Origin of the sequence: Actinoplanes sp. NPDC049599, from assembly GCF_044465625.1 — a bacterium.
In the GTDB taxonomy this organism is placed as follows: domain Bacteria; phylum Actinomycetota; class Actinomycetes; order Mycobacteriales; family Micromonosporaceae; genus Actinoplanes.
Window position 1 is genome coordinate 169,845 of record NZ_JBITLX010000014.1, and the last position, 47,658, is coordinate 217,502.

40 protein-coding genes and 1 pseudogene (1 of these 41 cut by a window edge) are annotated in these 47,658 nt (G+C 72.5%); 15 read left to right on the forward strand and 26 right to left on the reverse strand.

The annotated features are described in order from the left end of the window. Together ACIBQZ_RS24435 and rfbA are read right to left on the reverse strand one after the other, a co-directional pair. On the reverse strand, nt 1-93 hold the beginning of the coding sequence (locus ACIBQZ_RS24435; RefSeq protein ID WP_396091080.1) for a dTDP-4-dehydrorhamnose 3,5-epimerase family protein. The gene continues 507 nt to the left of window position 1, outside the view; 93 of the gene's 600 nt are visible here — the first part of the coding sequence; the start codon lies at nt 91-93; the stop codon falls past the left edge of the window. Beyond that, on the reverse strand, nt 90-974 hold the full coding sequence (gene rfbA / locus ACIBQZ_RS24440) for a glucose-1-phosphate thymidylyltransferase RfbA (RefSeq protein WP_396091081.1): 885 nt from the start codon (nt 972-974) through the stop codon (nt 90-92). The genes ACIBQZ_RS24435 and rfbA overlap by 4 nt, the downstream gene beginning before the upstream one ends. A 46-nt stretch (nt 975-1,020) precedes the next feature. Between rfbA and rfbB the strand changes: the two genes are divergently transcribed. Further along, nucleotides 1,021-1,998, forward strand: coding sequence for a dTDP-glucose 4,6-dehydratase (gene rfbB, locus ACIBQZ_RS24445; protein ID WP_396091082.1), 978 nt, complete (start codon nt 1,021-1,023; stop codon nt 1,996-1,998). Then, on the forward strand, nt 1,998-2,843 hold the full coding sequence (gene rfbD, locus ACIBQZ_RS24450; protein WP_396091122.1) for a dTDP-4-dehydrorhamnose reductase: 846 nt from the start codon (nt 1,998-2,000) through the stop codon (nt 2,841-2,843). The genes rfbB and rfbD overlap by 1 nt, the downstream gene beginning before the upstream one ends. Before the next feature lie 8 nt (nt 2,844-2,851). Here rfbD and dhaK (ACIBQZ_RS24455) read toward each other — a convergent pair whose 3' ends face one another. The 9 genes from dhaK (ACIBQZ_RS24455) to ACIBQZ_RS24495 all read right to left on the reverse strand — a co-directional run bounded on the left by dhaK (ACIBQZ_RS24455) (nt 2,852) and on the right by ACIBQZ_RS24495 (nt 12,739). Continuing rightward, nucleotides 2,852-3,847, reverse strand: coding sequence for a dihydroxyacetone kinase subunit DhaK (gene dhaK / locus ACIBQZ_RS24455; protein ID WP_396091083.1), 996 nt, complete (start codon nt 3,845-3,847; stop codon nt 2,852-2,854). After that, entirely contained in the window at nt 3,844-4,494 is a 651-nt protein-coding gene (dhaL, locus tag ACIBQZ_RS24460; protein WP_396091084.1) for a dihydroxyacetone kinase subunit DhaL, read from the reverse strand. The genes dhaK (ACIBQZ_RS24455) and dhaL (ACIBQZ_RS24460) overlap by 4 nt, the downstream gene beginning before the upstream one ends. Continuing rightward, the gene (locus ACIBQZ_RS24465) at nt 4,491-5,258 is read right to left on the reverse strand and encodes an HAD-IA family hydrolase (protein ID WP_396091085.1); all 768 of its coding nucleotides are present in this window, start codon (nt 5,256-5,258) and stop codon (nt 4,491-4,493) included. Before ACIBQZ_RS24465 ends, dhaL (ACIBQZ_RS24460) begins: the two co-directional genes overlap by 4 nt. Then, on the reverse strand, nt 5,255-6,115 hold the full coding sequence (locus ACIBQZ_RS24470) for a class II fructose-bisphosphate aldolase (RefSeq protein ID WP_396091086.1): 861 nt from the start codon (nt 6,113-6,115) through the stop codon (nt 5,255-5,257). Before ACIBQZ_RS24470 ends, ACIBQZ_RS24465 begins: the two co-directional genes overlap by 4 nt. Before the next feature lie 8 nt (nt 6,116-6,123). Beyond that, complete coding sequence (locus ACIBQZ_RS24475) at nt 6,124-7,251, reverse strand: LuxR C-terminal-related transcriptional regulator (RefSeq protein WP_396091087.1); 1,128 nt, start codon at nt 7,249-7,251, stop codon at nt 6,124-6,126. A 3-nt stretch (nt 7,252-7,254) separates the two neighbouring features. Further along, the gene (ptsP, locus tag ACIBQZ_RS24480) at nt 7,255-9,696 is read right to left on the reverse strand and encodes a phosphoenolpyruvate--protein phosphotransferase (RefSeq protein WP_396091088.1); all 2,442 of its coding nucleotides are present in this window, start codon (nt 9,694-9,696) and stop codon (nt 7,255-7,257) included. A gap of 4 nt (nt 9,697-9,700) precedes the next feature. Next, nucleotides 9,701-10,342, reverse strand: coding sequence for a dihydroxyacetone kinase subunit DhaL (gene dhaL / locus ACIBQZ_RS24485; protein ID WP_396091089.1), 642 nt, complete (start codon nt 10,340-10,342; stop codon nt 9,701-9,703). A gap of 5 nt (nt 10,343-10,347) precedes the next feature. Beyond that, nucleotides 10,348-11,349, reverse strand: a complete 1,002-nt coding sequence (gene dhaK, locus ACIBQZ_RS24490) for a dihydroxyacetone kinase subunit DhaK (RefSeq protein WP_396091090.1) — start codon at nt 11,347-11,349, stop codon at nt 10,348-10,350. Nucleotides 11,350-11,560: 211 nt separating this feature from the next. Continuing rightward, nucleotides 11,561-12,739, reverse strand: a complete 1,179-nt coding sequence (locus tag ACIBQZ_RS24495; protein ID WP_396091091.1) for a hypothetical protein — start codon at nt 12,737-12,739, stop codon at nt 11,561-11,563. A gap of 409 nt (nt 12,740-13,148) precedes the next feature. Between ACIBQZ_RS24495 and ACIBQZ_RS24500 the strand changes: the two genes are divergently transcribed. Further along, nucleotides 13,149-16,145, forward strand: coding sequence for an AfsR/SARP family transcriptional regulator (locus ACIBQZ_RS24500; protein ID WP_396091092.1), 2,997 nt, complete (start codon nt 13,149-13,151; stop codon nt 16,143-16,145). Between the two features lie 60 nt (nt 16,146-16,205). On the opposite strand, the gene ACIBQZ_RS24505 is transcribed toward ACIBQZ_RS24500, so the two are convergent. Beyond that, the gene (locus ACIBQZ_RS24505) at nt 16,206-16,679 is read right to left on the reverse strand and encodes a hypothetical protein (protein ID WP_396091093.1); all 474 of its coding nucleotides are present in this window, start codon (nt 16,677-16,679) and stop codon (nt 16,206-16,208) included. Between the two features lie 129 nt (nt 16,680-16,808). Here ACIBQZ_RS24505 and ACIBQZ_RS24510 point away from each other — a divergent pair, with 129 nt between their 5' ends. From ACIBQZ_RS24510 to ACIBQZ_RS24530, 5 genes are all read left to right on the forward strand, one after another. Beyond that, complete coding sequence (locus ACIBQZ_RS24510; protein WP_396091094.1) at nt 16,809-20,096, forward strand: TIR domain-containing protein; 3,288 nt, start codon at nt 16,809-16,811, stop codon at nt 20,094-20,096. Nucleotides 20,097-20,180: 84 nt separating this feature from the next. Next, the gene (locus ACIBQZ_RS24515) at nt 20,181-20,669 is read left to right on the forward strand and encodes an aromatic ring-opening dioxygenase LigA (RefSeq protein WP_396091095.1); all 489 of its coding nucleotides are present in this window, start codon (nt 20,181-20,183) and stop codon (nt 20,667-20,669) included. A gap of 387 nt (nt 20,670-21,056) precedes the next feature. Beyond that, complete coding sequence (locus tag ACIBQZ_RS24520) at nt 21,057-21,350, forward strand: hypothetical protein (protein ID WP_396091096.1); 294 nt, start codon at nt 21,057-21,059, stop codon at nt 21,348-21,350. 285 nt (nt 21,351-21,635) lie between these two features. Further along, the gene (locus ACIBQZ_RS24525) at nt 21,636-21,863 is read left to right on the forward strand and encodes a hypothetical protein (RefSeq protein WP_396091097.1); all 228 of its coding nucleotides are present in this window, start codon (nt 21,636-21,638) and stop codon (nt 21,861-21,863) included. A gap of 591 nt (nt 21,864-22,454) precedes the next feature. Then, the gene (locus ACIBQZ_RS24530; RefSeq protein ID WP_396091098.1) at nt 22,455-24,164 is read left to right on the forward strand and encodes an alpha/beta hydrolase; all 1,710 of its coding nucleotides are present in this window, start codon (nt 22,455-22,457) and stop codon (nt 24,162-24,164) included. A 53-nt stretch (nt 24,165-24,217) separates the two neighbouring features. On the opposite strand, the gene ACIBQZ_RS24535 is transcribed toward ACIBQZ_RS24530, so the two are convergent. Then, nucleotides 24,218-25,195 (reverse strand): RICIN domain-containing protein, encoded by a 978-nt coding sequence (locus tag ACIBQZ_RS24535; protein WP_396091099.1) that lies wholly within the window; start codon nt 25,193-25,195, stop codon nt 24,218-24,220. A 111-nt stretch (nt 25,196-25,306) separates the two neighbouring features. Beyond that, complete coding sequence (locus tag ACIBQZ_RS24540; RefSeq protein ID WP_396091100.1) at nt 25,307-27,562, reverse strand: ATP-binding protein; 2,256 nt, start codon at nt 27,560-27,562, stop codon at nt 25,307-25,309. Between the two features lie 170 nt (nt 27,563-27,732). Here ACIBQZ_RS24540 and ACIBQZ_RS24545 point away from each other — a divergent pair, with 170 nt between their 5' ends. Then, nucleotides 27,733-28,422 carry a DUF5317 family protein gene (locus tag ACIBQZ_RS24545; protein WP_396091101.1) on the forward strand — a complete coding sequence of 230 codons (690 nt, stop codon included), beginning with the start codon at nt 27,733-27,735 and terminating at the stop codon, nt 28,420-28,422. A 194-nt stretch (nt 28,423-28,616) separates the two neighbouring features. Here ACIBQZ_RS24545 and ACIBQZ_RS24550 read toward each other — a convergent pair whose 3' ends face one another. Further along, a complete protein-coding gene (locus tag ACIBQZ_RS24550; RefSeq protein WP_396091102.1) occupies nt 28,617-28,904 on the reverse strand; it encodes a hypothetical protein in 288 nt (95 codons plus the stop codon). Between the two features lie 109 nt (nt 28,905-29,013). Here ACIBQZ_RS24550 and ACIBQZ_RS24555 point away from each other — a divergent pair, with 109 nt between their 5' ends. Next, the gene (locus tag ACIBQZ_RS24555; protein ID WP_396091103.1) at nt 29,014-29,454 is read left to right on the forward strand and encodes a hypothetical protein; all 441 of its coding nucleotides are present in this window, start codon (nt 29,014-29,016) and stop codon (nt 29,452-29,454) included. 9 nt (nt 29,455-29,463) lie between these two features. On the opposite strand, the gene ACIBQZ_RS24560 is transcribed toward ACIBQZ_RS24555, so the two are convergent. From ACIBQZ_RS24560 to ACIBQZ_RS24595, 8 genes and pseudogenes are all read right to left on the reverse strand, one after another. After that, on the reverse strand, nt 29,464-29,853 hold the full coding sequence (locus tag ACIBQZ_RS24560) for a VOC family protein (RefSeq protein ID WP_396091104.1): 390 nt from the start codon (nt 29,851-29,853) through the stop codon (nt 29,464-29,466). 39 nt (nt 29,854-29,892) lie between these two features. Then, nucleotides 29,893-30,010 (reverse strand): annotated as a pseudogene (locus tag ACIBQZ_RS24565) (VOC family protein); the annotation flags it as partial. Between the two features lie 19 nt (nt 30,011-30,029). Beyond that, nucleotides 30,030-30,863: a class I SAM-dependent methyltransferase gene (locus ACIBQZ_RS24570; protein ID WP_396091105.1), complete on the reverse strand. Its 834-nt coding sequence runs from the start codon at nt 30,861-30,863 to the stop codon at nt 30,030-30,032. Between the two features lie 10 nt (nt 30,864-30,873). After that, nucleotides 30,874-31,137: a hypothetical protein gene (locus tag ACIBQZ_RS24575; protein WP_396091106.1), complete on the reverse strand. Its 264-nt coding sequence runs from the start codon at nt 31,135-31,137 to the stop codon at nt 30,874-30,876. A gap of 80 nt (nt 31,138-31,217) precedes the next feature. After that, entirely contained in the window at nt 31,218-33,014 is a 1,797-nt protein-coding gene (locus tag ACIBQZ_RS24580) for a tetratricopeptide repeat protein (protein WP_396091107.1), read from the reverse strand. Beyond that, complete coding sequence (locus tag ACIBQZ_RS24585) at nt 33,011-33,436, reverse strand: hypothetical protein (RefSeq protein ID WP_396091108.1); 426 nt, start codon at nt 33,434-33,436, stop codon at nt 33,011-33,013. Before ACIBQZ_RS24585 ends, ACIBQZ_RS24580 begins: the two co-directional genes overlap by 4 nt. 96 nt (nt 33,437-33,532) lie before the next feature. Beyond that, nucleotides 33,533-34,120, reverse strand: a complete 588-nt coding sequence (locus tag ACIBQZ_RS24590; protein ID WP_396091109.1) for an Ig-like domain-containing protein — start codon at nt 34,118-34,120, stop codon at nt 33,533-33,535. Nucleotides 34,121-34,235: 115 nt separating this feature from the next. Continuing rightward, complete coding sequence (locus tag ACIBQZ_RS24595) at nt 34,236-34,922, reverse strand: SDR family NAD(P)-dependent oxidoreductase (RefSeq protein ID WP_396091110.1); 687 nt, start codon at nt 34,920-34,922, stop codon at nt 34,236-34,238. 111 nt (nt 34,923-35,033) lie between these two features. On the opposite strand from ACIBQZ_RS24595, the gene ACIBQZ_RS24600 reads away from it, so the two are divergent. Next, nucleotides 35,034-35,642, forward strand: a complete 609-nt coding sequence (locus tag ACIBQZ_RS24600) for a TetR/AcrR family transcriptional regulator (RefSeq protein ID WP_396091111.1) — start codon at nt 35,034-35,036, stop codon at nt 35,640-35,642. Between the two features lie 159 nt (nt 35,643-35,801). Here ACIBQZ_RS24600 and ACIBQZ_RS24605 read toward each other — a convergent pair whose 3' ends face one another. After that, the gene (locus ACIBQZ_RS24605; protein ID WP_396091112.1) at nt 35,802-37,121 is read right to left on the reverse strand and encodes a hypothetical protein; all 1,320 of its coding nucleotides are present in this window, start codon (nt 37,119-37,121) and stop codon (nt 35,802-35,804) included. Nucleotides 37,122-37,239: 118 nt separating this feature from the next. Then, on the reverse strand, nt 37,240-40,698 hold the full coding sequence (locus ACIBQZ_RS24610; protein WP_396091113.1) for a PQQ-dependent sugar dehydrogenase: 3,459 nt from the start codon (nt 40,696-40,698) through the stop codon (nt 37,240-37,242). Between the two features lie 200 nt (nt 40,699-40,898). Between ACIBQZ_RS24610 and ACIBQZ_RS24615 the strand changes: the two genes are divergently transcribed. The 3 genes from ACIBQZ_RS24615 to ACIBQZ_RS24625 all read left to right on the forward strand — a co-directional run bounded on the left by ACIBQZ_RS24615 (nt 40,899) and on the right by ACIBQZ_RS24625 (nt 44,850). After that, nucleotides 40,899-43,097 (forward strand): MMPL family transporter, encoded by a 2,199-nt coding sequence (locus tag ACIBQZ_RS24615; RefSeq protein WP_396091123.1) that lies wholly within the window; start codon nt 40,899-40,901, stop codon nt 43,095-43,097. Between the two features lie 145 nt (nt 43,098-43,242). Further along, nucleotides 43,243-43,857: a hypothetical protein gene (locus ACIBQZ_RS24620; protein ID WP_396091114.1), complete on the forward strand. Its 615-nt coding sequence runs from the start codon at nt 43,243-43,245 to the stop codon at nt 43,855-43,857. A gap of 639 nt (nt 43,858-44,496) precedes the next feature. Next, the gene (locus ACIBQZ_RS24625; RefSeq protein WP_396091115.1) at nt 44,497-44,850 is read left to right on the forward strand and encodes a PASTA domain-containing protein; all 354 of its coding nucleotides are present in this window, start codon (nt 44,497-44,499) and stop codon (nt 44,848-44,850) included. 219 nt (nt 44,851-45,069) lie between these two features. Here ACIBQZ_RS24625 and ACIBQZ_RS24630 read toward each other — a convergent pair whose 3' ends face one another. Then, complete coding sequence (locus ACIBQZ_RS24630) at nt 45,070-46,302, reverse strand: IS110 family transposase (protein ID WP_396091116.1); 1,233 nt, start codon at nt 46,300-46,302, stop codon at nt 45,070-45,072. Between the two features lie 166 nt (nt 46,303-46,468). Between ACIBQZ_RS24630 and ACIBQZ_RS24635 the strand changes: the two genes are divergently transcribed. Continuing rightward, on the forward strand, nt 46,469-47,182 hold the full coding sequence (locus ACIBQZ_RS24635; protein WP_396091117.1) for a hypothetical protein: 714 nt from the start codon (nt 46,469-46,471) through the stop codon (nt 47,180-47,182). Nucleotides 47,183-47,658 lie beyond the last annotated feature (476 nt).

Genomic DNA, 47,658 nt, shown 5'->3' on the forward strand with positions numbered 1-47,658 from the left:
GCGGTACCACTCCAGGAACGCGCCGCGGGAGTCGTGGTGCTGGACCGGGGTGACCTCGTACGCGCCCTCGATGGTCAGCGGACGGATCTTCATCGGGCACCCCCGTAGCGGCCGGTGTCCAGCAGGCGCACCAGGTACTCGCCGTACCCGCTCTTCATCAGCGGACCGGCCAGCTCGCGCAGCTCGGTGTCGGAGATGAAGCCGAGCCGCCAGGCGGCCTCCTCGACGCAGCCGATCTTGAATCCCTGCCGTTCCTCGATCACCCGCACGTATTCCGACGCCTGCACCATCGACTGGAAGGTGCCGGTGTCCAGCCACGCGGTGCCGCGGTCCAGGACGGTCACCTCCAGCCGGCCCTGGCGCAGGTACTCCTGGTTCACCGCGGTGATCTCCAGCTCGCCCCGGGCGCTGGGCTCCAGCTTGTCGGCGATCCGGACCACGTCGGCGTCGTAGAAGTACAGCCCCGGCACGACATAGGTGGACTTGGGCCGCTCCGGCTTCTCCTCGATCGACAACGCCTTGCCGTGGTCGTCGAACTCGACGACGCCGTACCGCTCGGGGTCGGCCACCGGGTACGCGAACACGCGCCCACCGGCCGGCTCCCGGAACCGGGACAGCTGCCGGCCCAGGCCGCCGCCGTGGAAGATGTTGTCACCGAGGATCAGCGCGACCGGCTGGTCGCCGATGAAGTCCGCGCCGATCCGGAACGCCTGGGCGATCCCGTCCGGTTTCGGCTGTTCCGCGTACGACAGGGAGAGCCCGAAGCGGCTCCCGTCGCCCAGCAGGCGCCGGAAATGGGGCTGGTCCTCCGGTGTCGTGACAACCAGGATCTCCCGGATTCCGGCGGACACCAGGGTCGTCAGGGGGTAATACACCATCGGTTTGTCGTAGATGGGCATGAGCTGTTTCGACATGGCCATCGTGATCGGCCAGAGTCGCGAGCCGGTGCCACCGGCGAGCAGGATTCCGCGCACCGGAAGAGCTAAGCAGAGGCCCGCCGGACGCGTACACTCACCGGCTGTGCAGATTTTCGTGACCGGCGGTGCCGGTTTCATCGGTTCGGCCTATGTGCGGGCCCTCCTCCAGGACGAGTACGCAGGCGCTACCGGCGCCTCCGTGACGGTTCTGGACCTGCTGTCCTATTCGGGCAATCGGGCCAACCTCCCGCTGACGGATTCCCGACTTCGCTTCGTTCAGGGCGACATATCGGATTCGACCCTGCTGCGGGAGCTGTTGCCCGGTCACGACGCGGTCGTCCACTTCGCGGCGGAATCCCATGTGGACCGCTCGATCTCCGGCGCTGTGCCCTTCGTCACCACCAACGTGCTCGGCACCCAGGTGCTGCTCGACGCGGCCCGGGCCGCCGGGGTCGGCCGGTTCGTGCACGTCTCCACCGACGAGGTGTACGGCTCGATCGAGCACGGCTCGTGGACCGAGACCTGGCCGCTCGCGCCGAACTCGCCGTACGCGGCGTCCAAGGCCTCGTCCGACCTGCTGGCGCTGGCCGCCCACCGCACCCACGGCATGGACGTGGTGGTCACCCGCTGCTCCAACAACTACGGCCCGCACCAGTTCCCGGAGAAGGTCATCCCGCTGTTCGTGACCAACCTGCTGGACGGCAAGCAGGTGCCGCTCTACGGCGACGGCGGCAACATTCGTGACTGGCTGCACGTCTCCGATCACTGTCGCGGCATCCAGCTGGCGCTGGAGAAGGGCCGGTCCGGCGAGGTCTACAACATCGGCGGCGGCACCGAGCTGTCGAACCGGGAGCTGACCGGCCGGCTGCTCGAGGCCTGCGGCGCCGGCTGGGACATGGTGCACCCGGTGGCCGACCGCAAGGGCCACGACCGCCGCTACTCGCTGGACATCACCAAGATCGGCGAGGAGCTGGGCTACGCGCCGCAGGTCGGCCTCGCGGACGGGCTGGCCGCCACGGTCGCCTGGTACCGCGACAACCGGCAGTGGTGGGAGCCGCTCAAGGCGCGGGCGGCCGGCTGATGCGCTGGCTGGTCACCGGGGCCGGCGGGATGCTGGGCCGGGATCTGTGCGCGGTGCTGGCCGCGGCCGGTGAGCCGGACGTGGTCACGGCGACCCGGGCCGAGCTGGACATCACCGACCCGGCCGCGGTGCGCGACGCGGTCGGCGGCGCTGACCTCGTGCTCAACGCGGCGGCCTGGACTGACGTGGACGGCGCCGAGACCGCGGAGGAGGCGGCCACCGCGGTCAACGGGCACGCCGTACGGGTGCTCGCCGAGGCGGCCGGCAAGCGGCTGATCCATCTCTCCACCGACTACGTCTTCGCCGGCACGGCCACCACGCCGTATGCCGAGGACGCCGAGCCGGCGCCGGCGAACGCGTACGGGCGCGGCAAGGCGATCGGCGAGCGGGCGGTGCTGGCGGCCGGCGGGTGCGTCGTGCGGACCGCCTGGCTCTACGGGGCGCACGGGTCCAACTTCGTCCGCACCATGCTGCGGCTGGCCGCCGAACGCGAGACCGTCACCGTCGTCGACGACCAGCAGGGCCCGCCCACCTGGTCGTACGCGCTCGCCCGGCAGGTGGTCGCGCTGGCCGGCGCGGTCACGGCCGGCCGCGCCGGCCCCGGCGTGTACCACGGCACCGCCGCCGGCTCGACCACCTGGTACGGCCTGGCCCGCGCGGTTTTCGCCGAGGCGGGCCTCGACCCCGAGCGGGTCCGGCCCACCACCAGCGACCGCTTCCCGCGCCCGGCCGCCCGCCCGGCCTACAGCGTGCTCAGCCACGAGCGCTGGGCCGGCACCGGCGTCGCCCCGCTGCCGGACTGGCGCCCGATGCTCACCGAGGCGATGCCGGTCCTGCTCGGCTGACCGGCGGGTCAGAAGACCCGCACCGCCGCCTCGGCCGGCGCCGCCAGCAGGGCGCTGATCTCGTCGTCCAGCCGCACCAGCGTCAGCGAGGCGCCGGCCATGTCGAGCGACGTGCAGTATTCGTTGACGTAGCTGCGCCCGACCGTGATGCCGCGCTCGGCCAGCCGCCGGTGCGCGTGCCGGTAGAGGATGTACAGCTCGCTGATCGGGGTGCCGCCCAGCCCGTTGATCATCAGCGCCACCCGGTCGCCGGAGGCGTACGGCAGGTCGCCGGCCACCGCCTCCAGCATGTCGTCGACGATCGCGTCCGCGTCCTTGATCCGGCGGCGCTCGCGGCCGGGCTCGCCGTGGATCCCGACCCCGAACTCGATCTCGTCGGCGCCCAGCTCGAACAGCGGCGACCCCTTCGCCGGCGGCGTGCAGGCGGTCAGCGCGACCCCGATGGTGCGGGTGACGTCGTTGACGTGGCGCCCGATCCGCAGCACCTCGTCCAGGTCGGCGCCCTGCTCGGCGGCGGCGCCGACGGCCTTGATGACGAAGAAGTTGCCGGCCACCCCGCGGCGCCCGACCGTGTAGGTGGAGTCCTGCACCGCCACGTCGTCGTTGATGGTCAGGATCTCCGCGCGGACGCCGTCGGCCTCGGCCATCTCCTTTCCCATGTCGAACGCCATCCGGTCGCCGGTGTAGTTGTTCACCAGCAGCAGCACGCCCTTCGGCGAGGCGAGCAGCTTCGCGGTCTCGTACACGTAGTCCATCGGCGGGGCGGCGAACACGTCGCCGGGGCAGGCCGCGTCGAGCATGCCGCGGCCGACCGCCATCACGTGCGCCGGCTCGTGGCCGGAGCCCGAACCCTGCACGATGGACACCTTGTCCTCCCGCGGCGCGTCGGTCCGCATGATCAGGTTGTACTGCGGGACGTACCGCAGGGTGTCCGGGTTGGCCAGGGCGACGCCTTCGAGCATCTCGGCCACGTAGTTCTTGGGGTCGTTGACGAACTTCTTCATGACCTCGCTCCTCGCTTCTGCCAGCTCTCGCTGATCCGTTCGACGATGACCGCCACCGCGGTGGCGCCCGCGTCGACCGACCCTCTGCTGCGCTCGCCGGTGTACGACGCGCGCCCACGCTTCGCGACCATCTCCTTGGTCGCCTCGGCCGCCTCCCGGCTCACGGTGGCGGCGGCCCGCAGGGCCTGCTCGGCGCCGGCCCCGGCGGCGAACTCCCGCGCCAGGCAGTCCGCCATCGGCACGAGCACGTCGAGCAGCGTCTTGTCGCCGACGTCCGACTGCCCGCGCGCCTTGATGCCCTCGATCGCCGCGCGCAGCATCGCGACCACCTGCGCGCCGGTCAGGTCCTCGGCGGCGCCCGCGGCTGTCCCCGCGCGCAGGAAGGCGGTGCCCCAGAGCGGGCCGGACGTGCCGCCGATCCGGGACGCGAGGAGCATCCCGCTGCGCTTGAGGAACGTGCCGGCGTCGCTGCGGTCGATGCCGTCCCAGCCCTCCAGCAGCTTCTCGAAGCCGCGGGCCAGCGAGTAGCCGAGGTCGCCGTCGCCGACCACGGCGTCCAGGTCGCCGAAGTACTTCTCGTTCTCGACCGCGGTCTCGGCGATCGTGCGGACCACCAGCTCGGCGCCCGGCACCGCGTTGCCGCTCATCGGATCCCCTCCAGGCAGGCGCGCAGGTCGTCGAGGGTGAGGTAGCTACCCGGGCGCGCCTTGCTCCGGTTCGCCAGCACGTCGACCGGGGGCCGGTCCGGGTCGCCCAGTTCCGAGACCACCAGCACCGCCTCGGTGAAGTCCTCGTCGCGGGTGTAGCCGTTGACCGTCACCAGGCAGCTCAGGCCGGCGGCGGTCGCGGCGAGCAGCCCGTTGCGCGAGTCCTCGATCACCAGCGTGCCGGCGGGGTCGAGGCCGAGCCGGTCGGCGGTCAGCCGGTAGATCGCCGGGTCGGGCTTCTTCGCCGGCACGACGTCGCCGGCGAACACCGGGATCCGCCCGGCCGTCGCCCGCCCCACGGCGTTCGCCAGCACCGCCCGTACGGAATCCTCGGCCGAGGTCGACGCCACCGCGACCGTCCAACCGGCCCCGAGCGCGTCGTGGATGATCCGGTTGATCCCCGGCCGGGTCGGGATCCGGCCCTCGGCCACCAGCCGGGTGAAGGCCGCGGTCTTCGCCCGGTGCCAGGTGCGCAGCAGCTCGGCGCGGTCGGCGTCGCCCACCGCGGCGGCGAACGCGGGCTCGGCGAACAGCGACGCCATCCGCTCCTTGCCGCCGCCGATGCGCAGCTTGCCGGCGTACTCGTCCTCGCTCCACCGCACCGGCAGCCCGAACTGCTCGAACGTGGCGTTGAACGCGGGCAGGTGGCCGTAGCGCTCGGTGTCGGCCAGCACACCGTCGCAGTCGAGCACGAGGGCGGTCACCACGCGCGTCCCGACCCGCCGAACAGCCGGATGTGCCGCCGCGCCATCTCCACGACCGCGGCCCGCTGGTGCCGGAACAGCGCCGGCGGGTCCCACTTGTCGCGCTCGGCGGCCGCCCGCAGGAAGTCCAGGCTGGACTTCAGGTACGTCTCCTTGAGCGCGGTGGAGATGTTCACCTTCGCGCAGCCGCGGGCGATCAGGTCGGTGAACTGCTCGTCGGCCAGCCCGGTGCCGCCGTGCAGGGCCATCGGGACGCCGGTGGCGGCGACCAGGTCGCTGACCCGCTGGGCGTTCAGCACCGGCGCCTGCTTGTACTGCCCGTGCGCGTTGCCGATGGCCGGGGCGAAGCAGTCCACCCCGGTGCGCCGGATGAAGTCGACCGCGACCTCCAGGCTCTGCACCACCGCGGCGGCGTCGGAGCCGAGGTCGTCCTCGACCCCCTGGATGCCCTCGATCTCGCCCTCGACGTGCGCGCCGGCCCGGCGGGCCTCGGCCACCACCTCGGTGGTCTGCTTCAGGTTCTCCGCCACGTCGAGCTCGTGCGCGTCGAACAGCACCGAGTTCCAGCCGCCCGCCAGGCAGTCGGAGATCACCGCCCGGTCCGGGCAGTGGTCCAGGTGCAGGGTCACCGGTACGGGCACCTCGCGGGCCAGCGTCTCGACGATGTCGTGCAGCTGGCGGCGGCCGTACATGCGGACCGTCTTCACCGAGGTCTGCAGGATGACCGGGGAGTGTTCCTCGACGGCGGCGGCCAGCACGGCCTCGGCGGTCAGGTCGTTGACGATGTTGAAGGCGGCCACCCCGTACCGGTCGGCGAGCGCGCGGTCGAGGATGTCCTTCAGGGCGACGATGGGCACGCCGCCAGTCAAGACCCCCGCGGGCGGGTGGCGGTATGGGGGAGATTCCCCATCCAGTTGTTGTCCAGGGCGGTGACCACCGCCGCCGTACGGTTGGACGTCCCGGTCTTGCGCATGATCGCGCCCACGTGCTTCTCCACGGTCTTGGTCGACAGCCCCAGCCGGCCCGCCATCTCCCGGTACGTCAGCCCCTGCCGGAGCAGCTCGAGCACCTCGGCCTCCCGCGGTGTGAACGGCGCCGGCCCGGACCGGACCCGCGGCGCGCCCACCGAGTACGGCACGTCGGCGCGCACCAGCACCCCCCAGCCGGTCACCTGCTCGACGGAGACCCCGCCGCCGGCCAGGCGCAGCAGCTCGTCCCAGGTGCCGGCGCCCAGGCCCAGCGGGTCCACCCCGGACGCCGGCACCGTGCCGGTCGTCTCGTCCTGCACCAGCACCCGCAGCCCCTGCGGCCGGTAGACGAGCGCGACGTGCAGCCGCGGGTCCGGCCGGCGCCGCGCCGCCGCCCGCCCGGCGTCGGCCACCAGGTCCGCGGCCACCCGGGCGACCTCGGGGGAGACCGGCCGGACCACGCCGACCTCCGTGACGACCGCATGGGCCTCCGCCGCGCCCGGCCCGCCGGCGCAGCGCCGCCTGATCAGCGCCGCCGGCGACGGATCGCGCCTGCCGGATTCGACGATCGCCGCGGCCGCGGACTGGGTCAGCGCCTCCAGCTCGTCGACGCCGCGGGCCGACAGGGTGCGCGCGGCCGGGGCGAAGGCGACGCTGACCGCGATCACGTCGCCGCGCCACCAGATCGGCACCGCCGCCGCCGGGCCGTGCCGCGCCGGATGCGTCGCGGCCAGGTGACCGGCGCGCAGCCGGCCGTACTCCGGGATCACCACCGGGCGGCGGCTGCCGAACGCGCGGCCGGTCGCGCCCTCGTCCAGCGGGAACGAACGGCCGAGCTGGCAGGGGGCGCCGTACTCGGCGACCTTGACGTAGCAGCCGCGGTCCGCGTCGATCAGCGACACGCTGCCCGCCACCGAGCCGGTCAGCCGGCCGGTGTGCCGCAGCAGCCGGCGCAGCACGGGCGCCAGCCGGAGGTCGCCGTAGACGTCGGCGACCGCCTCGTCGAGCCGGAACGGCCGGTCCACCGCTCAGCCCACCCGCTCGGCGGCCAGCAGCGCGCGGACGGCCGCGGCGTCCGGGAGATCCCGGGCGGCCCGGGCCAACGCGGCGGCGCCGGTCGTCGTGGTGGCGCGGACGGCCTCCTTGACCGCCGGGATGCCCGGCGGCGCGACGCTCAGCTCGCGCACGCCCAGCCCGGTCAGCAGCGGCACTGCGAGCTCGTCGCCGGCCAGCTCGCCGCAGACCGCGACGCTCCGGTCCCCGGCGCCCCGGCAGACCGCGTCGATCAGCCGCAGCACGCCCGGGTCCAGACCGTCGGCCAGCGACGCCAGCGCGGCGTTGCCCCGTTCGGCGGCGAGCGCGTACTGGGTCAGGTCGTTCGTGCCGATGCTGAAGAAGTCGACGCAGGGCGCGAACGCGGCGGTCTTGAGCGCGGCGGCCGGCACCTCCACCATGATTCCCACCTGGAGGCCGGCGGGCGTGGCGCCGCCCGCCCGCGCGACGGCGGCGTCCAGCATCCGGCGCGCCACCCGCACCTCCTCCACTGTGCTCACCATCGGGAACATCAGGCTGACCGGCACGTCGCGGGCCACCCGGACGACGGCCAGCAGCTGGTCGGCGAGCAGCCCCGGATGGCGCAGCGCGTAGCGGATGCCGCGTACCCCCAGGAAGGGGTTCTCCTCGGCGGGCGCCGGCAGGTAGCGGACCGGCTTGTCGCCGCCGACGTCGAGCGTGCGCACGGTGATCCGGCGGCCGTCGAGCGCGGCCGCGATCTCCCGCAGCGCGGCCTCCTGCTCGTCCACCTCCGGCGCCGCGTCGCGGTCCAGGAACAGGAACTCGGTGCGGATCAGCCCGACCAGGTCGGCGCCGTGCGCCGCGGCGGCCCGCGCGTCACCGGGCGAGCCCACGTTGGCGGCCACGGCGACGGTCACCCCGTCCGAGGTGACGGCCGGCGCCGCGGACCGGCCGGCCGCCCTGGCCCGGCGGGTCGCCTGCTCGGCGGCCCGGTCACGCAGCGCCGCCAGCACCGGCTCGGACGGCGCCACCAGCACCTCGCCGGTGCTGCCGTCCAGGCCGATCGGCGTGCCGGTGGGCACGTCGAGCACGGCCGGCCCGGCGCCGGCGACCGCGGGAATGCCGCGGGTGCGCAGCAGGATCGCGCTGTGCGCGGCCGGGCTGCCGAAGGCCAGCAGCACCCCGGCGACCCGCTCGGGGTCGAGGCCGGCCGCCTCCGCCGGGGTGAGGTCGGCGGCGATCAGCACGCCGCACCCGGCCGCCACCGCGCCGGGCGCGTCGAGCAGCACCCGTAGCGTCTGATCGGCGACCGCACGGACGTCGGCCGCCCGGGCCTTGAGGTACGGGTCGGCCAGCGCCTCGAACTCGGCGGCGATCCGGGCCGTGGCGGCCGACCAGGCCCGCGGCGCGGTCTCGCCGGCGTCGATCCGGGTCCGGACCTCGGCGAGCAGGTCGGCGTCGTCGAGCAGCAGCAGGTGCGCCTCGAAGATCGCCGCGGCGGCGGGCCCGGCGGCGCGGGCGGTGGCCGCCCGCAACCGGTCCAGGTCGCGCCGGACGGCGGCGAGGGCGTCGTCGATCCGTGACCACTCCGGCGCCGGCCCGAGGGCGGGGACGTCGGGAACGCGCGGCGGCTCGGTGGACGGATGCCAGGCCGGCCCGATGGCGATCCCCGGAGAGGCCGGCAGCCCGCCGTCCGCGGCCTTCTCCGGCGCGGGCTGAGCGTCCTCGGTCTCGTCGAACGCGCGCCCGGCCAGCGCCGCGAGCTGCTCGACGGCCTGCCTCGCCTGCGGGCCCGCGGCGCGGATCTCCAGTCGCTGCCCGGGCAGCACGCCCAGGGTGGCGACCCGTGACAGGCTCGCCGCCGGCACCCAGGGCGAACCGGTGCCTGCGTTACGGACCTCCACCCGCGCGTCGAAGCTGCGCGCCAGCGTGACGAGCCGGGCGGCGGGCCGGGCGTGCAGACCGTGCCGGTTGGTCACCGTGACCGTGGCGGACGGCCGGTCCCCGTTGCCGTCCGCCGCACCGGCCGCCGGGGCGGCAGGCGTGGGCGCCGGGCCCAGCTGGGACTGCTTGCCGGCCAGCCCGGCGATGGCCTCGGCGGCGACCTCGTCGCGCCCCGCGCCGCCCGCGGCCGCCACCACGGCGGCGACCAGGCCCTCGACCAGCGGTGCCGGGCAGAGCACCACCCGCTCGCGCAGGTCGTCCGCGAGCAGCTCGAGCGCCAGCTCGGCGGAGAGCACGGCGCTGCCCAGGTCCATCAGCACGACCACGCCGTCGCCCCGGTCGGCGGCGGCCACCGCCTCGGTGATGGCGGTCGCGTCGGTGCCGAACGTCGTCTCGTCCAGCCCGGCGGCCACGCCGATCGGCACCGGCCGGTCCCGCACCATCTCCATGGCGAGGTCCACGGCGGCGCGGGCCAGGGCCCGGCTGTGGCTCACCACCACCAGGCCGACCATCGGGTCAGTCCCCGTTCAAGGTGGTCGCGGCCGCGGCGATCAGCAGCGTCACCGAGGTCGCGCCCGGGTCGAGGTGGCCGGCGCTGCGCTCGCCCAGGTAGCTGGCCCGGCCCTTGCGGGCCACCATCGGGATGGTCGCGTCCCGGCCCTGCTCGGCGGCCCGGACGGTGGCCCGCAACGCCTCCCCGAACGGCCGGCCTGCGGTGAGCGCCTCGTCCAGGGCGTCCACCGCGGGGGCCAGCGCGTCGTACATCGTCTTGTCGCCGGCCACGGGCTTGCCGCGGGCCACCACCCCGTCCAGGCCGGCCCGGAGCACCTTGGCGAACCCCGCCGGGTCGAGTGCGTCGGCGCCGCCGGCCGCCGCCGCCATCCGCAGGAACGCCGTGCCGTACAGCGGTCCGCTGGCCCCGCCGACCTTGCCGACCAGCGTCATCCCGGTCCGTTTGAGCATGTCGGCCGGGGTCTGCGGGGCATCGCCGGCGAGCATCGCGAGCACCGCGGTCATCCCGCGGTCCAGGTTGACGCCGTGGTCGGCGTCGCCGATGGCGGAGTCGAGCTCGGTGAGCCGGTCCTTCTCGGCCGCGATCAGCCGGCCGAACTCCCGCACCCACGCCGTCAGGGCGGCGGTGTCCACGGTGCCGGGCATCGCGGTCAGACTCCCCACCGCAGCGCCGGGGTACGCACCGGAGCGTCCCACAACCGCAGCAACTCGTCGTCGGCCCGGAGCAGCGTGACCGAGCACCCGGCCATGTCCAGGCTGGTGATGTACGGCCCCACCAGCGACCGCGCGATCGGGATGCCCGCCTTGCCGAGGATCGCCGCCACCTCGTGGTACACCACGTACAGCTCGATCAGCGGCGTCGCGCCCATGCCGTTGACAAACGCGATCACGCCGCCGCCCCCGGTGTAGTCGAGGTCGCCGAGGATCGGGCTGACCAGCATCTCGGCGATCTCGGCGGCCGGCGCCAGCGGCACCCGCCGGCGCCCGGGCTCGCCGTGGATCCCGATGCCGACCTCCATCTGGCCGTCCGGCAGGTCGAACGTGGGCTTACCGGCGGTCGGGACGGTGCACGAGGAGAGCGCCACCCCCATGCTGCGGCCGTTCGCGTTGACCTTGCGGGCGACCTCGGCGACCTCGGGCAGCGACCGGCCCTCGTCGGCGGCGGCCCCGGCGATCTTCTCCAGCAGCACGGTCACGCCGACCCCGCGCCGCCCGGCGGTGTAGAGGCTGTCCTGCACCGCCACGTCGTCGTCGGTCACCACGGCGGTGACCTCGACGCCCGTCTCCGCGGCGGCGATCTCGGCCGCCATCTCGAAGTTCATCACGTCACCGGTGTAGTTCTTGACGATGTGCAGCACCCCGGCGCCGCCGTCGACGGCCTTGGTCGCCGCCATGATCTGTTCCGGCACCGGCGAGGTGAAGATCTCGCCGGCACATGCCGCGTCCAGCATCCCGGGCCCGACGAAGCCGGCGTGCAGCGGCTCGTGCCCCGAGCCGCCCCCGGAGACCAGGCCGACCTTGCCCCGGACCGGGGCGTCGGCGCGGACGACAACGCGGTTCTCGTGATCGACACGAAGATCGGGATGGGCGTCGGCGATGCCGCGGAGCGCGTCGGTCACCACGTTCGCCGGGTCGTTGATCAGCTGGTTCATCGATGGCTCCTCGCCGGGTGCTGGAGGGACGACCTGCTACCCCACAAATTACGCCCGGATCTCCGGAAAGGAACCGCCCTGTTACGCACCGTCCGCGACGCCCAGCCGGGCCGCCTCGGGGACCTGCGCCGGTGCGGTGACATCGGATGCGGTGCCGATGCCGGGCCCGTGGCCGGCCCAGCTGAGCCGGGAACCGTCCGGATAGCCCCGCTCAGAAATCGCGGGTGGCCTCGTACCAGGCCAGCGCCTGTTCGTCGGTGACCGGGACCGCCGCCAGGGCGGCCAGCAGGAGCACCGCGGTGGCCGCGTCCTCCCGTTCGGTCGTCTCGATGCCGGGCAGGTCGTTGACCGCGCCGACAAAACCGGTGACCGCCCGCTCCACCCCGCCGCGGTCGCCGGCGCCGGCTGCGGCGGCGGCGGCCGTCTTGAAGGCCCTGGTGGCGGCCTTGGCGGTGGGCGCCGGCCAGGCCGCGAACGGCAGGCCGTACTCCTCGACGAACCAGCGGCGCGAGCGCAGTTTGGCGACGGTGGAGTAGTCGCTGAGCTGCTCCGGTGGCAGCGCCCGCAGCTGCCCGCGCAGCCGCTTGCCGCCGGCCTGGTCGATGTTCCAGCCGATGAAACGGGTCAGCGCCGGCCAGCCGGCCAGCGCGGGCAAGCCCTCGAGGTCCGGCACGAAGCGCAGCTCGAGCGCTTGCAGGGGGAACGCGGCCAGGGCCTGCGGGTACGCGATCGCGCCCCGCAGCTCCAGGCTGCGCAGCGCCGCGAACTGCCCGAGGCTGCGGCAGTCCACCGGCAGGTCGGCCGGCCCGCTGTACACCGCCAGCGCCGTCACGCCGGCCAGCGCGGGCAGCGGGGGCAGGGCGCGCGAGCCGCCGGCGCCGGAGGCCGGCGCGGGCATCCGATCCGCGGTCGGCCGGGACGGCAGGACCAGGGTGACCGACCGCGGCAGCCCGTCGGGGTGGGCGACGACCTCGAACCGCGCCGGGTCGCCGTGCAGGGCCAGATGCCGCAGCACCGACGGCGCGGGCAGCCGGACCCGCACCCGGGGACCGTTGCTGATCACGCTCAGTTCGTGCAGCTGCGAGCCGGAGGCGTCCCAGTCGGCGTCCCGCAGGGGCTCGACCCGCAGGCCCTCGGTCGGGCGGTCCCGGGTCCAGTCGAAGATCGAGGTGTCGTCGCCGGTGTAGCTCAGGTACCGGGGCCAGCGGCCGCCCGCCGGGGTGGTCAGCTCGTCGAACACCGACCAGTCGACCGGCGCGGCGGGGTCCACGTGCAGGTCGGCCGGTTGCCCGGCGGGGCCGACGTGCAGGCTGCCGACCCCGGGCTTGCGCACCAGCAGGTGGCTGTCCGGCCCGGTCAGCGAGATCCGCTGCTTCTCGATCATGCTCACCGGCCCATCCTCGCAGCGCACCCCGCGAACGGCGCGGATCAGGCGGAGCGCGGGAAGCCGGCCGGCTGTGCCGCCGCCGTGATTCCCCGCCTTGCCCTCGACGAAGTGCCGGGCGCCAGCCCGCGCGGCTCCCTGCTGGTGCTGGCGTCCGCCGTCGGCACCGCGCCGGTGGCCGCCACGATGCTGGCTTTTGTCACAGGGCAGGTCGCCCGTCGCTCTTGGTCTGGCCTTCACGTCCCGATTCCCCCGTACACGCTGTGCGTAACCGGGCGAGGGCGACCTGTTCCCTGCAACGGGATCAATGGTCGTCGTCGCACCTTGTACGAAGCATGGGAGACTGGACGTGTTCCTTGTAGATATCTTGAATCTCCTGGTGGGAACGCCGGGACGAAGGGTGTGCTGAGGTCTGTTGACGGCGGAGTTCGGGGTGCTCGGTGCGGTGGAGGCCCGGATCGACGGCCGGTCGGTCGTCCTCGGGCATGCTCGGCAGCGTTGCGTGCTGGGGGTGCTGCTCGTCGAGGCCGGCCGGCCGGTCACGGTTGATCAGCTCATCGACCGGGTCTGGGGCGAGGACCCGCCGCAGCGGGCTGCCGGCGCGCTGTACAGCTACCTGTCCCGGCTGCGGCAGGCCGTCGCGGACGCCGCCGAGGTGGGGATCGAGCGGCAGCCCAGCGGCTACGTGCTGACCGTCGACCCGCAGACGGTGGACCTCCACCGGTTCCGCCGGCTGGTCACCCAGGCCCGCGCGTCGGAGTCGGACCGGGCTGCCTCCGACCTGATCACGCAGGCCCTCGGCCTGTGGCGCGGTGAGCCGTTCGCCGGCCTGGACACCCCGTGGCTGGCCGCGACGCGGCGCCTGCTGCTCAGCGAGCGGTTCGCCGCCGAGCTGGACCACCACGACGTGCTGCTCCGGCTGGGCCGGCACGGCGAGCTGCTGCCCGCGCTGTCCGCCGCCGTGGCCGAGCACCCGCTCGACGAACGGCTGGCCGAGCAGGCGATGCTCGCCCTCTACCGGTGCGGCCGCCAGGCGGACGCCGACGAGCAGTACCGGCGGATCCGCCGCTGCCTCGCCGACGAGCTCGGCAGCGATCCCGGCGCCGCGCTGCGCCGGCTGCACGAGCGGATCCTCGCCGCCGACCCGGCCCTGGCCGCCCCGGTCACCGAGGCCCGGGCCACGGGTGCGCAGCCCCCGGCGCCCGTGACGGTGCCGGCACAGCTGCCGGCGGACGTGCGCGCCTTCACCGGCCGTAGCGGGGAACTCGCCGCGCTGGATCGCCTGCTGGCGCCGCCGGAGGGTGACGAGCCACCGCTGACGGTCGCGCTGCTTTCCGGTACGGCCGGAGTGGGCAAGTCCGCCCTGGCGGTCCGCTGGGCGCACCGCGTCCGCGAGGCGTTCCCCGACGGCCAGCTGTACGTGAACCTGCGCGGCTACGACGCCGAACAGCCCGTGGCGGTGGCCGACGCGCTGGCCGGTTTCCTGACCGCGCTCGGCGTCCGGGGCCCGGAGCTGCCGATCGGCGTCGAGGAGCGCGCCGGCCGGTACCGCTCCGAGCTGACCGCCCGCCGGATGCTGGTGCTGCTGGACAACGCGTCCTCGGTGGAGCAGGTCCGGCCGCTGCTGCCCGGCAGCGGCTCGTGCCTGGTGCTGGTCACCAGCCGGGACTCGTTGCCCGGCATGGTGGCGGTGCACGGCGCCGAGCGGGTCAACCTGGATCTGCTGCCGCCGGCGGACGCGGTGGCCCTGTTGCGCCGGCTGATCGGCGCCCGGGTGGACCGCGAGCCGTCGGTCGCCGCCGACCTGGCCGCGGCGTGCGCCCGGCTGCCGCTGGCGCTGCGGATCGCCGCCGAGCTGGCCGCCGCGCGGACCGACGTCTCGCTCGCCGAGCTGGTCGCCGAGCTGGGCGACCACCGGCTGCGGCTGGACCTGCTCGACGCGGGCGGGGATCCGCGCGCCGCGGTCCGTGCCGTCTTCTCGTGGTCGTACCAGAACCTGCCCCCCGACGCGGCCCGGGCGTTCCGGCTGCTCGGCCTGCACCCGGGCGACAGCGTGCACGTCGAGGCCGCGGCCGCGCTGACCGGCACCGACGCCGGCGAGGCCCGGCGGCTGCTCGGCGTGCTGGTCCGGGCCAGCCTGATCCACGTCGGCCGCGGCGGCCGGTACGGGATGCACGACCTGCTGCGGGCGTACGCCGCGGAGCTCGCGACCGTGCACGATTCCGGGCCGGACCGGCGCACCGCGCTGACCGCCGTCTTTGATCACTACCTGGCCGGTTCCGTCGCGGCGATGACCACGCTCTACCCGGAGGAGACGCCGGCCGCCGGCGACCCGGACGCGGCCCGGAACTGGATCGAGGCGGAGCGGCCCAACCTGGCCGCCGCCTGCACCTACGCGGCGGCCCACGGCTGGTACCGGCACGCCGTCGACCTCGCGGGCACGCTGTTCCGCTATCTCGACGCCGGCGGGCCGGTCGCCGAGGCGGTCACCGTCACCACGTCCGCGGTGGCGGCGGCCCGAGCCCTCGGCGACCGGGACGCGCAGGCCCGGGCACTGTCCGATCTGGGCCGGCTGCACCGGCGGCAGGGCCGCCTCGGCGAGGCCGCCGAGACCTACCGGCAGGCCCTGGTCCTCTACGCCGACCTCGGCGCGCAGGCGGCCGAGGCGGTGGCGCTCCGTAACCTGGGCAGCGTGCACTGGCGGCTGGGCGACTACCGGCAGGCGGCCGACCACTACCGGCGGGCCGGGACCCGCTACCAGCGGCTGGGCGACGAGGCCGGGCAGGCCGACGCCCTGGTCCGGCTCGCCCTGGTCGACGCCCGGCTGGGCGACGAGGCGCAGGCGACCGACCGGCTCCGGTCGGCCCTGGCGCTCTCCACTCGGCTCGGCGACCGGTTCAGCGAGGCGTACGCGCTCTCGCTGCTCGCCCGGCTGTCCTACCAGCCGGCGCAACTGGACCGGGCCGGCGTCCAGCTCGAACAGAGCCTCGCGGCGGTCCAGCTGGCCGGCGACCGCACCGCGGAGGCGTACGTGCGGACCGACCTCGCCGCGGTGTACGCCCGCGTCGGCCGCCTCACCGAGGCGGCCGATCACCTGCGGCTCGCCCTGGTGCTGCACCGGCGAATCGGCGACCGGGCCAGCGAAGCCGAGGCGCTCAACGACCTCGGCCAGGTGCTACGCGCAGCCGGCGACAAAGCGGAGGCCCGAACCCAGCACGACCAGGCGCTGACCCTGGCCCGCGAGATCGGCGACCGATACGAACAAGCACGCGCCCACGACGGCATCGCCGCCACCTACGGCGGCACCGACGACGGCGGCCTGCACCGGGAACTCGCTCAGCGCCTCTTCGCCGAGCTCACAGTCCCCGCCGCGCCGAACCTCGGCATCCCCACACCCGCACCAGGCGGCTAGAAACCCACGCCGAAAACTCGGCCACCACCGTCCGGCGCAACCACCGAACCCCGGCCGAACTCAAGCCCGAAGCACACCGTCGACCCACAACACCGTGACAGGACGGCCACGGTCCCGGGCGTAGGTGACGACGTCGGCGGTCCCGCCCACCCCCCGAGCCGGCCGCCCGTCCCAGACGGCGAACAAGTGATCGCACCGATCGACCAGAGCCTGACCGGCGGCCAGGAAAGCCTGCTCGCTGGGCTCCGGGAAGGGCATGGTGGTGACGATCGCCGCCGCCCGCCGAAGGTCCTCGAACCGCTCCCGGCTGTCATCGGCGAACAGCGAACCCGCATACCCCTCGCACGGCAACACCACCTCGAGCGTCCCACCGGCCGCCAGCACGTGGGCGGCGAAAAGCTGGTCGGCGCCGTCGGCAAGGTTCGAGACCCCATAAAGCTGGGCGCCCGCGGGGAGAACCCGGTTCCAGTGCGCCACGGCCCGGTCAACGATGCTCGGCGGGAGAATTCGATGACCGGTCACACCGAATCGCACATCGACCTCCGTACCAAGGCTCGTCACGCTGGAGCAGCAAGATGACGATACGGTCTCCAGCTTTCCCCATGGGGGCGGTGGCGTGCACAATCTGTCGTCGCTGCACGTGCCGACGTCGGGGGACCTGCCATGACCTTCAATGGGTTTATTTCGTACAGCCATGCTGCGGACGGGCGTCTCGCGCCCGCCGTGCAGCGTGGTCTGCACAAGCTGGCCAAGCCCTGGCACCGCCGGCGTGCCCTGTGGATCTTCCGCGACCAGACCGGACTGTCGGTGACCCCGGCGCTGTGGTCCTCCATCCAGACCGCGTTGGACGGTTCGGACTACTTCGTGCTGCTCGCCTCGCCCGAGGCCGCGCAGTCACAGTGGGTGAACCGGGAGGTCGAGCACTGGATCGCCACGAAGTCGGCGAACCAGATCCTGCCCGTGGTGACCGACGGCGAGTGGGCCTGGGATCAGGAGAGCCGCGACTTCACCGCGGAGTCGACCGCGGTGCCCGCGGCGCTGCGGGGGGTGTTCGCCGAGGAGCCGCTCTTCCTGGACCTGCGGTGGGCGCGCGGCAGCGAGCACCTCAGCCTCCAGCACTCCCGGTTCCGGGATGCGATCGCCCAGCTGGCGGCCCCGATGCACGGGGTGAGCAAGGACGAACTGGAGGGTGAGGACGTCCGGCAGCACCGGCGGGCGCGGCGGCTGCGGTCGGGGGCGGTGGCCACGCTGATGGTGTTGACCCTGCTGGCGGCGCTGACCAGCGTGTCGGCCGTGCGCAACGCGGACCGGGCACGGGCCGCGGCGGCGGAGGCCCTGCGGCAGCAGCAGGTGGCGCAGGAGCAGCGCGGCAGCGCCGAGCGTTCCGCGCAGGAGGCGAACCGGCAGCAGGAGCTGGCGCAGCAGCAGCAGAGCCTGGCGCGGGAGCAGAAGGCCCGGGCGTCGGAAGCGGCGGAAGAAGCGGAGCGCTCCGAGCGGCTGGCGCAGGAGCAGCAGGCGCTGGCCGACCGGGCGGCGGCGGAGGCCCGGCGCCAGCAGCAGCTCGCCGACCAGGCCGCGACCCGCACCCGGGAGCAGCAGCAGCTGGCGGCGGAGGCGTCCAAGCGGGCGCAGCGGCTGGAGGAGGAAGCGCAGCGGCTGGCGAGGATCGCCGCCGAGCAGCAGCGGGTGGCCGAGGAAGCGGCCGAGGAAGCCCGGAAGCAGCAGGCCAAGGCGGACCACCAGCAGCGGGTCGCGGTCAGCCGGCGGCTGGTCAACCAGGCCAGGGCGACCGTCGGCGACGACCCCGGGACGGCCCTGAGGCTGGGCGCTGCCGCCCAGTCACTGCTGCCCGACGCCGAGACCCGCAGCCAGGTCACCAGCGTCGTCACGTCGACCAGCTACGCCGGCACGCTCGGCGAGGTGAAGTCTGCGGTGTACGGGCCCGACGGCGTGCTGGTGACCCGCGGCACCGACGGCAAGGTGTCGCTGTGGAACGTGTCGGAGCCGTCCGCGCCGGTGCGGATCGTCGCGCTCCCCGACCCGGGCGAGCCCAGCGCCGCCCTGACGCTCAGCCCGGACGGGCGGACCCTGGCCGTGATCGGCGTGGGGCGCAAGGTCGCGTTGTGGAACGTGGCCAAGCGGTCCCGCCCGGTCCGGCTCGGCACGCTGCCGGGCGACAACCACGTCTACTCGATGGCGTTCAGCGGTGACGGTGACACGCTGGCGACAGGTGACACCTGGGGGGTCACGACGATGTGGGACATGGCCGACCCGGCCCGGCCCGTCTACCTGGCCGAGATGGACGACTGGGCTGAAGGCGTGGTGGAGGACGTCGCGTTCAGCCAGGACGGGCGCACGCTGATCTCGAACAAGACCCGGTTCATCCCCGTCTGGGACGTGACCGACCGGGAAGACCCGATCACCGTGCGCAGCCTGTTCAGCTTCAGCGTGCTCTCGCTGGCGTTCGATCCGAGCGGGTCGACCCTGGCCGTCGGGGGCGGCAGCGGCGGCGTGAACCTCTTCGACCTGCCGCGCGAGCCCACCGTCCGGGCCATGCTGGACGACGACGACCCGCCTGTGCCGCCGCCCATGCCCCCGGAGGAGTGGGAATACCTGCCGTACGGTTCGCTGAACGGCCTGGAGGGCAACGTCCTTGCGGTCTCGTACAGCGCGGACGGGCATTACCTGGCGGCCGGTGACGCGAACGGGACGGCGAAGGTCTGGGACATGACCCTCGCCGAGGGGCCCAGGCCGGTCACCACTGTGCGGGCACACGGTGCGATCAAGTCGGTGTCCTTCGACCCGGAGGCGGAGACGCTGGCCACCGTCGACAGCACCGGCACGGCGACCCTGTGGTACGCCAAGCCGCGCGGCGCCCCGGACTCCCTGGCCGCCCTCGACGTCCCGGGCGGGCAGGTCGAGGCGACCGCCTTCGGCCCGGGTGGGGGCTCGCTGGTCACCGCCGGCCGCGACGGCACGGCGAGGTCCTGGAAGCTGGCCGACCCCGCCCGCCCGGTCCGGGGCGCCGACCTGACCATCCACAACGGAGGCACCAGGTCGGTGGCGTTCAGCCCGGACGGCCGGATGGTGGCGGCCGTCGGGCAGCAGGACGGCCGGCTGACCGTGGCGGAGGTGGCCCGCCCGAACCGGTCGACGACGCTCACCACCCTGACCGGGCCGGCGACCGGGCGCACCGCGATGGCGTTCAGCCCGGACGGGCGCACCCTCGCCGTCGTCGACCCCACGACCGTGATGCTGTGGGACCTGACCACCCGGACCCGTCCCACCCTGCTGGCCAGGCTGGGCGGTGGCGTCGCCTTCGCCGCGGTGCTGGCCTTCGGCCCGGACGGGCGCACCCTGGCCATCGGCGGCGGAGCCGACCGGGTGGTGACGCTGTGGAACGTGGCCGACCGCCGCGCACCCGTCCGGCTCGGCTCGTTGGCCGGCCACACCGGCGCCATCTCCGCGGTGGCCTTCAGCCCGGACGGGCACACCGTGGCGACCGGCAGCGCCGACTCCACGGCGATGCTGTGGGACATCACCGACCGGTCCCAACCGCACCGGCTCGCCACGCTGACCGGCCACGCCGGCGGGGTGCAGGCCGTGGCGTTCAGCCCGGACGGCCGCACCCTGGTGACCGCGGACCCGGACTACGCCGCGTTCCTGTGGGACACCGCCAACCCGACCGCGCCGTTCCGGCTGCTCTCGCTGCACGGCCTCGGCGGCATGGCGCGCCAGGTGCTGTTCCGGGGCGACGGGCACACCTTGGCGATCGCCGCGCAGGCGGGCACCGAAAGCGCGACCGTGACGCTGTGGAGCTCCACGAAGCTGAACAAGCTGCGCGCCGACCCGGCCGGCCACGCCTGCGCCATCACCGATCGCGGCCTCAACGCCGGCGAGTGGGCCCGCTACGTTCCCGAGTTCCCGTACCGGCGTACCTGTCCCGCCTGAACCGCGCCCGGGTTGTCCGTTTTCTTGCCAGGATGTGATCAACCGGCGCGTGGGAACCCGCGCCGATCACATAGGAGGCTCTCAATGGCACACGAAACCGGACAACCCCCGGCCGCGACGAACCGGGCAGGCCGGACCACCCGGCTGTTCGCGCTCATCATGCTGGCCGCCGGCGCGCTCATGCTGGTCGCCGGCGCGGTGACCTGGGGGATGGTCAGCAGCAAGCTGGCCGAGGAGAACATCACCGTGGCCGAGGACGCCAAGTGGTTCGCGGGGGAGAAGGTCGACGGCCCGTTGACGGCCTACTCGCAGGCGGACATCATCGACCACCACGCGCGGAAGCTGAGCGGCGGCAAGACGTACGCCGAACTCGGCCGGGAGGACCCGGTCCGGGCCACCATGATGAACGCGTCGTTCCTGCGGGCGTCGCTGTTCACCTCCGTGCTGTCGTTCGGCGTCTCGGCGATGGCGATGGGGCTCGGGCTGCTCACCGCCCTCATCGGATGGGCGCTGCTCTCGCTGGCGAAGGCCCTGGCTGCCACGGCCGCCCACGCCCCTCCCGCAGCGAGGTGAGCTGACCCGGCTCACGACCAAGCGGTGCACGGCCGGCTGGCGGAAAACCGCGAGCCGGACGTGCATCGCGTGCTGCCGGAACTCGCCGCCGCGCTGGCCGGCCGGATGCTCCTCAAGCGACTGCCCATCGCTCGCCGAGGCCGGGACCGCCCTGAATCATCTCGGCGGTTCCTTGCTCGACCGACGGCGGCGCGTCGCCCGGAATGGCGCGCTGAATGCATCACGGTGCGGCGCGAAAAATGGCATGCGAGATGCATCGTATCGCCCGGTCGGGTCACTTGCGCGCAGATCTTTTTGCGACACGGCGTTGCCACTTCCCCGAAAACCATCTTTTGGACATATTGGCGGCCGGGCGGGCACCGTGCCCGCCGTTCAGAAAGGAATTTCATGCGCCTTCGATCTGTCCTCGCGTCCGTCGCGGCCGGAGCCGCCGCGGTGCTGGCCTTCGCCGTTCCCGCCCAGGCCGGCGGTGGCATCGAGATCGGCAACGTCGACGTCACGGTCACCGATATCGCCTCGGGTAACTCGTACTACCTGCTGCAGAACGTGTCGGTGCTGCAGGCGGCGCAGGTCTGCCAGGTCAACGTGGACATCGTCACGGCCACGCTGCTCAACGGCGAGAACGCCAAGTGCAGCAGCAAGACCAACAACCACCAGCAGGCCTGGATCAAGAAGCACTGAGCGGCCACCGCCGGCCCGGACCGTCCCGCCGGGCCGGCGGCCCTCCGCCGACATCTGCAAATCAACACCCACGGCCGGCGCGGCCATTGAGTCACGTCATCATGACGCGCAGCGCCGAATTGCGGCACCGGCGCCTCCGGCGGAATGATCAGAATCCTTTCCGGCGCAGATGCCGCGCGGGCAGTGGCGCGGCGACCGACTATTCTGCGGATCCGCTCAGCGGCGCCGGCGCAGACCGTTGCAGTCCGGCGAGGGGTGGGAGCGTTGTCTCTGTTGTCGTCCCGCGTGGACGTTGATGTCAGGGTCGCCTATCGGCTGGTCGAGGTGCACGACAGCGATGTCGACGAGACCCCGCCGGCGCCGCGCGAGGCCGGCCACCCCTGGCTGGGCGCCGGCACGTCGAGCGTGCTGCTGCAGTCTGCCGCGGGCATCTACCGGGCCCGGCTGACCTTGACGACACGCTCTGGCCGGGCGGCGAGATCGTGCGGCTCTGGCTGCCGTCCGGCGTGCTGAGCGTGCACCAGATCACCGCGGGCAACCTCCCGGATGTCTTCGAGACCGGCGGCGCCGGCCACTACCGGGTGCGGGCTGGCCTGGCGCGCCGGCGTGCGCGCTGGCCCAGTTCTGGGCCGACGGCGCCGCCTGATCACCGTCGTACTGCGCGGCGGACCGCCCCGGCGAGTGCCGATCAGGAGCACCGGTTCTTGATCCAGCCGGCGTCCGGCGACGCCTGGCCCGAGTTCGCGGCGCACTCGGCCCAGGTCGGCGTACCGGTAGGGGGCGTCGGGCTTCGCGCCGCCCACCGTTTCGTGTGCAGTGTGCGTTTCCCCCGATCTGCTCGGTGTACACACCGCAGATGGCGCGAATTCGTGCGTGCTGCGCCCCGATTCCTTCCCGTGTGAGGGATGGGCGCGGCATGAATCGTCGTGCCCCAGCCAACTACAGCGTCCTGCGGTGGACAATCGGCCAATAGACATCGAACGATGTCTTGACCTGCCGGCCGCCCGCGGGCGACTTGATGATCACTGAGCGTGGCATCGACTTCTTACTATGCCGGGGGTCGCGGCACCGAGGCCGCGACCCATCGTCAGAAGGGTCGTCCGTATGCCACTGAAGACGCACCGACTACTGACCGCCGCGCTGGCCGGCGTCGTCCTGGCCGCCGTGGCCGCCGCGCCTGGTTCGGCCGCACCGGCCGGCGCCGATCGCACCAGCGCCACCGAGAGCCGCCGGGTCGACAAGGTGCCCACCCCCAAGCTCGGCTGGTACAAGTGTTACGAGATCGCCGAGTGTGCGACCACCCGGCTGCCGCTGGACTACGACCAGCCGAAGGGCGCCACCACCGAGATCGCCATCCTGCGGATCAAGGCCAAGGACCAGCAGCACAAGATCGGCAGCCTGTTCCTCAACCCCGGCGGCCCGGGCGGCTCGGCGACCGAGTTCGCCCGCTTTGCGCCGTACTTCCTCAGCGACTCGCTGCTCCAGCGCTTCGACATCGTGGGCGTCGACCCGCGCGGCATCGGCGCCAGCGCCAACGTCCGCTGCTTCAAGTCGGTCAAGGACCAGACCGCCGTGTTCGACCTGCTCAACGTGCCGTTCCCGGTCACCCGGACCGAGGAGCAGCGGTACGTGACCGGGTCGAAGCTGTTCGGCAAGGCCTGCTCCACCACCGGCAAGCCGCTGTCCGGTGCGATGTCCACCGCCGAGGTGGCCCGCGACATGGACGTCATGCGCCGCGCCGTGGGTGACCGGAAGCTGAACTACCTGGGCTTCAGCTACGGCAGCGCGCTGGGCCAGTACTACGCGAACATGTTCCCGGACCGGTTCCGGGCGCTGACCGTGGACGGCGTGCTCGCCCCGACCGCCTGGGTCGGCAGCACCCGGCAGATCCTCGACGAGCGGCTGCGCTCGTCCGACGGCGCGTACCGGGCGCTGATCGAGATCCTGAAGCGCTGCGACCGGGCCGGCGAGAAGTACTGCGTCTTCGCCGACGGTGACCCGGTCGCCAACTTCGAGACCATCGCCCGCGAGCTGCGTGCCAAGCCGCTCCAGCTGCCCGACGGCGAGGGCGGCACATTTACCGTCACCTATGCAATCTTCGTCAGTGCGATCCTCGGCTCGCTTTACGGCACCGACGCGGGCGAGGCGGTCACCGCGATCTCCGCGGAGGTCTGGGCGGCGCTGCGGGAGGGCTCGACCGCCGCGCTGACCGAGCGGGCCCGGGCGGCCCGGGCGACCAAGCGCGGGTACGACTTCCCGTACGACAACGGCTTCGAGGCGACCAGCGCGGTCATCTGCACCGACGGCCGGCACCCGGCGGACGCCGCCTCGTGGCCGGCGGCCACCGCCCGCCGCGACCAGCAGGCGCCGTACTTCGGCCGGATCTGGGGCTGGATCGACAGCCAGTGTGCGCACAAGACCTGGACCGTGCAGGACGAGGACGCCTACCGCGGGCCGTTCACCCGGCGGACCGCCGCCCCGGTGCTGGTCGTCGGCAACTTCTGGGACCCGGCGACGAACTACCAGGGTGCGGTCACCTCGAGCCGGCTGCTGCCGAACTCGCGGCTGCTGTCCAGCAACAACTGGGGCCACACCGCGTACGGCTCGGGCGTGTGCGCCACCACCGCGATCGACAACTACCTGCTGACCGGTAACCCGCCGGCCAAGGGCACGGTCTGCACCGACGCCGCCCAGCCGTTCACCGAGCCGCTGCCGCCGCCGGGGGAGACCACCACCCTGGCCACCCCGACCGGCAAACAGCGCCCGCCGGTCGCCACGCTGAACCCGGATTCGCCGCTGACGCCGGCGAAGTGACCGCTCGTGGGCGGGGCGGCCGTGGCTGCCCCGCCCACCGCGACCGGCGCCGGTCACACCAGGTTGGTCCGCCACAGCCGGGACGCGTCGGCGTCGCAGTAGTACAGGACCATGGCCGCGTTGATCGTGGTGCTGCCACCCGCGGGTGACAGGCAGAGCCCGCTCTTGACGTTCATGATCTTGAAGTGGTCGGCGCCGTCCGGCAGCAGCCGCCACACCCGCGCCGGGTCGTTGTCGCAGTAGTACTGGACGACCACCGTGTTGGGTCCGGTGGCGCCGCCGGCCGGCGACAGGCACTGGTCACTCTTGACGTTCCGGATGTACCGGTCGGCGGAGGGGTAGCTGACGTATCTGAGATCCCACAGCCGGGCCGAGTTGCGGTCGCAGTAGTACTGCACGGCGACGGTGTTGGGGACGGTGCTGCCACCGGCAACGGTCAGGCACAACTCGCCGCTGTTGCCGTTGGGGATCTGGTACGCGCCGAAATCGGTCCACTCCCGCGCCGGGTCGTTGTCGCAGGTGAACTGGACGACGGCCGCGTTCAGGTCGGTGCTGCCGCCGGCCGGGGACAGGCAGAGCCCGCTCTTGGCGTTCTTGATCCCGAGGCCGCGCCCGACCTGCACGAACGTCCAGTAGCGGGACTGGTCCTGGTCGCAGGTGTACTGCACGACGACCACGTTGCGCCCCGTGCTGCCGCCCGCGGGCGACAGGCACAGCCGGGTGGCCAGGTTCTTGACGTAGTAGACGCCCTGGCCGCCGGGGCTGTCGAGGATCTCCCAGGACCGGGTCGTGAAGCCGTCGCAGGTGAACTGGACGATCTGCACGTTGAGCGAGGGGTCGCCGCCGGCGGGGGCGAGGCAGAGCTTGCTGAACGCGTTCTGGATCCGGAGCTTGGCCGCGGGGCCGGCGGCGTGGGCGGGTGCGGCCGAGAAGAAGGCGCCCAGCAGAGCGAATACCGCCACCAGGAACACGGAGCGGCGGAAGCGGCGGGAGGACGAGGAGGAGGGCTGGTGGGTGCGGACGTCGGTCACGGACGGTCCCCTTTCGTGACCTCCGACGCTACGGATCGTGCCGCCCGCGGTGCTCCCGCATTCATGCCAGCCACACCCTCCGGTGGGACGTGCCGGGCACCTGACCGTCGGCTAGTCGGGCGGTGTCCAGCCCTGCTGCAGCTTGCGGGCGACGTCGCCGGCCTGGGGGTGGTTGGCGTCCACGAGGATCTTGTACGCCTCCTCCCACCGTTCCCGGGCCGTGGTGTGGTCGCCGATCACCTGGTGGGTGTCCCCCAGGTGATCGGTGAGCTGGGCTTCCAGGATCGGGTCGGCCAGCGCCCGCGCCAGCCGCAGGCCCTGGTCGTAGTGGTCGGCCGCCGCCTCGTAGTAGCCCAGGTCGTGCTGGGCGCGGCCCAGGGTGTCGTGGGCGACGGCCTCGTTCGCCCGGTCGCCGGCCCGGTGCTGCAGCGCGACCGCGCGCTCATGGTGGGGCAGGGCTTCGTGGGGGGCGCCGAGCTGGGCGTGGTACCAGCCGACGGCGTTGCTCGCCTTGCCCTCCCAGCCGGGGTGGCCGAGCTCCGCCCACAGCGCCAGCGAGCGCTGGGCGTGGCGCAGGGCGCGGTCATGGTCGCCCTGGAGCCAGCACACGTACGACAGCACGTACTCGGTCTCCGCCTCGCCGGGGCGGTCGCCCGCCTCGCGGCACGTCTCGACCGCCCGGCGCATGTGGTCGTGGGCCTCGCCGAAACGGTCGAGCCGGCCGGCGACGACGCCCAGGAAGCGGTGCGCGTGTGCCACCGCCGGGCCGTCCATCAGCGCCGTGGCGGCTCGCAGCGCCACCGCCCACGCCACGCCCTCGTCGTGCCAGTGCTTGTGCTCGTACAGGAACGAGTCCAGCGCCCAGCCGAGCTGCCAGGCGTGCCGGTCCAGCCCGGCCTCCCGGGCCTGACGCAGGGCGGCCAGCAGCACCGCCCGTTCGGTGCCCAGCCACGCCAGTGCGGCCCGGGCGTCGAGCGGCTCCCGCGGGGCGGTGCCGCTCAGCCCCAGCGGGATCGGCGCGCGGGTCGGGTTCAGCACCCGGTCCGCCTGGTGCGCGGTGTGCGTGTAGTGGTCGAGCAGCCGGGTGAGCGCGGCCCGGCGGTCCTGGTCGGTGTCGCTGCGGTGCGCGAGCTCGGCGGCGTAGACCCGCAGCAGCCCGTGCAGCTGGTAGCGGCCGGGGGCGTGCTCGGTGAGCAGGCTGGCATCGGCGAGCTCGCGCAGCGTCCGGCGTACCTCCTGGCCGTGCGCCCCGGCCAGCGCGGCCACCGCGTCGATGCCGATGTCGGCGCCGGCCGTGAGGCCCAGCAGACGGAACAGTCGCGCGGCCGCGGGGCTCAGCGCGCGGTAGGACCAGGAGAACACCGGCCATACACCGTCCAGGGTGGCCGACCCCGGGTGCCGGAGCTCGGCGGCCACCGTCGCGAGCGGGAAGCCGGTCTGCCGGATCCGCGCCGCGACCAGCGCGAGCGCGAGCGGATGCCGCCCGCACGCCGCCACGATCGCCGCGATGGCGGGGTCGTCCGCCGCGGCTGCGGCACCGCGGCGGTGCAGCAGCCCGGCGGCCTCCGCCGCGTCCGGCAGCTCCAGCACCAGCGGTTGCGCGCCCACCTCGGCGACCAGGGCGGTCAGCCGATTGCGGCTGGTGACGACGGTACGGACGGCCGGCCCGCCGGCCAGCAACGGGCGCACCTGGTCGGCGTCGCGCGCGTTGTCCAGGATCACCAGCAGCCGGAGCTCGGCCGACATGCTGCGGTACAGCGTCGCCTGCCCGTCCCGACCGGCCGGCATGTGCTGCGGCTCGACGCCGAGCGCGTCCAGGAAGCCGCGGATCGCGTCCGCGGGGTCGACAACCTCGTCCTCGCGGTCGAAGCCGCGCAGGTTGACGTAGAGCTGACCGTCGGGGAACTCCTTGGCGGCGCCGTGCGCCCAGTGCACCACCACCGCGGTCTTGCCGATGCCGGCCGTCCCGGTCAGCGTCACCACCCGCGCCGTGGCGGCGTCCAGCGCGGCGAGCGCGGCCGTGCGGCCGGCAAAACCCTCGACCTCCAGCGGCAGCTGCGCCGGCGCGGGCGCCCGGGTAACCGGCTGGCGGCGCGTCTCCGCGTGGACGCCGACCAGGATCTCGTGGCGGCGCCGCCAGTCCGCGACCTCCGCGTCGGTGCCGCCGCACGCCCGGACCAGCGGCCGCACCAGGGCGTCGAAGTCCGGCGGGCGCTTGATCTCGCCGTTGAGAATCGCGTAGAGCTGCGTCCTGCTGATCCGTACGTCGCGCGCAACGCTCTGCAGATCCCGCCCGGAGGCCTGCCACCGCCGCCGCAGCTCGGCGCAGAACGCGGCCACCGGGCTCGTGTCTCGCGAAACACCCACGGGCTCACCGTAGCCGGTGTCGTCCGGCGCGCCGATCCGGTGAGCCCGCACCCATCAGCGGTGTTACCCGCGCGGTCCGGAGTTTGTCGGGATCCCACCGGCCACACCGGACGATCGGGTGAACTGACCGGGCACTCGACGAGAGGAGGCCCGCGGTGCCGATCAGATCTTTGCTTCTGCTGCTCGCGCCGCCGGTCGCCGGTGTCGCCCTGGGCTATGTCCTGGGTGGACGGCTCGCCGGATTCCGCACCATCGAGGTCAGGGCGCTGTGGCTGGTCTGGCTCGCCGCGGGCGTGCAGTTCGCGCAGCTCTCGATCGGCGGAGTGCGGCACTTCGTCGAGCGGACTCTCGGCGTACCGATGCTGGGGTTGATCTTTTTGATCGTGCTGGCCTGGCTGGCGGTCGGCCTGCCGGGGTGGCCGGCGACGATCCGGGCCGCCGCCGGCGTGATCGTGCTCGGCGCGTCGCTCAACGGGCTGGCGATCGCGCTGAACGGCCGGATGCCCTACGAGCCCGCGGCGGCCGCCCAGGCCGGGCTGCCCGCGGGGGTCGTGACGCCGAAGAACGAGCCGGCGGACGCGGGCACCCGGCTCGCCGTGCTCGGCGACACCATCGCGATCAAGCCACTCCGCGCGGTCATCAGCCCCGGCGACATCCTGATCGGCGGCGGCGCGTGCGCGTTTGTTGTGCTCACGATGCGCCGGCGCCGGCGGAGCGGTCCCGCACCGGAAACCACCATCACTCAGGAGGTGAATCATGATCCGCACACTGAACCGGCAGCGCCTCGTCCTGGCGATCTTCACGCTGGCGGCGCTGGCGACCCTGCTCTACTCGGTCGGCGCACCGATGACCGAGGGTAGCTGACAGATGACGCAGAAGGTCGGCTGGCGACGCCTGACCATCGCTGTCCACACCCTGGCCACGATGGCGTTGCTGCTCTACACGATCGGCGCACCGCACGAGCACGGCGGCTGAACGGGGGGTACGGGGCGGTGCACTCACCATGCCCGGCCGGGCGTGGTGAGTGCACGCCCGGTGCGGCTCAGATCCGGGATCAGAAGGGGGGCGCGTCCTCGCCCATCAACGCCAGCGTGACGCCGCCCTTGCCGGTCTTGAGGCTCTGGACCACGACCTTGCCGGTGTTGCCGTTCGGCAGCTCCAACGTGAAGGTCTTCCCGACTGCGTTCTTGGGGCCGTAACCGGCGTCGTTCGAGGGCCGGAAGTCGCCTGCCCAGGGCGGGTTTCCACCCTTACGGGCGGGCTCGGCGAAGAGCGCGGCGGTGCCGGGGGTCCGGGTGCCGTCGGCGGACGAGAGCGTTGCGGCGCTGCGATAGGTAGCCATATGCAGGAAGGATATCCCGAACCGCGGCTGTACGGGCGCCGGAAACCCGCAGGGGTTTACGACGGCGGGCTGCCGTGGCCCGAGGGAGCCGAGAGGCTAGTTTGCTCGGATGAGTCTCCTTGAGGACGTGGCGAAGCGTGACGGCTGGCGATGCTGGGTGTGCGACGAGCCGGTCGACGCCGGCATGTCGGTGAACGATCCGCGGGGCCCGAGCGTCGACAGCCGCACCGCCGACCGCAAGGCCAAGGTCACCGAGCGGCTCGCGCACCGCGCCTGCAACACCCGCAAGGGCGCGGTCAAGGTGGTCATCGCCTGGCCGGACCGCCTGCACGTGGTGGAGCCGGCGCCGTTGATCGCCGTCGCCGACCGCCTCGAACGCAAGGGCGGCCGCGAGCTGGTCGCCCGCTGCCCGAGCAAGAAGGACGCCCAGCAGGCGGCGGACTGGCTGGTCGACCGCTTCTCCCGGCTGGTGCCCGGCCTGCCGGTGACCGCGAGCGTCGACGCGGGCGGCGGCCAGTATCTCGTCGCCCTGGCCGCGGGCCGCCGCTGAGCCCACCGTTCAGTCGAGACAGAACTCGTTGCCCTCGATGTCCTGCATCACCAGGCAGGACTCGTTCTCCTCGTCGGCCGGCAGCAGCCGTACGCGGGCCGCACCGAGCGGCACCAGCCGCGCGCACTCGGCCTCGAGCGCGGCCAGCCGCTCCTCGCCCACCAGCCCGGTGCCGACCCGCACGTCGAGGTGCAGCCGGTTCTTGACGACCTTGCCCTCGGGGACCCGCTGGAAGAACAGCCGCGGACCCGCCCCCGTGGGATCAACACAGGCGGACCACGAGTCGTCGTCGGCGGAGCCGTCCGGCCTGACGTAGCCCAGCGCCTCGGACCAGAAACGGGCGAGGCGCTGAGGTTCCGCGCAGTCGAAGGTGACCTGGAACTGCTTGACCGACGTCATCGGCCCACCCTATCGGCCGCCCGGCCGCCGTCCTCGGGATCAGGTCGCCGGGCTCTGCCGCTTGGCCCATTCGGCGACCCGGCGGGTGCTCTCCTGTTCGGAGAGGTCCTCGACCCGGGTCATGACCGACCACCGGACCCCCGAACGGATCCCGGATGCCCCGCCATGAGCAGGCGTCAGCGCGAGTCGGCCGGCTTGCGGGCGAGCAGCAGCCAGCATTGCGGACTGCCGTCCCCCTGCCGGCCCAGACCGACCGGCTCCACGGCGAAGCCGGCCGCCGTCAGGTCGTGCCGCACCGCGGGCAGCGAGGCGGTGCGGTAGTACATGACAAACGGAGGCCGCCAGACGGCATTGCGAACCCGCATGACCGCGTCGAACCCGAGCTCGGCCCAATACCAGAGCGACCTCGGCGACACTGGCGCACCGATCGCGAGCGCGAACAGCCCACCGGGACGCAGCGCCCGGAACACCCCGTCAAAAAGCGCCGGCCGCTCCGCGGGCAGGAAATGCCCGAGCGCCCCGAACGAGACCGCGAGATCGAACCCGGCCGCGAACGGCAGGGCCCGGACATCGGCCCGCACCAGCTCGGCCTCGGGCGCCGCGCGCCGCGCCTGCTCCAGCATCCCGGTGCTGAAGTCGACGCCGGTGATGGATCCCTGGCAGAGCCGCTGAAGAACCTTCAGGCCCGCCCCGGTGCCGCAGCACACGTCCAGGCCGTCACCGAACGGCCCGGCCTCGGAAAGCGCTGCGACGGTCGCCTCGAGAATGCTCTCCGGGGTGCGGAAGGGCGTGTAGTCGAACTTCGGCGCCAGGGAGTCGTAGCCACGCTCGACCGAGGAGAGCGCCTGGACGCAGAGTTCACGCAGGGACGGGCCTCGAGGTGAGAACACCGCCCGAGCGTACCGGGCGGACGGCTCGCGCCTCAGCCCGGCGACACCAACGGCACGCCCGGCAGCCCACCGCACCACCACGCCACACGTCTCGTCGTCCAGCTCCGCCAGCGCGACCACGATCTCGGCATCAAGCTGATCCGCCGGATTCGCCCGCCGGGCGGCCTTCCCGCAGCCGGTCGTTCGGCACCAGGTCACCCCACCGCAGCCGGTCCTCGGCGCGCCGGGCCGCGGCCTTGGCGCGCGCCTTCTTCTCGGCCTTGCGCCGCTTCCGCTCGGCCCGCTCGGCCTCGGTCCGCGCGGGCTCCGGGTGCGCCCGATGCCAGTAGGCCGCGGCCTCGGCGGTCTGCCGGACGATCCGGTCCGGCCCGGCCGGCCCCGGCCAGAACTGCAACAGGTACGCGTCAACGACCTCATCCTCGTCCGCGAAGTCCTGACGCCGCCCGAGCTCGCTACCGGCCTGGGCTGGGTCAGTCAGGTGCGCCTGCGATCTTTGTTGCGGATGCTGCGTAGTTCGGTTGCCGTGGTTTGGGTGTCCGGGTGGTGGTCGCCGAGGACCTGTTCGTACAGGTTGATGGCCTCGGCTTCTCGGCCTGCCGCGTGGTAAGCGCCAGCGAGATAGTCGCGGCTGGTCAGAGTGTCGGGGTGGTGGTCGCCGAGGACCCGTTGCCGGTCGGTGAGGACCTGCCCGTGCAGGTCTACGGCCTCAGTTATCCGGCCCACCGCAAGGTAGGCGGCGGCGAGGTTGTCGCGGGCGGTCAGGGTGTTCGGGTGGTGGTCGCCGAGTACTTGCCGGTAGCCGGTGAGGGCCTTGTCGTACAGGTTGATCGCCTCGGGTGTCCGGCCGGCCGCGTGGTAGGCCCAGGCGAGGTGGTGGCTGGTGGTGAGGGTGTCCGGGTGGTGGTCGCCGAGGACCCGCTGCCGGTCGGTGAGGACCTGCTCGAACTGGTCGATCGCGGCGGCGACCTGGCCCTGGGTCTGCCGGTACGCGGCCGCTCGATCGTTGACGTCCATCAGGTCGACGGTGACGCGACCGGGGCCGGCGTGCTGGGTGAGCGCGTCGATGTGCGGCAACAGCTGGTTCCAGCGCGGCCATCCGGCCACATCGGTCATCGGCGTTTCCGGTACGGCCGCCCGCATCACCACCACCGCCAGGGTCATGGCCGTGGCGGCATCTGCGCCTGCTTCCTCCCGGACCACGCCCTGCACCAGCCGATGGACGTTCACCTCGCCGGCGCCCCGGGTGACCAGGCTGAACGATGCCAGCACCGCCAGCGCATCGCCCAGCGTAACCGGGTCGTCCGCCAAAGGGGACAGCACGTCCTCGGGGAGTGCGTCCGGGCCCAGCCAGGCCAGCACCCGCAACACCCGCACCGCCGCCGCGGATCGGCCGGCGACCGCCGCCATGCTGGCCTGCCAGACCGAGGCGACCGTGCGCTGCGCCGAACTCCCCTCGCCCGGGTCGGCCGCGACCAGCCCGAACCGGGTGGTCAACAACCGGTGATAGCCGGTGAACCCGAGACCGTCGTGCTGGCTGACGTACGCCGCGGCCTGCTCCAACGCCAGCGGCAGGTCACCCAGCGCGGCCGCCAGCCTGTCCGCACCCTCGCCGTCGTCCGATCCGGTCAGCCGGTGCAGCAGCCGCACGCTCGCCGCCCGGTCCAGCACTCCGAGCCGTACCGGTGCCAACCCGAGCCGGGCCCACCGGGCCGTGCCCAGGTTGCGCCGGGTCGTCACGACCACCCGTCCCCGACCGGCGACCTGCCCCAGCAGCTGCTCGACGTCGGCGACGTCCTCCACGTTGTCCAGCACCAGCAACCAGCCGGGGTGCGTCTGCAACCAGCCCAGCGCCCACGACTGCGCGTCCGTCAACGTCGACGCCGGCTGCAACCGGGCCGTCAGCGCCGCGAGCCCGAGCTGCACGTTCGTCCCGGTGTCCGCGGTGATCCACCACACCAGGTTGTGACGATCCCGGAACCGTCGCGCATAGTGCACGGCCAGCTCGGTCTTCCCGACGCCGCCCAGGCCGTGCAGCGCGGCCCCGCCCGCACCGCTGTCCAGTACGGCGGCCAGCACGGCGAGGTCGCGCCCCTCGAACACGGCCGACGCCAGCGGGAGATTGTCCAGCCCGGCCGGGGCATCCACGGTGGCCGGCGCCGGCACCCCGGCCAGCGTGATCACGTTGTGCACGTTGCCGCTGCCGACCTGCACGTTCGCCGAGCCGGTGACCGTCACGGCGCCGGGCGGGGGAGGCCCGGCCGGCCCGGTCACCGCGCCGCGGGTGGCGGTTGGACGGACTGGACGTTGTTGTTGCCGACCTGCACCCCGGTCGAGTTCGTCACGGTGACGGTGAACGTGTCACCCCGCACCGGCGCGGCCGCGACTATCGCCGCGATCTCCTCGGCCAGCTCGGCGTCCTCCGCCAAAGCCCGCTTCACCTGCGCGAAAACCGCTGCGGCGAACGCGTCGTCATCCGGATTCTCACCCAGGTCCGTGACCGCGGCACCCACCTGCGCCGACCGCCGCGACGCCAGCAACCGATCCAGCAGCCGCCGGCCGACACCCACGGTCGCGTCCGCCGCGGCGTCCGAGCCCCGCTCGCTGACCTTCGCGACCACCGCACTGCCGTACGCCCCCGCCGCCGCGGACAGAAACGGGACGACCGTCCCCGCGAGCTCACCCACCTCGATCATCGCCACGCCTTCCCCACCGAACGCGCCACCACGTGTACCAGACCGATACAACACCATTCGACAGGCGAACGCGCGGGCGTTGCGGGGCGGCTCGGGTCAGCGGCGGTAGGTGCGTTTGCTGCTGTTCTTGAGGTTGCCGGCCCTGTCGTAGGCGCGAAGGTGGACGGTGAACGTCTTGCCGTACTTCTTCGGGTTGACGGTGAAGCGGTAGCCCGCCTTGCTGTCGGTGGCCACGACCTTGCCGTTGACCACCAGTTGGACCCGGGTGATGCCGTACCGGTCGGTGGCCTTGGCGGTCACCGCGAAGGTCTTGGTCACCCTGGTTTTGTTCTTGGGCGCCTTCGCGAACTTCACCGCGGGCGCGTGGTTGTCCAGAGTGACAGTGCGGTAGACCGTGGCGGCGTTGTCGACCAGCACCGTGCGGCGGTATTCGGCGACGTTGCCCGCGATGTCGCGGGCGCGAACGGCCAGGGCAGCCGTTCCGTCGACCGCGGCGGAGTCCCAGTGCAGCAGGGCGGGGGAGCCGATGGCGGAGTCGATGACTGTGCCGTCCGCGAACAGTTCGACAGGCGGGATCCCGGATCTGTCGGTGGCCTCGACGTAGAGCTCGCCGCCGGCTCGGATGTAGCCGTTCGAATGGACGACCAGCGTCGGGGCGGTGTGGTCCACCCGGGAATCGAACACCGTGTCAAACGTATGTCCGGTCTGGTCGTAGGAACGCGCGGTCAGCCGTAGCGGTGACTCGGGCAGCGTGCCGGCGGCGTCGTGTCTGTCCCCGGGGTGGGGCGCGGAGTCGCGCCTACCAGCCCAGTTCTCCGAGTTCGTCCTGGAAGGTGCCGGTCGGGCCGTCCGGGCCGAGTGTGGCCAGGCGTACGACGGTTCTGGCGCTCTCCTCCGCCGGCCTCCCGATGCCGAAGGCCGCGGTCATGTCGGTGGCGGTGGCGCCGGGCTCGATCGCGTTGAACTTGATGCCCGGCTGGGATTTGGCGTACTGGACGGTGAGCATGGTGGCTGCCGCCTTGGACGCCGCGTAGAGCGGGAGCGGCAGGTTGAACTCCGGCCGTTCGGGATTGGTCACCGCCCAGAAAGATCCCATGCTGCTCGAAACGGTGATCACCGTGGGGTTCGACGACTTCCGGAGCAGGGGGAGCGCCGCCTCGGTCACCCGGACGATGCCCACCGCGTTGGTGTCGAAGGCCCGCAGGGCCGCCGGTCCGTCCACGGCTCCGTCCGCGAGGATGCCCGCGTTGTGCACCAGGACGTCGAGCCGGCCCTCGGCCGCGTCGACCTCGGCCAGTGCGTCGCGCACCGACGCGTCGTCGGTCACGTCGAGCTGGACGAATCGCGCGCCCAGCGCCGCCGCGGCCTTCTCGCCCCGCCCGGCGTCCCGGGCTCCGATGTAGACGGTGTGACCCAGCTCGGTGAGCTGCCGGGCTGTCTCGAAGCCGATGCCCTTGTTCGCGCCGGTGATCAGTGTGACGGTCATGCGTACCCCTCGGTTCTTTTGTACCGCTCGGTTGCCGACCACCGTAGCAAGTTTTGTACCGCTCGGTCGGTGAGGCGGATCACGATTTGTACCGAACGGTAGGATGGGCCTATGAGCAGTGCGACGCCCGCCATCGGCCGGCCGCGGGCCTTCGACGAGGGGACGGTCCTCGACCGGGCCGCCGAGGTCTTCTGGCGCCACGGGTACGAGGGAGCGTCGCTGACCGCCCTCACCAGCGCGATGGGCATCAACCGGCCGAGCCTGTACGCGACGTTCGGCAGCAAGCAGCAGCTCTTCCGGCGTGCCTTCGCCCGCTACCACGAGACCCAGGTGGCCACCGCCCACGCCGCGCTCGATCAACCCACCGCGTACGCCGCCATCGAAGCGTTCCTGCGCTCCAGCGCCGACAGCCTCACCGCCGCCGGCCACCCGCCGGGCTGCCTGTCCGTCCAGGGTGGCCTGGCCTGCTCGCCGGAGAACGCCGGCATCGCCGAGATCCTGGCGGCGGGCCGGGCCGCCACCGAGTCCGCCCTCGAGCAGCGGCTGTCCCGCGCGGCTGCGGAGGGGGACCTCCCGCCCGGCGTGGACGCCCGGGCGCTGGCGCGGTTCGTGATGGCGATCAGCGAGGGACATGCCGTCCACGCCGCCGCGGGCACCCGCCGCGAGGACCTCCAGGCCTCCGTCGACATCGCCCTGCGAGCGGTCGCGCCCCGATCCTGACGGCCGGGCGACTTTGTCCCGCCCGGCCGTATCGGATATCCGGGAGGGCCGGCGCCAAGGTCGGCGGACAGGTGATCGCCGGCCCCGGCGCCACCTCGCGGCGGTGCCGACTTCCCGCGGCCGTAGGGGGAGCGGACCCCAGCCGGGCCCGCCGATCGGTCACTGTGCGGGTGTCTCAGCGGGGGTCAACTCCCATCCGGTGTAGGCCGTGCTCGATGTGAAGCCGTCGGCGGTGCGGGCGCGGGCCTGGATCTCCAGGTACAGGGACCAGTCCGGTGTCCGGTAGCGGATCGTTGCGTTGCCGTCCGGGTCGGCGGCCACGACCTGGAAGGTCTCGCCGAGGTCGGCGGACCAGACGAACTCGGTGACCTCGGGTGAGTCGGTGCGGAGGACGATCGTCACCTCTTGTCCAGCCGTCGGCGGCGGCGCGCCGTCCGGGAAGTCCGGTGAGCTGATCACCGGTTGCGGGACCTGCACCGGAACGTAGAGGTTGACCGTGATCCGGGGGGAGACGACGCCGTCCGCCGTGCGGCTGGAAACGGCAAGAGCGTTGTCACCGCGGCGGTCCGGCGTGACGGTCGCGGTGGCTCTGCCGTTGGCGTCCGCGGCGACGGTCGCCGCCGGGCCGTCGTTCAGCTGGTAGGTGAAGGACGCGGTGCCGGGCACAGCGCTCCAGAACTGGACGGTGCGCGGCTCCCCGAGCCCGGCGTCCGGGTTCTCCTGCATGACCTTGGGCTCGCGGTCGAGGACCGAGAAGGAGTACGCGGTCTCGGCCGAGCGGTTACCGGTGCGATCGATCGCCTGGACGGTGAGAGTGTTCGTGCCGACCCCCGCCGGCGTGATCTCGACCGTGGCCCGGCCGTCGCGGCCCGCCGGCACGTCGAGCAACGGGCCGTTGCTCGACGAGTAGCGGAACTTCACGACGTCCCTGTCCCCGCCGGCCGCCGCGAACGTGAACGTGCCGGCGATGCCGACCCCGCCGGCACTGCCATTCGCCGGATAGTCGGCGGACTCCACCGCCGGCGGGTGCGGCCTGGTCGTATCGACGGTGAAGGTGCACACGGGTGACCACGCCGACCTGGCGCCGCCGGCATCGGTGGCGCGGGCTGCCAAGCGGTATCGGCCGGCATCAACCAGGGTGGCCGGCAGCGCGGTGAACGCCGTACCCGGGGAGCTGATCGTGGGCAGGGTCCACTCGGTGCGCTGCGCCGGTTTGCCGACCGGCCACCACGCGAACGTCGGGGTCAGGGTCTCGCCCTGGACCGTGCCCAGGTCCGGGTCGGCGAAGACCGCGGTGATCCGGGGTGCGGTGGTGCCGACCAGGATGCCGCCGGCGTCGCACGCGATACCCCCGACGGTCAGCGAGGACGGGGTCGCCGGTTGATGATTGGCGGGCGCAGCCCAGGCTCCGGAAGCGGGCAGGACAAGCAGGACAGTCGCCGTGGCGACCGCGATGACACGGTGCCGAACAGGGGTCACAGATCCTCCGTGGAGCACGACGTGCGCCGATCCGGCGCGCTGCGCGATCCTACGGTGGGCATGCGACAGTTTTCGCCCCGCCGAGTCTCGCGGGACCCGGCGGGGCGTAGTGCCGCCCTTACGAGGCGTAGATCGAGTACTTCGCGGTCCAGCGGGTGGACGTGCCGAACGAGGACGGCCAGGTGCCGAACGGGCGCGACTGGCTCCAGGCGCCCTGGTTGGCGCTGCCGGTGTCGTAGCTCATGTTGTTGTCGCCGTTGGTGTTGTACATGAGCCAGTACGCCGTGTTCGGCGCCAGCGTCGCGGTGACCGGCCGGCTGTTCCACGAGTTGGCGGTCAGCGTGCCGGAGGTGCTCGACGCCACCAGCGTGCCCGGCGAGCCGTTCACGTCGGTGTAGATCGCCACCTGGTACTGGTTGGCCGGCGCGGCCTGCACCGCCTTGAGGCGGACGGAGATCTGGCTCACCGTCAGCGCGGCGGGACCGTTGACGAACCGCGAGCCGTTCATGAAGTTCATGTCGCCGGAGTCCAGCATTCCGCCCACCTGGTCGTACCCGAAGCGCGGGGCGCTCGGGTCGGCCGTGGTGAACGAGAACTGGTGGTTGGCCGCGAGCGCGTTGCCCGCCGTGTCGGTCACGCCCGTCCGGACGGTCACCGAGTACTGGGTCGAGGCGGCCAGCGCCGCGGACGGCGTGATCGTCGCCGCCTGGTCGGCCGCGTCGTAGGTGACGGTCCGGCCGACCAGCGTGCCGCCCGGACCGCGGAGCTCCAGGTTCGCCGGTGTGATGGTGCCCGCCGCCATGCTCTCGCTGAACCGTACGGTGACCGGCGCGTTCAGGGCCACCCCGGTCGCGCCGCCGGCCGGGGTCGTGGAGGTCACCGTCGGCGCGGCGGTGTCCGGACCCGTGGTCGCGTAGATGGAGAACTTCGCGTTCCACCGGGTGGACGTGCCGAACGTCGTCGGCCAGGTGCCGAACGGCGTGGATCCGCTCCACGCGCCCTGGTTGGCCGTTCCGGCGTCGTAGCTCAAGTTGTTGTCGCCGTTGGTGTTGTACATGAGCCAGTACGCCGTGTCGGCCGCCAGCGCCGCGGTGATCGGCCGGGTGTTCCACGAGTTGGCGGTCAGCGTGCCCGACGTGCTGGTGGCCACCCGCGCACCGGGCGAGCCGTTCGCGTCGGCGTAGACGGCGAGCTGGTACTGGTTGTCCGGCGCCGCCCGCACGCCCTTCAGGTACACCGACATGGACGTGACCGTCGTCGGGCCGGACCCGGTGACGAACCGCGAGCCGTTCATGTGGTCCTGGTCGCCGGAGTCCAGCGACGCCCCGACCTGGGTGTAGCCGATCCGCTGCGGCGCCGGGGCGGCCGCGTAGGTCGCGGTGTACGTCGTCGCCGCCGTGGGCGCGGTGACGACGTGGGTCTGCGCCCCGCCGTCCGACCACGACGCGAACGTCGCGGAGCCCTGCGGCGACGGCGCGGACACCGAGTTCGTCGAGCCCTGGATCACCGTACGGGAGAACGGCGTGGTGCCCGACGCCGAGCCGACGGTGAGCTGCAGGCCGGACGGCACGGTGTTGAAGGTCAAGTTGACCGTCTCCGGATCCAGCCGGCGCGCCACGGTGTGCGTGAGGCCCTCCTGGTCGGTGGCCACGAGCTTGAGTTCCAGATAGGACGGATACTCGTGGTCGGGCGCCTCGAACGACCCGGACGCCACGCCGGTCCAGCTGCGGATGGCGTGCTCGTGGCAGTTGTCCGGCGCGGAGCAGTGGTGCATGACCAGGTCCCAGTCGAGGCGGGCGGCGGGAAGCGTGCCCTGCTGCGGATCGGTGGCGTGGCCGGAGAAGGCGATCGTGTCGCCGACCTTCCAGGTCGTGCTCGCGGCCGGCGTGTCGATCACCGCGGTCGGCGCCTCGTTGCCGGGCGTGATGCTGATCGTGCTGGTGCCGGTCGCGTTCAGCGTGTCGGTCACGGTCAGCCGCGCGGTGTACGAGCCCGTCGTGGTGTAGGTGAACGTCGCCGTCGGCGAGGTGGAGTCGGTCACCCCGTCGTTGGTGAAGTCCCATGCGTACCGCAGACGGCCGTCGTCGGCCGGATCCGGGTCGGTGGAGCCGGTGCCGTTGAACGTCACGGTCAGCGGCGCCGGGCCCTGCGTCGGCGACGCGTCGATGACCGCGCTCGGCGGCTGATTGCCCGGGAAGTACCGCACCCGGCGGACGGTGCCGCCCAGATCGACGTAGTAGAGGTCGCCACCGGGGCCGACCTCGAGGTCGACCGGGCCGGCGGCGTCGGAGACGAACGTCCGCAGGTTGGCCGGGTCGGGCAGGCCGCCCGGCGTGGACGGCAGCGACGCCCAGATGCACCGGCGCGAGTAGTCGGCGAAGAAGACCGCGCCGTGGTACGCGGCCGGGTAGGGACCGCCCGCGGTCGGGTAGAACGCCACGCCGGTCGACGACGAGCTGCCCGTCGGGCAGCTCTCGCCCGCGACCAGCTTGCTGGCGTGGTTCCAGGCGACGAACGGCGCGGTGTGCGTGCCGGCCGGCGCGGCGTAGAGGGTCTCGCAGATCGGCAGGTTGGCGCTGTCGTATCCGGACTGCCGGGCGTTGCCCTCCCAGCACGGCCAGCCGAAGTTGGTCACGCCCGCGGTCGGGTCGACCACCCGGTTGACCTCTTCCCAGGCGTTCCACCCGGTGTCGGAGATCCAGGCCTCGTTGGTGCCGGGCCGCATGGTGATCCGGTACGGGTTGCGCAGGCCGTGCGCGACGATCCGGCGGGTGTCGGGGTCGGCGGAGCCGATGTCCGGGTTGCCGGCCGCGGCCGCGCCGGTCGCCGGATCGAGCCGCAGTAGTGTGCCGTCCAGCTGGGTCTCGTCGCCGGCGGTGCGGATGTCCTGCGCTCGCACCGCCCCGCCCTCGTTGACCGGATCGGCACACGGGTTGGTCGGCGCCCCGGCGGGCAGCTGGCCGTAGTCGACCGCGCTGAAGCTCGCGCCGTCACCGGCGGAGACGTAGAGCATGCCGTCCGCGCCGAAGGCGATGTCACCGATGGAGTGGCTGGGGAACTGCTGGCACCAGTCGTGCAGCAGCACCTGCTCAGTGCCGGTCATCGAGTTGCCGCTGGCCTGCAGCCGGGAGAGCCGGCCGGTGACCACGCAGCGCCCGTCGTTCGCGTTGGCGCAGACGTCGTTCCAGACCGGGGCGGTCTGGCCGGGCGGCGCGTCGTAGGTGTACAGCACGTAGACGTACGGGTTGGCCGGGAAGTCGGGCGGCAGCGACATGCCGAGCAGGCCCCGGTCCCACTGGTTGTGCACGTTGGCCGACAGGTCGGCGAACACCGTCGGGGTGGTGTCGGCGAGGTCGTCGAAGACCTTGATCCGGCCGCCCTTCTCGGCGACGAAGACGCGCCCGTCCGGCGCGAACTCCAGATCGACCGGCGAGCTGAGGCCGCTGAAGACGATCTGCTCCTGAAAGCCGCTCGGCAGCGCGACCGCGGTCGCCGGCGGCGGACCGACGAACGACGACACCGCGAACACGGTCACCAACGCGACAAACCCACTCAGCGCACGCCGAAACACGGGCATTCCCCTCCCCGTTCGTCGGAGCGGGAGGGATTTCCAGCACCCCGGACGATTTCCGAATCCTAAGTAGATGCCGGGTGCCGGTGCCGTCGGCTGTCCGACTCGACCGCTCGCCGACCGGTCAGAACTGGCCGTCCTTCCGGACGATGCCCGTCGATCGGTGGCTGGCGCTGCAGACCCGGGGGTGTTTGCATGTCCCGGTGATGTTGGCTGCGCTCGGCCGTACGTGTGCCCGCCGGCGCCGGCTGGTGCTCGGGGTCTGGCTCGTCCTGACCGCCGCCGGGCTGGTCCTGGGCGGCCAGGTCTTCGACCGGCTCGCCACCACCGACAGCCTCCGGCCGGGGGCCGAGTCGCAGCTCGCGGACGCGCGGGTCGACCGGTTACAGCCCGAGGGCCCGCTGGTCGTCGCCGTCGTCGGCGGACCCGACGTGTACGACCAGGCGCTGGTCAACGACGTCATGGCGGTCACCGGCGAGATCCGCGCCATGGACGGCGTCACGGAGGTCGAGGACCTGTACAGCGCGCCGGGCGGGCGGATCGGCGCCGGCAACCGGAGTTCGCTGATCCGGGTCGAGCTCGAGCGCGGCCTGCCGGACGACCGGCGCGAGCAGGTGGAGGACGCGGTCGCCGGCGCGCTGCACCGCATCAGCGCGCCCGAGGTGCTGGTCGGCGGCGAGAAGCTGGCCGAGCGCGCGTTCGCCGACCAAGCCGTCGCGGACGCGGCCTTCGGCGAGTCGGTCGCGATCCTGGTCCTGGTGGTCGTCCTGGTGCTGACGCTCGGCGGCTTCGCGGCCGGCGCGGTCCCGCTCGCCGCCGCGCTGGCCACCGTGTCGGTGACGCTGCTCGGCCTGTTCGGACTGACCGCGCTCACCGGGGTCAGCGAGTTCACCGTCAACGTGGTCACCCTGCTCGGCATCGGGCTCGCCGTCGACTACGCGCTGCTGGTGATCGCCCGGTTCCGCCAGGAGCGCGAGGCCGACCCCGAGGCCCCGGTCGCGGACCTGGTCGCCCGCACCATCGCGACCGCCGGCCGCACTGTGCTGATCTCCGGGCTCGCCGTCGGCGCCGCGATGGCCGGCCTGTTCGTCTTCGCCGAACCGCTGCTCGGCGCGATGGCGCTGGGCGGCGCGATCGCGGTGCTGCTGGCCACCCTGGCCGGCCTGACAGCGGTGCCCGCGCTCATCGCCACGGCCCACCGCCGCATCCCCGGCGCCGCCGATTCCACCCGGGTGCTCACCCTCCGCCGCGCGGTCGCGGCCACGCTGCGTCGCCGCGCCGAACCCGGCCCGGGCCTGCTCGCGCGGCTCGCCGCATACGCGCAGAACCGGCCGGCACCGGTCGCGCTCGCCGTCACGGCCGGCCTGCTCATGCTGTCGCTGCCGTTCGTGTTCGCGGTCAACCTCGAGAATTCCGACGCCCGCGCGCTGCCCGCCTCCGCCGAGGCCCGCAAGCTGCAGGAGGCGGTGCAGCGCGACTTCAGCGCCGGCCAGGCCGACCCGATCGTCGTGGTGGTCGACGCCGACCCGGCCGGCGCCCCGGTCCGGGACTTCCTGAACGCGCTCAACACGCTGGACGGCGTGCTCCGGGTGGAACAACGCCCCGACATCAACGCCCCGGCCGCCGTCCTGGACCTCACCCCGGAGGGCAAGACCGCCGGCGGGACCTCCCGCGACGTCGTACGCGCGATCCGGGCGCTGGACCCGCCGTTCCCGGTGCTCGTCGGCGGGAGCGCCGCGGAGCTGGTCGACTACCGGGAATCGGTGGCCGGCCGGTTCCCGGTCGCGCTGCTGATCATCCTGCTGTCCACGGCGGTGCTGCTGTTCGCGCTGACCGGCTCGCTGGTGGTGCCGGTCAAGGCGCTGCTGATGAACGCGCTGACCCTGCTCGCGACGCTCGGCGTACTGGTCGTCGTGTTCCAGTGGGGCATCGGCGACGCGTTGCTCGGCTTCGACTCGTGGGGCGCCATCGACGTCACCACCCCCGTCCTGCTGTTCGTGTTCGTGTTCGGCCTCTCGATGGACTACGAGGTGTTCCTGCTCGCCCGGATCAAGGAGGAATGGGACGGACGCGACCCCACCCGCCGCGGCACAGCGGCCGGCGACCAGGCGGTCCGCGCCGGCATCGAGAAGTCCGGGCCGGTGGTCACCGCCGCCGCGTTGTGCATCGGCGTGGTGTTCCTCGGTTTCCTGCTCGCCGACCTGATCGCCGTGAAGGAGATCGGTTTCGCAATGGCGGTCGCGCTGCTGCTCGACGTCACGATCGTCCGCGGCCTGCTGCTGCCGGCGGTGATGAACCTGCTCGGCGAATGGAACTGGTGGGCGCCGGAGCCGCTGCGCCGGCTGCATACACGCTGGCTCTTACCGCGTACGGCTGCTGCGCCTTCCTCGGCGGGCAGCCGCTGATCGCGGTCAGGTGCTGCTCGCGGTGGCGCTCGCCACGGCCGGGGCACGCCGCCCGATTTCCGGGGCAGCGCCCGCCGTACCCGGCGATTAGCATTCGGGCTCCTTGATCACTCCGCCTTCTTGATCACTCCGCAAAGGAAACCGCATGACCCTGCTCCGCCGTGTCCTCGTGCCGATCGGTGCCGCTCTCGTCACGGCAGCCCTCGCCACCCCCGCGACGGCTGCGCCGGCCTCGACGCTTCTCGAGAGCGCGCACGTCGGCTTCGACGACCCGAACACCAGCCGGACCCTGACCGTCGACCTCGAACGGATCGACGGGGTGGCCCAGCTGGACGTCGAGTACTGGTCCCGCTCCTGCACCGGATCCGCCGATCTGGAGACCTGCGAGACGATCTTCCGGAACGCGTACGACCAGACGCCGTCACGGGCCAGGATGTCGCTGCAGGGCGCCTCGGCCACCGGGGTGGTGACCTACTCGCAGACCGTGCGGACGTGCACGTACGGGCCGGTCAACGAGGAGGGCGAACGCCCGGAGTCGTGCACGGACGCCCCGGCGACCACGGGTACGACCAGCGTGAAGATCACCTGGACCGGAACCGGCGAGGTGGTGAAGGAACGCTGGAGTGACGAGGAGGGCGCCCGCTACGTCACGCGGCGGCGGACTGCCACCGTGGTGGGCACCGCGTTCGGCGAGTCGTTCCCGGTCGAGCAGTCGCTGATCACATCGCTGGGCCGCACCCGGAAATACGCGGCGGCCTGACCGGCTCTGCCCGGCGCCTCCGCAAAGGGGGGCGCCGGGCTCTGCCGGGGAGTTCAGTGTCCGATCTGGGCCTGCTGGGTGTCACCGGCCGGCGGGGTCAGCTCGGTCTTCGCCACGTTCTCCGTGGTGCGGGGCAGTCAGACGAGCGTCCTTGGGTCCCAGTCAGCGGGTCAACCGATCGGTGGGCGACTCCCGCCCGTCGCACGGGATCATCAGCCGCACGTACGAGATCGTGTCTTCGCCGGGATCGTTGATTCGGACAGGTCATCCGTGACCTGGCCATCGCTCGAACCCGGCGACCGAGGATCCGTCATGCGTTTCAATCCACCCCCGAACTGGCCCTCGACGCCTCGCGGTTGGACGCCCGCTCCGGGGTGGGAGCCCGATCCGGAGTGGGGTCCACCGCCGGTCGGCTGGCCGCTCTGGCTGGAGAACCGGAGCTGGTTCGCCGAGCACAAGCTGCTGACCGGTGTGGGCTCTGTCGGCATAGCCGTCGCCTTGATGCTGTGCGCGATTGGCCTCGTCGTGCCTGACTCAGTGCCACAGGGTCGGGCACGAGCTTCCCAATCGGCTCCAGCAGCTCTCGCCGGGACATTGGCGGCCAGTCCAGCGACCGGCCAAGCCTCTGGTACCGCATCGATGTCGGCGAACGACAAGGCGGCCACGACGGCGACGGCGACGGCGACGGCGACGGCGACGGCGACGGCGAAGAAGGCTGCCGCCGAGAAGGCAGCTGCCGAGAAGGCTGCCGCTCAGCGGGCTGCAAACCGGATGGTTCGGATGCCGGACCTGGTCGGGCTGAAGCTCACCATTGCCTTGGATGTTGCGTCCAACGCGGGACTCACCGGCGTCACGGTATGCCGCACCCCCGACGGCGACATCCCGCTGTGGTGGTCGAACTGGCGCGTACTCGGTCAGGACGTCACCGCGGGCAGACGTATCCGCGCGAGCCGGACGGTCTGCCTTGACGCCATGAAGGACTCGGACATGTGACCGCACCCACCTCAGGTATCACTTCGGAGCCGCCATCTCCTGCGCGTGGTGCCGAATGACGTCGCGATGGCGTTGACGAGTGACGGGGACGGCCTGGAAGGAGCAGTCAGCTGATGATCAAGCGGGGACCACGGCGCAAGGCCGTCACGGGTGGCGCCGGCACGACGCTGGCGATCTTGCTGTTGTGCTGCGGTGGGGGGGGTGTCTCTATGATCTTTGTCAAGCGGCAGCGGCGAGGTTTGCGGGGTTTTCGGTGCTGGGCTGTTGGTAGGGCTGCTTGTCGCGGAGCATGGCGTAGATGACGTCGGCGCGTCGTCGGGCTAGGCAGACGATGGCGGCGTTGTGCTTCTTCTTCTCGGCTCTTTTGCGGTCGTAGTAGGTGCGGCTGGTCGGGTCGCTGAGGCTCGCGAACGCGGATTGGAACAGCGCGTTCTTGAGGGCGCGGTTGCCGCGCCGGGAGCGGGTCTCGCCGTTGATCGAGGATCCTGACCGGCGGGTCACCGGGGCGAGGCCGGCGTAGGCGGCCAGGTGGGCGGCGCTGGGGAAGGCCGAGCCGTCGCCGACGATGGTGAGGATCTTCAGCGAGGTCCTGACTCCGAGTCCGGGCATCGAGGTCAGGACCTTATGAAGAGGGTGGGCCGCCAGACGTGCTTCGAGTTCGGCACCGAGGGATGCGCGTTCGAGGTGGATGTCGCGCAGCTGGGCGGCGATGCCGGAGATGACCCGCCCGAACGCGTGGGTGCCGGGGACAGTGACGCTCTGTTCGTCGAGAGCGGTGCGGATCTTCGCGGGTAGGGTCTTGGCCAGCCGGGGCGAGCGGGGTTTCATGATCTCGGTCATGGCCTCCGGGGCCAGTCGTGCCAGGGCGTCCGGGGTCGGGGCTGCGACGAGGAGTTCCAGGACGCCGGGACGGTCAAAGTGCTTACCCAGCAAGCGTTCCAGGGCAGGGTGAACGTGCAGCAGGGCGTCGCGGAGCCGGTTGCTCAGGCGGGTGGACTGGCTGGCGAGATCGTCGTCGTAGCCGGCCAGGACCGTCAGGTCGGCGACGGTTTCGTCGTCGGTGCCGATCCGTCGCAGGGTGTGCGGCATCGTGCGGGCGGCGTCGGCGATGATGAAGGAGTCGCGGGCGTCGGTCTTGCCTTCGCCGGGGTACAGGTCGGCGATCCGGCGCATCGCGAGGCCCGGTAGGTAGGCGATGTCGATCTGCATGACACGGGCCACGGCGATGACCAGGGCTCCGATCGAGGCCGGTTGGTCGATGATCACCAGGACCCGTCCGCGGGTCTGGAGCTTGCCGAGAACCTCCCTCAAGGCGTCTTCGTCGTTGGGCAGCGGTTTGTCGTGTAGGCGTTTGCCGACGGGGTTGAGTGCGCACGCGTGGTGCTCGCTCTTACCGACGTCGACTCCGCAATACACGTCGTACCGGTCGGTGCTGCCGTCCTGCTCGGTCAACGCCTGGTCCCCTTGCTCGTACGGGGCAGGCCGCCTCGATGCCTCGCGCCGGCAGCCACGTTACGAACAGACCAGTAAGCGGTCAGGTCTCTATTAGCGGTCACTGGCACCCTCCGAACCCCGGTGACAACACCCCCCAGATCATGGACAACAGGGGGACTAAGTCATGCCGCGGCCGGTGGCCTGCAACCCCGGTTGGGGCTGCGAAGAAGGTAACGGGGGGCTGCTCTCGCTCGGCGACGACGAAGACGACGTGAACGGGACTCCGTACCGGCCGCGGGTCCAGACGAGCGAGACTGCCACTCCTGTCGCGTCCGAGCTCCCCACGGAGCCGGACCCCTCCGAGAGCAGTGAGCCGGAGGACACAGGGACGCCCACGCCGACCGCCGACGCGGAGGAGGCCGCCTGCGTTACACGATCCGAGCGCAGCGCAGCGATGGTGCACTTCGACGAGGACTACTCGAACATCTGCTCCTATGTGCCGGACTACGACTTCGGCGTCTCGGCGAAGAACTACGACCGTTGCGTCAAGAGGTCGCGGACCTATCACGTCAAGAGGTACATGTACGAGTCCACGTGCCGCTACGACCACACGTACAAGTGGACTGAGACCGACGACCCGGACCACGCTTACACTCCGGACGTACCGGACAACAACTATGACTCGAACCGCAGTTACACCCCGAACATTCCGGACCGCGACTACTCACCCGCCGTCCCGGACTACGACTACGACCCCGACTTGGGCGAGACGGACAACGGCTCCGGCACCCCCTCGGATGGGCTGGACGTGAACGACGATCCCCACAGCGGATGCACGTGGGTCAACTCGTATCACCGCAAGGACGGCACCTATGTCAGAGGCCACTACCGCTGCTGATCGGCGACGCCGGTTCCGTTGGTGGCGTTACGGCGTCAGCCACTCTCAGCTTCTGCTGTTCGCTCACGCCGGCGATGACATGATGAGCACCTGAGCGTCCTGTTCGAAGACGTCAGGGCAGTCAAGCTGCAATCGTCGTGCCAGCCGTTGATCCTTCAGCCCGCCGATGACGACACCCGGGCCGGCTTTCTTTCCTTTGCCCAGTTCCCCGCACGCCATGAAGACCCCGCCCGTGTCTATGTCGTTGGCGGCCTACCCGTGTGGACCATGCTTGACGCCGCACCCGCCGCCGAGTTGTTGACGTTACGCCAATCGATACGTCTCCCAGGGCCCGACACCGTATTGACAGTTCACGACCCCTGCCCCGCTGGCGCTCCCCTGAGCCTCGATCCACCGACGCGATTGGTGCCGGTGCGGGTTGATCGTTTCGATATTCGGTGATCCGGTAGGCGTGCGGGAGTCGCCGATCGCGTGAT

Bases quoted from the DNA above. Each gene is read 5' to 3' on its own strand.
- ACIBQZ_RS24595 (WP_396091110.1), bottom strand. From the start codon at position 34,922: ATGACCGTCACACTGATCACCGGCGCGAACAAGGGCATCGGCTTCGAG.
- ACIBQZ_RS24610 (WP_396091113.1), bottom strand. From the start codon at position 40,698: ATGCCCGTGTTTCGGCGTGCGCTGAGTGGGTTTGTCGCGTTGGTGACC.
- dhaL (WP_396091089.1), bottom strand. From the start codon at position 10,342: ATGCCCGGCACCGTGGACACCGCCGCCCTGACGGCGTGGGTGCGGGAG.
- ACIBQZ_RS24510 (WP_396091094.1), top strand. From the start codon at position 16,809: ATGACCTTCAATGGGTTTATTTCGTACAGCCATGCTGCGGACGGGCGT.
- ACIBQZ_RS24530 (WP_396091098.1), top strand. From the start codon at position 22,455: ATGCCACTGAAGACGCACCGACTACTGACCGCCGCGCTGGCCGGCGTC.
- rfbD (WP_396091122.1), top strand. From the start codon at position 1,998: ATGCGCTGGCTGGTCACCGGGGCCGGCGGGATGCTGGGCCGGGATCTG.
- ACIBQZ_RS24550 (WP_396091102.1), bottom strand. From the start codon at position 28,904: ATGGCTACCTATCGCAGCGCCGCAACGCTCTCGTCCGCCGACGGCACC.
- ACIBQZ_RS24620 (WP_396091114.1), top strand. From the start codon at position 43,243: ATGACCCTGCTCCGCCGTGTCCTCGTGCCGATCGGTGCCGCTCTCGTC.
- ACIBQZ_RS24555 (WP_396091103.1), top strand. From the start codon at position 29,014: ATGAGTCTCCTTGAGGACGTGGCGAAGCGTGACGGCTGGCGATGCTGG.
- ACIBQZ_RS24560 (WP_396091104.1), bottom strand. From the start codon at position 29,853: ATGACGTCGGTCAAGCAGTTCCAGGTCACCTTCGACTGCGCGGAACCT.
- ACIBQZ_RS24515 (WP_396091095.1), top strand. From the start codon at position 20,181: ATGGCACACGAAACCGGACAACCCCCGGCCGCGACGAACCGGGCAGGC.
- ACIBQZ_RS24585 (WP_396091108.1), bottom strand. From the start codon at position 33,436: ATGATCGAGGTGGGTGAGCTCGCGGGGACGGTCGTCCCGTTTCTGTCC.
- ACIBQZ_RS24625 (WP_396091115.1), top strand. From the start codon at position 44,497: ATGTCGGCGAACGACAAGGCGGCCACGACGGCGACGGCGACGGCGACG.
- dhaK (WP_396091090.1), bottom strand. From the start codon at position 11,349: ATGAACCAGCTGATCAACGACCCGGCGAACGTGGTGACCGACGCGCTC.
- dhaK (WP_396091083.1), bottom strand. From the start codon at position 3,847: ATGAAGAAGTTCGTCAACGACCCCAAGAACTACGTGGCCGAGATGCTC.
- dhaL (WP_396091084.1), bottom strand. From the start codon at position 4,494: ATGAGCGGCAACGCGGTGCCGGGCGCCGAGCTGGTGGTCCGCACGATC.
- ACIBQZ_RS24635 (WP_396091117.1), top strand. From the start codon at position 46,469: ATGCCGCGGCCGGTGGCCTGCAACCCCGGTTGGGGCTGCGAAGAAGGT.
- ptsP (WP_396091088.1), bottom strand. From the start codon at position 9,696: ATGGTCGGCCTGGTGGTGGTGAGCCACAGCCGGGCCCTGGCCCGCGCC.
- ACIBQZ_RS24615 (WP_396091123.1), top strand. From the start codon at position 40,899: ATGTTGGCTGCGCTCGGCCGTACGTGTGCCCGCCGGCGCCGGCTGGTG.
- ACIBQZ_RS24600 (WP_396091111.1), top strand. From the start codon at position 35,034: ATGAGCAGTGCGACGCCCGCCATCGGCCGGCCGCGGGCCTTCGACGAG.
- ACIBQZ_RS24520 (WP_396091096.1), top strand. From the start codon at position 21,057: ATGCGCCTTCGATCTGTCCTCGCGTCCGTCGCGGCCGGAGCCGCCGCG.